General features: G+C 39.7%; 34 protein-coding genes and 1 pseudogene. 16 read left to right on the top strand and 19 right to left on the bottom strand.

The window, feature by feature from the left end; translation table 11 throughout:
- Positions 1-143: 143 nt before the first annotated feature.
- A complete protein-coding gene (locus FC85_RS13195; RefSeq protein ID WP_057865981.1) occupies positions 144-1,529 on the top strand; it encodes a L,D-transpeptidase in 1,386 nt (461 codons plus the stop codon).
- Positions 1,530-1,705: 176 nt separating this feature from the next.
- On the opposite strand, the gene FC85_RS13190 is transcribed toward FC85_RS13195, so the two are convergent.
- Complete coding sequence (locus FC85_RS13190; RefSeq protein ID WP_057865980.1) at positions 1,706-2,053, bottom strand: magnetosome magnetite crystal formation protein family; 348 nt, start codon at positions 2,051-2,053, stop codon at positions 1,706-1,708.
- A gap of 265 nt (positions 2,054-2,318) precedes the next feature.
- Here FC85_RS13190 and FC85_RS13185 point away from each other — a divergent pair, with 265 nt between their 5' ends.
- Entirely contained in the window at positions 2,319-3,089 is a 771-nt protein-coding gene (locus tag FC85_RS13185; protein WP_057865979.1) for an SDR family oxidoreductase, read from the top strand.
- Between the two features lie 91 nt (positions 3,090-3,180).
- Here the strand turns inward: FC85_RS13185 and FC85_RS13180 are convergent, their stop codons facing one another.
- Entirely contained in the window at positions 3,181-6,159 is a 2,979-nt protein-coding gene (locus FC85_RS13180) for an MMPL family transporter (RefSeq protein ID WP_057865978.1), read from the bottom strand.
- Between the two features lie 177 nt (positions 6,160-6,336).
- On the opposite strand from FC85_RS13180, the gene FC85_RS13175 reads away from it, so the two are divergent.
- Positions 6,337-6,900: a TetR/AcrR family transcriptional regulator gene (locus tag FC85_RS13175; RefSeq protein WP_057865977.1), complete on the top strand. Its 564-nt coding sequence runs from the start codon at positions 6,337-6,339 to the stop codon at positions 6,898-6,900.
- A 66-nt stretch (positions 6,901-6,966) separates the two neighbouring features.
- On the opposite strand, the gene FC85_RS13170 is transcribed toward FC85_RS13175, so the two are convergent.
- Positions 6,967-7,881: a prenyltransferase gene (locus tag FC85_RS13170; RefSeq protein WP_057865976.1), complete on the bottom strand. Its 915-nt coding sequence runs from the start codon at positions 7,879-7,881 to the stop codon at positions 6,967-6,969.
- A gap of 312 nt (positions 7,882-8,193) precedes the next feature.
- On the opposite strand from FC85_RS13170, the gene FC85_RS13165 reads away from it, so the two are divergent.
- Positions 8,194-8,493, top strand: coding sequence for a DUF2316 family protein (locus FC85_RS13165; protein ID WP_057865975.1), 300 nt, complete (start codon positions 8,194-8,196; stop codon positions 8,491-8,493).
- Positions 8,494-8,579: 86 nt separating this feature from the next.
- On the opposite strand, the gene FC85_RS13160 is transcribed toward FC85_RS13165, so the two are convergent.
- A complete protein-coding gene (locus FC85_RS13160; RefSeq protein ID WP_057865974.1) occupies positions 8,580-9,302 on the bottom strand; it encodes a GW dipeptide domain-containing protein in 723 nt (240 codons plus the stop codon).
- A gap of 436 nt (positions 9,303-9,738) precedes the next feature.
- Here FC85_RS13160 and FC85_RS13155 point away from each other — a divergent pair, with 436 nt between their 5' ends.
- Positions 9,739-11,544 (top strand): N-acetylmuramoyl-L-alanine amidase, encoded by a 1,806-nt coding sequence (locus tag FC85_RS13155; RefSeq protein WP_057865987.1) that lies wholly within the window; start codon positions 9,739-9,741, stop codon positions 11,542-11,544.
- 152 nt (positions 11,545-11,696) lie between these two features.
- Here the strand turns inward: FC85_RS13155 and FC85_RS13150 are convergent, their stop codons facing one another.
- From FC85_RS13150 to FC85_RS13140, 3 genes are all read right to left on the bottom strand, one after another.
- Positions 11,697-12,287 carry an NAD(P)H-dependent oxidoreductase gene (locus FC85_RS13150; protein ID WP_057865973.1) on the bottom strand — a complete coding sequence of 197 codons (591 nt, stop codon included), beginning with the start codon at positions 12,285-12,287 and terminating at the stop codon, positions 11,697-11,699.
- Positions 12,284-12,859 (bottom strand): TetR/AcrR family transcriptional regulator, encoded by a 576-nt coding sequence (locus FC85_RS13145; protein ID WP_083485142.1) that lies wholly within the window; start codon positions 12,857-12,859, stop codon positions 12,284-12,286. Before FC85_RS13145 ends, FC85_RS13150 begins: the two co-directional genes overlap by 4 nt.
- Positions 12,860-13,454: 595 nt before the next feature.
- On the bottom strand, positions 13,455-14,078 hold the full coding sequence (locus FC85_RS13140) for a DUF3862 domain-containing protein (RefSeq protein ID WP_057865972.1): 624 nt from the start codon (positions 14,076-14,078) through the stop codon (positions 13,455-13,457).
- Positions 14,079-14,393: 315 nt separating this feature from the next.
- Here FC85_RS13140 and FC85_RS13135 point away from each other — a divergent pair, with 315 nt between their 5' ends.
- A complete protein-coding gene (locus tag FC85_RS13135; RefSeq protein WP_057865971.1) occupies positions 14,394-15,821 on the top strand; it encodes an aspartate ammonia-lyase in 1,428 nt (475 codons plus the stop codon).
- A 526-nt stretch (positions 15,822-16,347) separates the two neighbouring features.
- Complete coding sequence (locus FC85_RS13130; RefSeq protein WP_057865970.1) at positions 16,348-19,143, top strand: cation-translocating P-type ATPase; 2,796 nt, start codon at positions 16,348-16,350, stop codon at positions 19,141-19,143.
- Between the two features lie 122 nt (positions 19,144-19,265).
- On the opposite strand, the gene FC85_RS13125 is transcribed toward FC85_RS13130, so the two are convergent.
- The 4 genes from FC85_RS13125 to FC85_RS13110 all read right to left on the bottom strand — a co-directional run bounded on the left by FC85_RS13125 (position 19,266) and on the right by FC85_RS13110 (position 24,579).
- Positions 19,266-20,141: a sialate O-acetylesterase gene (locus FC85_RS13125; RefSeq protein WP_225427610.1), complete on the bottom strand. Its 876-nt coding sequence runs from the start codon at positions 20,139-20,141 to the stop codon at positions 19,266-19,268.
- Positions 20,142-20,478: 337 nt separating this feature from the next.
- Positions 20,479-21,063 (bottom strand): zinc ribbon domain-containing protein, encoded by a 585-nt coding sequence (locus FC85_RS13120; RefSeq protein WP_057865969.1) that lies wholly within the window; start codon positions 21,061-21,063, stop codon positions 20,479-20,481.
- Positions 21,064-21,413: 350 nt separating this feature from the next.
- Positions 21,414-23,747 (bottom strand): UvrD-helicase domain-containing protein, encoded by a 2,334-nt coding sequence (locus FC85_RS13115; protein ID WP_057865968.1) that lies wholly within the window; start codon positions 23,745-23,747, stop codon positions 21,414-21,416.
- 202 nt (positions 23,748-23,949) lie between these two features.
- The gene (locus FC85_RS13110; protein ID WP_057865967.1) at positions 23,950-24,579 is read right to left on the bottom strand and encodes a DapH/DapD/GlmU-related protein; all 630 of its coding nucleotides are present in this window, start codon (positions 24,577-24,579) and stop codon (positions 23,950-23,952) included.
- Between the two features lie 86 nt (positions 24,580-24,665).
- Between FC85_RS13110 and FC85_RS13105 the strand changes: the two genes are divergently transcribed.
- Positions 24,666-25,856 (top strand): NAD(P)-dependent oxidoreductase, encoded by a 1,191-nt coding sequence (locus FC85_RS13105; RefSeq protein ID WP_057865966.1) that lies wholly within the window; start codon positions 24,666-24,668, stop codon positions 25,854-25,856.
- 105 nt (positions 25,857-25,961) lie between these two features.
- Positions 25,962-26,378 (top strand): arsenate reductase (thioredoxin), encoded by a 417-nt coding sequence (arsC, locus tag FC85_RS13100; RefSeq protein WP_057865965.1) that lies wholly within the window; start codon positions 25,962-25,964, stop codon positions 26,376-26,378.
- A gap of 22 nt (positions 26,379-26,400) precedes the next feature.
- On the opposite strand, the gene FC85_RS13095 is transcribed toward arsC, so the two are convergent.
- Positions 26,401-26,880 carry a hypothetical protein gene (locus FC85_RS13095; protein WP_057865964.1) on the bottom strand — a complete coding sequence of 160 codons (480 nt, stop codon included), beginning with the start codon at positions 26,878-26,880 and terminating at the stop codon, positions 26,401-26,403.
- A gap of 408 nt (positions 26,881-27,288) precedes the next feature.
- Here FC85_RS13095 and FC85_RS13090 point away from each other — a divergent pair, with 408 nt between their 5' ends.
- From FC85_RS13090 to FC85_RS13065, 6 genes are all read left to right on the top strand, one after another.
- Positions 27,289-28,410, top strand: coding sequence for an NAD(P)-dependent alcohol dehydrogenase (locus FC85_RS13090; RefSeq protein WP_057865963.1), 1,122 nt, complete (start codon positions 27,289-27,291; stop codon positions 28,408-28,410).
- A gap of 111 nt (positions 28,411-28,521) precedes the next feature.
- Positions 28,522-29,997, top strand: coding sequence for an aldehyde dehydrogenase (gene aldA, locus FC85_RS13085; RefSeq protein ID WP_057865962.1), 1,476 nt, complete (start codon positions 28,522-28,524; stop codon positions 29,995-29,997).
- Positions 29,998-30,382: 385 nt separating this feature from the next.
- Positions 30,383-31,018: an HAD family hydrolase gene (locus tag FC85_RS13080; RefSeq protein ID WP_057865961.1), complete on the top strand. Its 636-nt coding sequence runs from the start codon at positions 30,383-30,385 to the stop codon at positions 31,016-31,018.
- Between the two features lie 375 nt (positions 31,019-31,393).
- A complete protein-coding gene (locus FC85_RS13075) occupies positions 31,394-33,316 on the top strand; it encodes a S53 family peptidase (RefSeq protein WP_057865984.1) in 1,923 nt (640 codons plus the stop codon).
- Between the two features lie 235 nt (positions 33,317-33,551).
- Positions 33,552-35,363 carry a glycerophosphoryl diester phosphodiesterase membrane domain-containing protein gene (locus FC85_RS13070; RefSeq protein ID WP_057865960.1) on the top strand — a complete coding sequence of 604 codons (1,812 nt, stop codon included), beginning with the start codon at positions 33,552-33,554 and terminating at the stop codon, positions 35,361-35,363.
- Between the two features lie 226 nt (positions 35,364-35,589).
- Complete coding sequence (locus tag FC85_RS13065; RefSeq protein ID WP_057865959.1) at positions 35,590-35,976, top strand: HIT family protein; 387 nt, start codon at positions 35,590-35,592, stop codon at positions 35,974-35,976.
- A gap of 72 nt (positions 35,977-36,048) precedes the next feature.
- Here FC85_RS13065 and FC85_RS13060 read toward each other — a convergent pair whose 3' ends face one another.
- The 6 genes from FC85_RS13060 to FC85_RS13035 form a co-directional block, all read right to left on the bottom strand.
- Complete coding sequence (locus FC85_RS13060; protein WP_057865958.1) at positions 36,049-36,357, bottom strand: hypothetical protein; 309 nt, start codon at positions 36,355-36,357, stop codon at positions 36,049-36,051.
- The gene (locus FC85_RS13055; RefSeq protein ID WP_057865957.1) at positions 36,354-36,719 is read right to left on the bottom strand and encodes a hypothetical protein; all 366 of its coding nucleotides are present in this window, start codon (positions 36,717-36,719) and stop codon (positions 36,354-36,356) included. The genes FC85_RS13060 and FC85_RS13055 overlap by 4 nt, the downstream gene beginning before the upstream one ends.
- Before the next feature lie 122 nt (positions 36,720-36,841).
- Entirely contained in the window at positions 36,842-37,621 is a 780-nt protein-coding gene (locus FC85_RS13050) for a hypothetical protein (RefSeq protein WP_057865956.1), read from the bottom strand.
- Positions 37,622-37,741: 120 nt separating this feature from the next.
- Positions 37,742-38,287: a GNAT family N-acetyltransferase gene (locus FC85_RS13045; protein WP_057865955.1), complete on the bottom strand. Its 546-nt coding sequence runs from the start codon at positions 38,285-38,287 to the stop codon at positions 37,742-37,744.
- A gap of 48 nt (positions 38,288-38,335) precedes the next feature.
- Complete coding sequence (locus FC85_RS13040; RefSeq protein WP_057865954.1) at positions 38,336-38,845, bottom strand: GNAT family N-acetyltransferase; 510 nt, start codon at positions 38,843-38,845, stop codon at positions 38,336-38,338.
- Between the two features lie 29 nt (positions 38,846-38,874).
- Positions 38,875-40,020, bottom strand: a complete 1,146-nt coding sequence (locus tag FC85_RS13035) for an NADH-dependent flavin oxidoreductase (protein WP_057865953.1) — start codon at positions 40,018-40,020, stop codon at positions 38,875-38,877.
- 700 nt (positions 40,021-40,720) lie between these two features.
- Here FC85_RS13035 and FC85_RS13030 point away from each other — a divergent pair.
- Positions 40,721-41,038, top strand: coding sequence for an ArsR/SmtB family transcription factor (locus FC85_RS13030; protein ID WP_371862967.1), 318 nt, complete (start codon positions 40,721-40,723; stop codon positions 41,036-41,038).
- A 314-nt stretch (positions 41,039-41,352) separates the two neighbouring features.
- Here FC85_RS13030 and FC85_RS13025 read toward each other — a convergent pair.
- Positions 41,353-42,210, bottom strand: a pseudogene (locus FC85_RS13025) (IS110 family RNA-guided transposase); the annotation flags it as partial.
- Between the last annotated feature and the right edge of the window lie 89 nt (positions 42,211-42,299).

The raw sequence follows: 42,299 nt of genomic DNA, 5'->3' as shown, positions 1-42,299 counted from the left end.
CCGAAAACCTACATTTCTTTCTGCCGAAAACCTACATTTTTAAACTGCCCTTGACATCTCATTAATGCGGGAATAATTGGTAGATTGTCATTGATAAATCTCGTAAAATAAAGACAAACTTATGTTCATAAGGGGGCTGCAAAGTGTCACGAAAAGAAAAGTTTAGCAGGAAGAAGCACAAGGGATCGCTATTGAAGCGAAGTCTGTTGGTCCTTGTCCTGCTGGTTTTTGGTGGATTTATCGGATCACATATCTACTTTCAGAATCATTTTAAATTTACAAAAATTAATAATGTTGATGTTTCAGGGTTAACAGTAGCCCAGGCTACTAAGAAGTTGAATAATACCCATATTGATGAGAATGGCAATTATTTAGTTGTTCGTAATTCACGAATTAAAATTAACCAAAGTGATGTTAAGCAATTATTCAAAGATCGCAGTTCAATGGGGTTAATTACTTCCAAAAAATTAAATGCCAAGTCAGACGTTTCGACTAAGCAATATGCTTATAGAATTAAGACGTTATTGCCGCAATTTAAAAATCGAATCGATCAAATTAACACTGACCGGACACCAACAAGTGATTCAAAAGTCCTTTTGAAAAACCAAAAGTTAGTTGTTAAAAAGGGTAAACAAGGAAACGAACTTGATAAAGCAGCAATGGTTAAATCTTTTAAGAAACAAGCTAAAGATAATTTAATGATTTCTGTGAAGATGAAAAAGGAAGTCTCCGCAACACCAACCAGTACAACGATTGTTAATCAGAAGAAACAATTACGACAGGCTCTGAAAAATACCGTGACATTGCGAACTTACAATAAAACGTACCATTTTATTGCTAAAAATTGGCTAACGGATGGCCAACCGACTGCGACTGGTAAATATAAGTTTAATTCAGTAAAAATTAAAAACTGGGTTGCCAAATTTGCTGCTAAAGTAGACACAGCTGGTAAGTCGTTAACGATTACGGCGCCTAAACGAGTTAGAATTGCGGCTGGTGGAACGTATGGCTGGAAGATTAATCAAACGACACTTTCAAACGCAATTTTGAAAAATCTTCAAAAACAGGATTCAGCAACACTTAAATTGAGCAATTATGCTGTTGGGACTGGTTACGGTACTAAGGGTGTTGGTAAGACTTATGTGGCTGTTGATTTGAAGAACTTGGAAGAATACGTTTATAAAGATGGTAAGTTAAAGGTTAAAGTACCGATTATGTCTGGAACATTGACTGGTGGTAATGCGACACCAAAGGGCTCTTACTACATTATGTATCGTCAACGTCACGCGACCTTACGTGGTAAAAATAGTGATGGTTCGAAATATGCTTCTCCGGTTGGCTACTGGGAGCCAATCACAATGTCTGGTGTTGGGCTTCATGATTCACCATGGCAACCGGCTTTAGTTTATGGAAATCCAAGTGCCCGTGGTCAATATCATTCTCATGGTTGCTTAAATAATCCACCATCAAAGATGCCGAGCGTTTGGAAGTATACGCATACAAACGAACGAGTTGTTATTTATTATTAACGTAAATTGATTTGACTTTGGTTATAATGAACTAAGGTCCCGAAAAATAAAAAACAGATTTCAATTATCTGAATGACTGGACTGATGGTGTTGTCCTAGTTGGTCATTTGTGTGATTGGAATCTGTTTTTTTATAAATTATATTTTGTAAAGTTGATTTATTTGTAGTTCGTTATTTTATGAGATCTGATCGGCGTCATTTTCGTCGCTTAACAGAATTTTAATTCCCAAATATAAGTTGTAAACAAACATGCTTAAGTCAACTAGGGCCACTAACACGATTAAAATAACGAACATAATAGCAGTTGCCTGGGTCTGTTTAGTGGCAAGTCCCATAATCCCAACTAACATTAATGTAAGGATTGAAAGAATTACTGGAATTAAGTGAAGTAAAAACGCGTGTTTGGCTGTTTCATGAACGTCTTTATTGTTCGCAGTTAACAGCCAAACAATAAATGGAAAAATGAATGGTGCAAAAACAATTGAAAAATAAGACAATGCATTGATGATTTTCTTTTCTGACATGAGGACCTCCAAATAAATAGCTGCAATTAATGTGCAAGGCTTTCAACAAGCTTTACGAAATCTTAAAAACTAATAATATGAGCATAGCGTTTTTTACTGGTTGTTGTCAAATGTGGTGCCTTATTTTATATGATAAAGTTATATTATGATGTCTTATCTTTTATCGATAAACAAGGCATTATATTTGATAAAATCAATGTATTAACGGTAATATAAAGCTGGAGAAGGGAAGTCAGGCACGCAATTTAGAAAGGATCCGATACCTATGACAGATTTATTAAAGGGGAAAGTTGCGATTGTGACCGGTGCTGGTTCAGGAATGGGGAAGGCTATTTCGACCCGGTTTGTTGAAGAAGGGGCTCGGGTAATGTTGGCTGACATTAATCCAGATGGTCTCAAGCAGGCAGCTAACGACATCGATCCGACTGGAGAAGCCGTTGATACCGTTATTGCTAATGTAGCTAAGGAAGATGACATTGTTGCGATGATTAAAAAGACGGTTGACACTTATTCAAAGGTTGATATTTTAGTTAACAATGCGGGGATTGTTGACAATATTAAAATCATTGAAAATATGCCGGATGATCTTTGGAACCGGGTACTTGCAATTAACTTAACCGGACCATTTTTAGCATCGCGTGAAGCAGTTAAATATATGAAGAATCAAAAAGATGGTGGTAATATTATTAATATTGCATCGGTTGGTGGACTGTTTGGTTCCAGAGGTGGCGTTGCCTATACTGCTTCAAAACACGGTTTAATTGGAATTACGAAAAACATTGCAGCGACTTATGGTGTTTATGGCAATGTTCGAGCTAATGCAATTGCACCAGGTAGTATTGCAACCAATATTGGTAAAACACTTGATGCTCCTGATGAATTGGGAATGAAAGCATTAGGGGATGCTGGCGGCATGAATTCTCCTGTTGGTAAGCCAGAACAAGTTGCTGATGTTGCTGTCTTTTTAGCATCAGATCAGTCGAGCTTCGTTAACGGAACAGTTATTACAGCAGATGGTGGTTGGACAGCTCGTTAAATTAAATAGCTTCTGTATTTTAAACTTGTAAATAAAAATGGCTCCCAGCAAAATTAAACACATTTTGCTGGGAGCCATTTTTTAGTAATGATTAGTCGTCGTTATCTTTATTTTCTTGACGGCGTCTTCTAAATGAAACTTTATCACTGAGCTTTTTATCTTTTTCGGCCATGGATTTCTGATACATTTTATCATTAACGTACGGATAGGTCCACTTGACCATTGCAGACATGATAATTGGTAAAGTAATGACCAGAATAACTAATCCAACCATAACGGTCATTGCAACTTGGATCAGTGTTAGGACATTTGAAGGGATTAGCGCTGCAAAGGTACCCCCTAAAATGATAGCAGCTGAAATAACAACGGTGCCGATAATCGTTGATGAATTTAAGATTCGTCGACGAACATCCGGAATAGCACTGGCATCATCCCGATAACGCATCATCAAAAAGATACTGTAATCAACGCCTAATGCGATTAACATGATGAAACTAAAGAATGGGGTATTCCACGTTAACATGTTTTGGAATAATAAGTAACTGGAAAGCCATTTGGTAATTTGTAGCGAACCGAAGTAGGTGACAATTAAAGTACCAATGATTGTCAATGCTTGAACCAGCGAACGGGTTACAATCATCAATGCTAAGCCAATTCCGATCAGCATAATAGCCACAGTCCTCAAGAAGTCACCGTTGGCGGTTTTTTGCAGGTCAGCAGTTTGAGAACTTTGACCACCAATCGCAACTTTGGCATCTTTAAGATCACTGTCTTTTAGTCTAGCATTAACATCACGGGTAATCGTCCGAATTCGGTTAGCAGATTTAGTTGTGCTTGGGTCACTATTGAGAACAACTGAAATATTAGTGATTTTACGGTCCTTTGACATGTATGAGTCTAACGATGGTGTGAAGGTTGGACTCTTAACCGTTTCGGCGGGCATGTAGAAAGTATCGCCTAAGTAGGATTTCTGCATTTCCTTTAGATATTGGTTAACAGTATTAGTCCCGTCATCAATCTTGGAAAGGGCTGCATTAGCCGATGTCAAACCGGATTGGAGCTGCTTGCTTTGAGCTTCCAGTTGTTTCATTTTGGTGGTCAACTGTTGCATCCCGGCATTAACCTGGGCACTACCACTGGCAACTCGTTGCGCCCCTGAATTTAACGACGAACTATTTTGCCGTAATTGTCCAGCACCTTGATTGAGCCGACTAACTCCGCTTGAGAAAGGAGAGACCTGTGAATTAAGTTGACCAAGACCGGATGATAATTGGCTTGATCCAGCGGCCAGACCATTCACGCGATTACGAAGTGATTGAATCCTCGTGGTTCGGGATCGCAATTGTTGAACACCGCGATTGAGTTGTTGACTACCTGCTGATAATTGACCAACACTTTGTGATAGAGTGCCCGTACTCTGACTTAATTGAGAGGAGCCGCTGGACAAATTATTAACGCCGGCCGTGTAACTTTGAACACCGCGACTCAGCTGTTGGGCACCGGATTGTAAACTATTGGCGCCACTGGCTAATTTTTGTACTTGTGAAACGCTCTGTGAGGTGTTTTGACTGGCCAGTCTCTTATTCGCGCTGTCTAACCCCTTTTGAACTTTCTTCAGACCGTAGTTAGCCTGATTTAATCCAGCCACCAGCTTGCTTAGTTGACTCTTTAAGTAGAGTGACTTGATCTTGGTACCACCTGGTCGGGTGACGGAAGCGACACTTTTAACACCAGGTTCGGATTTAAGGTAACCGGTTAATTGGTCAATTTCTGCCAAATCCTTTTGGTTATTGAGCGGTTTCTTGCTTTGAATATAGACGGTTGAAGGGCCGGACATACCAGCAGGATAGTGGGCTTGGATCATGTTATAACCAGCTTTAGAATTGACAGTGTTTGGCAATTCAACGGCATCATTGAAATTCAACTTTTGAGTCCCGACAAAAAGTAACGGAATGGCAGCAATAACTAGAATGCCAACCATAATAAATGAATGGGACAAAGTAAGCCTGGATAAATGGTGCCATAAAAAGCTGCGATCATGGGCATCTAAGTTCTTGCTTGGCCAGAATAGGCGTTTGCCCAATGTTGACATGAAGAACATGTTTAGTGTTAGTAATACGGCGAGTAGAACAGCAACTCCCACAGCCACAGCGACACCGGAACGATAAAATTCAAATTTGGCAAGCGCAAGGGCGGTAAATCCAATTAAGACGGATGAGCCGCTATACAAAATTGTTCGACCGGCATGGTGTTGAGCAATCTTTGCTGCCGCAGCGGCTTCTTGGCCTTTTTTGATTTCTTCTTTGAAGCGGTCATACAGTAGAATATTGTAGTCGGTTCCAATCCCAAAGAGCACCACCACCATGAAAACTTGGGTAAAGTTTGAGATTGGAAAATTATATTTGGCGGCTAAATTCATAACCAGGTTTAACGAAATTAAAAATGATAAACCAACGGTGATCAGCGAGATAATTGGAATTAGAATTGATCGGAAAACGATAATCAGCACAATAAAAATAAAGATTGCGGCAATAATTTCGGTTTTCTTCAAACCTTCTTCGGTAATCTTTGAAAAGTCTTCATTTAAAATATCGTTACCGGTAACGTAAGTCCGCAGTCCGGCTGTTTTCATTTTTGCTAATAATTGATTGCTCTGGGAGCGGACTTTATATTTCTTTGGGACGGTGATCATGACCATCTGAGTTGTCTGATCATCGGAAACTAATTGCTTCTTTGCTGCTGCATTATCACCAGGACTCGTTACACTCACTGTATGTAAACTTGAATCGTTTCGAATGGCTTGAACTGTCGCTTGAATTTGCTGGGACTGTTCGGCAGTGATTTTACCATCTTTGTTGTTATAAACGGCGATAAGCGTTCGAACGCTTTTACCTCCTTCCTCTTTTTTTTGAATGGTATTGGCAACTTCACTTTGGACAGATGAAGGTAATGAAATTGCACCCTTATCACGGACCAGTTGTGAAATGTTGGGTAATGTAAAAATGGCAATTAACAACAGGCCAATCCAGATGATAAGTGCTAAGATATGTTTTTCTTTAAATTTCTGCATGATTTGACTTCCTTTCTATTTTGATTAATCGATTACTAACGTTCGTTCAAATTTAGACACTTGTATAAGTCACTTCAAGATGATAAACTCAACGTGAAATTGATGCAAGCAACAATTTAAGACATTTGTTTATTTTTAGACAAAATGCAATAAATGAAAAACAAAGGTGGGTCAATAATGAAATATGATTTGTCCAAGAAACCGACTCGCGGTGCGCAGCGAACTTTAGAAGCATTCTCCAAGACGATGTTAGAATTACTTTCTCAGAAGTCATTTGAACACATTAGTGTGAATGAAATCTGTGACATTAGTAATTTTCCACGAGCAACATTTTATAACTACTTCGATGACAAATATGATTTGGTTGACTATTGTTGGTACACGTTGGCCAAAGAAATTCAAGTCGACAAAGTCACTAAAGTTGAGTCAGATCGGGCATTAATTGTTTATTTTGACCGGCTGTATGATATTTTTGATAAAAATAAGCACCTGCTTAATAACATCCTTCAGAATAATCAGTTTTCCGGGCAGTTAGTTAATAGTTTTATTAATTATTTCAAAAATACAATGCAAAAAATATTCAGAAAGGCAATCGACTATTCTAAATATGACTTACCCGTTGAATTAATGGCAGACCATTGTAGTGACACAGTATTATTAGTGCTGGAATGGATCTTTCTTCGGCAACAGACAACCACTCAGGAACAAGCTCATAAATATTTGGATACCCTTTTAAATTGAGTACACGAATATCTTACCATGATCTACACATTAATTGAGCCGTTCGTGACATTAATAGCGTTTTCACTATATTAGCCAAGTTCCAATAACAAAACATAGGGTGTAAACAATAAAAAATAATGACATGTTTTTAACGGTTAGCAAGAATGTTTTCTGTTTATCCTGAACCCGGAAAAAGGGCTGCATTCCCTTCCACAAGATGGGGAATAATAATGTTGAAAGGGCGACCGGCCAAGGGGCGAGTCTTAAGAATACCGTAATCAACGGAAAAATCATCCCACTAATCATCAAAAGTTTCATGAGTCGGACGGATCCTGATTTACCAAGGTAGTAAGCCAGAGTAAAGCGATTGTTTTTGATATCTTCGTCCAAATCTGATGTATCGTTGGCGAGCTGGAGAACGAAGAACGTCAAAGTTAATGGTAAGCAGAGCATAAACGTAACCTCAGCTACCTTCCAAGTCATCTGGTTAGCATGATAAATTGACACGTAGACACAAACCAACTGAATTAGGTAAGCAATTGATAATGCCACCACGGTTTCACTGACCGGAGTGGCATTTATTGGATGTGAACCGGCAGTGTAGAAAATCCCGATTGCATAACCAACAATACCTAATAGAAGAATTGGCCAACCAGTTCGTAAAACAAGAAAGAAACCGAAAATAGCAGAAATGATGTAGAGTGCAACAGCCAATTTACCAACGGCTTTTGGATCTAGTCGGTATTTACCAATTGGATTCGTTTGTTCCATATAATTTTGATCGGCAGCATGTTTAAAATCAAAATAATTATCGGAAACATTAACTGCAAGATCAAAGATAAAGACATCAATTAGGCAAAGTAGGATATTGGTTAGATTGATTGTGCCGAATTGCTGATAAGCAATGGCGCCGCCAAGAATGAACCAGACAATATTTAATGGTGCAGTGTAAATTTCTGTCAAGCGATAAACATACTGCCATTGCAAAACTTTTCTCAAATTAAATCACCCCTGAGGTATTGATATTAATACATTTTGAAAAATAGAACGTCTTTTATTATACCAAAGAATCATGATAAATATTTGTGACTTCTGCCAAGATATGTTAGCATACATTTAATGTATTCGCATACAAGGAAATGATGAGAGTGAGAAATGATGCGTATGCTCTGGAGCAATGATTGAGATTTGGATACTCTTGAAAGTCTCAATCGAGCAATGGATTTGCAATTGCGAACAGGTTTAGACAGAACTGTCTAGGCAAGCCAAGCGCATTTGGCTACTTTATTACAGAAAGGAACGGGATTGATAATGTCTTTAACCGCAGATGAAGCTGCAGCTACTCGGGATGAATTACAGAAGAATTTTGATCTGGCCGGGGTGTCATTAGAACGGGCTGCTAAAGATTTACATTCAACTCCTGAACATATCCAAGCAGTTTTGAATTTACATCCTGCAAGAATTGAAGAGCCGTGGATATTAAGAAACTATTTATTCAAACAAATTTTGGCTCAAGAAAAAGAACCGTATCCGTTTAGTAAGTTGATTGGTGATCCAAAACGTTTTGGATTTTTGAACGATCAATTTATTGATCAGGGACAATTAGCTTAAAAATATTTTAGAAATTTAAAAAGAGACCAAGCGTAAATTGCACTTATTACGCTTGGTCTCTTTTACATCGATTATGAATCCGTTTTTTAATAATTATAAGTTTGTTTCACTGTTGTTAATTCTGAAGCTTTTATCCAACCATTCACTTGTGGATTAGCGGCATCTTGAACATAGTAATACGTCGCGTTGTTGTCACGGTTATTCTGTTTGGTGCCAACCTTGGTGACATTTAATGAATCATTTACGTATGAAGTTGTTGCGCTCAGATTACGTCCGACCTTATATTGAGTCCAATCGGGTTGTGTGACTGTTAATGTCGAAGATTTTGGCGTTGAGAAGTAATACGTTGTATTAGCAACATTTGGATCTAAAGTGCCTTCTTTAAAAGTTTGAACGGACTTTAAGCCATTGCTTACTTGAGTACTGTCATCGGCCGGGTTTGTGGTCCCAACATAAATCCAACCCCGGTAAGTCTTATTAAATGAAACAACTTTTAAATAGAAGTTACCATCATTAGTCTGGGCAACCCGATACCCGCGAAAATAGGTTTGACCTTGATCGGCCGTTGTGGCTAGTGTTTTAAGATCAGTTGCTTTGGCCAGAACCTTGGCACCACTTTGACCGGGAACTTTTGAATAAAGGGCATTTGCACCGGTGGGTAGATAATTTCTAGTATTAGCATCAGTCTGTAGTGGTTCATCTGTTAACACTGTGGTTGCAGCATCAGCTGACTTGGAAAAAGCGGTGACCGTTACTAAGCTAATGGTGATTATTAAAGCTGAAAAATAATGGGATAAATGTAATTTCAAATGACTTTCCTCCAATCAAATTATAATTATTCAAGAAGTATACACTTATTATGTGGGTAGTGCTATCCGAATTCAGTTAAAAATTAAAAAACGATGATAATTATATGTAACATTCAATGATTTGCTTGTGAGCCGTCGTTCCAGTGAAATCAAGCATCTCTTTTTAAAATAGACAAATCCATGTATGACTAAGATGACTGTTCAATTAATGATACAAATGACTTTTTAGATCCTAAAGAGTGCCAACGAGATGTCATGAATAAATAATCTGATTATTAAACAAATTTTAATTTTAGTATACTTTTTCTAATAGTCGTTGTATTCTAGTTTCAAGTTATTTTTTATTCGATTATCGTATATCTATGCAAGAGGAGTGACGATTATGTTGGGAAAACATGGACGATTATGGATTTCGCGTTGGGTGTTAACGAGTTTAATGCTTGGATTAGCAATCATTTTTTTAACTATTAGTGCGAATGCTGCGAGTGCTAATTCGCTGCAGCAGGAATTTCAACAGGCGGCAAAAAAATATCACGTGCCGGTTAAAGTTTTAATGTCGGTTTCGTATAATGAAACGCTTTGGGAAAGTCATAATGGCAAACCCAGTGTCGCGGGTGGTTATGGTATTATGCATCTAACGGATGTCAGCGCTTCAGCTGTTACCAGTTCTAAAAATGGGCTGAAGGTTGCCGCAAAAACGACGGCAAGTCAAACTTTGAAGAAGGCAGCCGCTTTGACAGGGAAATCCGTCAAAACACTTAAAACAGATACTAAGGCTAATATTGAGGGCGGAGCTGCTCTGTTAGCTTTTTATCAGAAGCAGTTGGGTAAATCATTGACTAGTGATGTTAATTCTTGGTATGGTGCGGTTGAAAAGTATAGTCAGGACGGCACCAAGCAAGCGGCAGCCTTTTTTGCCAATCATGTTTATAAAACAATTAAGAGTGGCGCGTCCAAGTCCGGCACGATCATTACTGCACAGAAGGTGAGTCCATTGAAAGATCAATCTGAAGATGCCCAACTTCAATCAACACCCGGGGCAACTGATGGCCCGGATGGATTACCGATTGAATGGATACCGGCACTTTATAAAGAATTTGATAATAAGGGTGATTATGGCAATTATGATATTGCCAATCGACCAAGTGATGGCTTGAAAATTGACTATATTGTCATTCACAATACAGAGACCACGTTTGATGAAGCGATTAATCTTTTTTCGACAACCGCAAGTTATACGTCTGCTAACTATGTCGTGAGCTCAGTTCAGGGAACCGTTGCTGAAATGGTTCAACCGCAAAATGTGGCTTGGCATGCCGGCAATTGGTACATCAATTCTCATTCAATCGGTATTGAGCATGAAGGTTATGCAGCTGTTGGCGGTTATTGGTACACGGAGGCAATGTATCAGTCCTCTGCCGATTTGGTTAAATATCTGGCCGCAAAATATAACATTCCGTTAAACCGGCAGCACATTATTGGTCATGATAATGTGCCGGGGTTAACACCAGCCAGTCAAAAAACAATGCACTGGGATCCAGGGACCTATTGGGATTGGAATCATTATTTTGACCTATTGGGTGTTAATTTCAAAGACAGTCAAGGAGCGGGTGAGTCAAATATTATTACAATTACCCCAGATGCCAATCACAACTTAACGGCTGATTCTGGTCAGAAAGTAACGGATGCCGGGGTGACATTACCACTAAAGGGTTCAAATTTCGTGTATCTTTACAAACAACCAAGTTTCAGTAGTGATCTGATCGCGGACAAAGACTTTACGACCGCTGATTCCGGTACCACTGAAAAAGATGATTGGACGGATAAGGCTGTCGAAGGACAACAGTTTTATAAAATTGGCCAATCCGGTGACTGGACTGAGATTGATTATGGCGGGCAAAATGCTTGGTTCTATAACCCAGACAACGCCAACACAACAGGCGCAACGGGTAAAGTTGTGACGCCGATAGGATCTAAAGCAATTTCAGTCTATGGAAGCGCCTATCCAAGTCAGTCGTTACTTAAGAAGAATAAGGTGACCGGTATTAAGCCAAGCCCAATTTACACCATGCAGCCAGGTCAGCATTATGTCTTCGGCGGTGAGGTGACTTCAGATTATTTCAATTCACATTTTGATTCAAATCGTGCTAAAAATGTGATCAAAGGAACTGATAAGTATGTTCAAATTCAGTTTAATCATCGAATTGCATTTGTGAAGGCAGCCGATGTCACGGTTAAATAACAAAGATTCGCCTAGAATGTAGTTGTTACCAAAATAATTTGTGCACATCGTATTTTAACTGAATGATAATTAATAAAAAATGACCTTAGGCAAAACAGTGCGTTTGTTTACCTGAGATCATTTTTATTTGGCCGGCAGTCAATGGGGGATTATTAAAAATGGAATGGCATTTCGGCAATTTTTTGTAAATAAGCGTTTCGTTTAGCTGATTTCGCGTTGCTAATGCCACCAAAATTTTGCCATTTGCCAGATTTAATACCAAGTTGTTTCAATGTTGTTTTAATAAAAATTTTTTGGACGGCATTTCCGCAAAACCATCGAAGGTAAAATGTTGGGGAAGTGGAAGTAGTCAGAACATACGCACGTTTAAGATTAACCAGCTCACCGCGGATGCCTGTCTTTGTAACGGTATGAGATAGGCCTTCACCTTCCTTCATTACTTTATCAATGAATCCCTTAAGCATGGCTGGGATACTGTTCCACCAAATTGGTGTGATAAAAATAATCCCATCAGCCTGTCGTAGTAAGTTTAAATATTTCGTCACGAGCGGATCATGGGTTTGACCACTGTGAAATAGCCGCAATTCTTCCTGATCATACACGGGGTTGAATTGTTCTGCATATAGGTCAATCATTTCCGGATTCAAATGTTGCTGTTTTAAATTATTGATAACTTGTTCCAAAATGGCGTGATTAAAACTGTTGACGTAAGGATGACAGTAAACAACAATAATTTTTTTCATGGGTGTTCAACTCCAATCAATTCAGTTGCGGCATTAGTTAATAATTTGTGATCATATTTAGCAACGCCATTTTGAATCAGAATGCCGTAGCCTTGAATGAATGACCAAACCTTAATGAACAGATTATCCACTGAGTCGCTAATATGATAAGTCACTTTAATATTCTGGATGAGTGCTTGGACATCATTCAGCAGTGGAAACTGATCTTTTTGATCACTTTGATAAACTGCCAGAACGCTTGGATTATAAAATAAGAATTCTGTTAAATTAGATTGCTCCTGAAATTGGGTAATCATAAATTCACCAAGGACAATTAAAGACGCAAGTGGGGTACTTGGTTTTGCATCCAGAACGAATTGTCGAGCATGCTGACTGAGTTGACTTGATAAGGTGATCGAAATGGTTGTGAACAGATCATTTTTATTGTCAAAGTGTTTGTAAAACGATCCGGTTGTTAAATGCAAGTCACCTAATAAGCGCCGTAATGAAATGGATTGGTATCCGGTTTCTTTGATTTGACGAATTGCCAGTGAGACAATTTCGTCTTTGGTATGATTCTTTTTTCCAGCCATTAAAACACTTCCTTTTGACTAAAAGATAACATCGTTACCCTATGGATGTAAAGTGACTGGAACAATTGTTGTTTTTTCCACTCTCTGTTAGTGTAAACACGATTGTTACCAAGCAAAAGGCAACTTCCGGCCGTGTAATCGAATTATCCAAATATTCAAATTTAGAATATCTCGCTGAACTTGTTACTTAATTAAAATTTGGACCAGCAAGTATACCCTGGCCATATAAGCTCCCTAACCTGACATTCTAAAATCGGGAATAACTTGTTTAACTTTTTATTTAGCCGAAACATGGGTCAACAAGCAGACCCCGGCCATATAAGCCCCCTGACTTAATATTCCAAAATCGGGATACCTTGCTGGCCTTGTTACTTAGCTGAAAACGTGGACCAGTAAGCAGATCCCGGCCATATAAGCCCCCTAACTTGATATTCCAAAATCGGGATACCTTGCTGGTCCTGTTACTTAGCTGAAACGTGGACCAGCAAGCAGATCCCGGCCATATAAGCCCCCTAACTTGATATTCCAAAACCGGGAATACCAAGTTAGGGGGCTTATATTCTGGGATCTAACCGCTTGCTGGTCCACTCTGATTTTATTTATTGATGGCTGTTTTTGATATTAATTTATCACCTGTAAACATCAAACTAATTGCTTTGCCGTCCTTGCCCGTTGCATAGGTGACACTTCTGGCAGAAAGTGATCCCTTTCCGGTCAGAGATTCGCTTGCCGGGGTTCCCAACTTTTTCACGACCGTTGCATAGGTATCGCCGGTTTTAACTCGATTGATGTTATCCTTTGCGATATAGCGGCGCTGATGAAGGCCGGCTTCAATGTAGCCTTTACCAACGGCATGACCTTTTAAAAATTCGACGGTAACCGCTGAGGCCCTAAAGCGCTTATTGAGGTTCGTCCAGGCATATTGAACGGCGGCTTTTTTGCTACCGTCATTAACCGTTACTTTGCTGGTACTATTGGGTTTGCCAAAGGCATCCTTGACAATTTGTTCGTCAGTCCCACCTTTGGCTGAGGTAATATTTGCGGTTGCAATTTTATCATAAGCGGCATGGGTGATTCCCTTATTAGTTTTAACTTTCAATGTTGATGATTGGCTGGCTTGCTGGGCATTCTTGGAATCATCTGAGCTATTTTTGCCCCCACAGGCTGCTAATGAAATTGTTGCTAATAAAATCGCACTAAATGTGAGTATCTTTTTCATAATTAATAAATCCCCCAATTAAATTCATTTTACTATTCTAAGAATAACAGACAAACCAAGTGAAGGAGGCATCCGGATGATACTTTACTGATTTTTAATGTAGCACCTGACACATGTTATGATTAATGACACTCAAAGCCTAATTCTCTAAAATAATTTCAAAAATGAGGATAAGTATCATCACGATGTTATGAATTGGTATATATTAAATTAAAGCATTCTATTGAATAGTGGTTGACATTTTGTGAAATGGGTATATATTATATTTCGTAAGTTGATGTTAAAAGATATTACATGAAATGAGGGCTTGAAAATATGAGAATTGAAAAAGATTGCATTGGTGAAATGTTTGTACCGGATGAAGCACTTTATGGCATCCATTCATTAAGAGCACAGCATAACTTTCCAATTACTGAAGAACGAGTGAATCCAGCAATTTTAAAGAGTTATCTTCAAATCAAAAAAGCGGCTGCTCTGACTAATCAGGCTGCAGGGACTTTGAATAAAGAAAAGGCTGCCTATATTGTCTCAGCTTGCAATCAATTATTGTTCTCAAATGATTTCGAACCATTTATTGTACCCGCCATTCAGGGTGGTGCAGGCACATCTACTAATATGAATGTAAATGAAGTTGTTGCCCATTTAGCGATGAAGATAAGCGCACAGGGTGGGAAAACGGCACTTGATATTCATCCCAATGATGACGTTAATCAATCTCAGTCGACCAATGACAGTTATCCGACAGCCGGTAAAATGGCAATGCTTAAATTGTTACCCGGATTACAAACAATGGTTGCCGATTTGGTTGATGCTTTAATGGTGAAATCAAGTGAGTATGAAAAGGCCATCAAAGTTGGTCGTACTCAATTGCAGGATGCGGTACCAACGACCTATGGCCGTACCTTTAAAGCATATGCGTCAATGTTTAAACGTGATTTAGCTCGACTAAAACATGTTGAAGTTGTTTTGAGTAACGTTAATTTAGGTGGCACAGCAATTGGCACGGGAATTAATACGACTCCCGAATATCAGGCTAACATCGTTCCGACTTTGAATCAGGTCGCTCATTTATCATTAAAACAGGCCGATGATTTGGTTGATGAAACTCAGAACAGTGACGCATTTGTCGCGTTCTCAGGAGTCATGAAGGGCCTTGCTGTTAACCTTTCGAAGTTCAGCAATGATTTGCGCTTGCTTTCCAGTGGTCCGCAAGCTGGCTTGAATGAATTATCGTTACCCAAGCAACAGGCGGGGTCGTCAATCATGCCTGGCAAAGTCAATCCGGTTATTCCAGAGGTGGTTGTTCAGGTTGCTTATGAAGTCATTGGTAATGACGTTACAGTGACGATGGCGGCTGAAAATGGCGAATTGGAATTAAACGCCTTTGAACCAATTATGTTTCGGGATATTTTAATGAGTGAGCAACATCTAACCAATGCGATCGAAACGTTGGTTGATAACTGTGTTAAGGGAATCAAAGTTAATGTTGATTATTGCCGCTCAGAAGTTGAACATTCATCAATTGCCGCGACAATTTTATCACCATTGCTTGGTTATGAAAAAACAACCGCTTTAATTAAAAAAGCGGTTGCGACTCATGAGTCTGTAAAACGAATCGTTGAAGGGGAGCGACTGTTGCCGACAGCGCTGGTTGAAGAACTATTTTCACCTGAGGTTTTAACGAATGCCAAACGGGTTAACCTTCCAGAAGTCGGAGCAATTGAGCAGTCTTCTGCCCGATAAGGATTATAAAATAAAATGGCGTGAACAACGTTTATCTGGTGGCGGCTGGGATAATAATCGTTTTAACCATTCTCTGTTAGTAAACACGATTGCCGAGCGAAATACGCGATAAAAGACAACTTCCTGTCGCGTAAACAAATTATCCAGATATCGGAATTATCTTGCCTATATTAAAACATGGACCAGCAAGTCAACCTCAGAATACACGCCCTATAAACTTAACATTCCAAAATCGGGAATATGAAGTTTATGGGGCTTGTATTTTGGGGTCTAATCGCTTTGAGCTACTCTGGTTTACTTTGAAAGCAATCCCTCGCTTTATTTGACAATAAGCATGGTAATGACAGGGTGGTTGAATAATAATGATGGATTTTCAAGGCCTGCTTCAGTCACCTATTCGGGATCTTAAATAAATTTGAAATGAATTTTTCCTTTACAGCTGTTACTTTGCCTTGGGTGCCTTATAATCAAGTTGGATTGAATAACGCGCATATCATGATCAAAAAGTGGGGATGATTTATTTATAATGAAGAATAGTGAAGCAATTAAACTGAATAACGCAGCAAAGCCCGCAGTGGCCGATTTAATGAAGACTTTAGGGACCGATTCAACCGGTTTGACAGAGGATCAAGCTGGGCAACGCCTTGAAAAATATGGGCCGAATACCATTCAAACGGCAAAGCAACGATCTGAAATTTTAATTTTTATTGAAAACTTTACTTCCTTAATGGCAATTTTGTTGTGGGTATCCGGTATTGTTGCAATGATTGCCGGGATGCCAGAATTAGGAATTGCAATTTGGGCGGTCAATGTCATCAACGGTTGTTTTTCGTATTGGCAGCAGCACGCTGCTCAAAAGGCCACCGATTCATTAAAAAAGATGCTGCCATCATATGTTAAAGTGACTCGTGGCGCGAAAATTAAGCAAATTCGGGTTGAAGAATTGGTTCCTGGTGACTTATTTAAAATTCAAGCTGGTGATTCAATTCCAGCCGATGCACGAGTCTTCAAGTGTTCATCATTACAGGTTGACGAATCATCGTTAACCGGTGAGTCTTTACCGGTTGAAAAGACCGATGAGTATAAACAGGGTGATGGTGAATTCGCACAACAAAATATTGTTTTTGCTGGGACGACGGTCACTAGTGGTACAGCTGATGGCATTGCCTTCGCAACTGGGATGAAGACGGAATTTGGACGAATTGCGAAACTCGCTCAGGGACAAAAACAAACCGTTTATCCACTGGAGCGAGAGTTGAATCATTTAACGCGTCAGCTGACCATCATTGCGTTATTAATTGGAATTGCATTTTTTCTATTGGCAATCTTTTTTGTCCACTATCCAATCGCAAAATCGTTTATCTTTGCACTGGGGATGATTGTTGCCTTTATTCCAGAAGGACTGTTGCCAACTGTTACGTTATCATTAGCACAAGGAACCCAGCGAATGGCTAAACGACACGCACTTTTAAAAAATTTGAGTAGTGTTGAAACGTTGGGTCAGACTACTGTCGTTTGTTCGGATAAGACGGGTACGTTAACACAAAACCAAATGACGATTAATCATCTCTGGTTGGCAGCGAAGGATTATGATGTAACCGGCACCGGCTACTTTACCAATGGTCAAATTCAGGTTGATGATCGACCGGTTGAGCTAACCCAAGAGCCGGATTTATCTCAATTGCTCCGGATTGCGACGTTAAATAATGACACTGAGGTCGATGAAGGAACCGGTGAAGAAAAAGCGAAGATTCTCGGAACATCTACGGAAGCGTCATTGGTCATTTTATCCCGAAAGGCTGGGATTGATGTCAAAACTGAAAATCGGACTTATCCGCGATTAAAAGAGTTGCCCTTTGATTCTAATCGAAAATTGATGTCAACGATTACTAAAAATCAGACAGGCCAAGTAATCATTGATACAAAGGGTGCCTTGAGCAGTGAGTTATTGATCTGTGATCGAATTCTGGACAATGGGATTGTTCGGCCGTTAACGGATGCTGATAAACAGCACATTATGGCAGTCAATGAAAAATATGCTAAGCAGGGGTTACGTTCATTAGCATTTTCCTATCGGGAGGTTGACCAGGATGATCCTTTAATCCATGTTTCTTTAGATAATTTTCAAATTGGAAATGCGGAAACTCACATGATCTTTGTTGGGCTAGCGATCATGTCAGATCCGCCGCGGCCGGAAATCTTTGACGCGGTTAAGAAATGTCGGCGAGCAAGAATCCGAATTATCATGGTGACGGGGGATAGTCCAATTACCGCAAAAAGTATTGCTGTTCGGATCGGCATTACGTCTGATAAAGCATCAGTTATTACGGGTGATCAATTGGATAACATGAGTGATGACGCGTTACGTCAGGCTGTAAAAGGCGAAGTAATTTTTGCCAGAGTTGCGCCAGAACATAAATTTCGGATCGTTTCAATGTGTCAAAAAAATGGTGAAATTGTAGCTTCTACCGGTGACGGGGTTAACGACGCACCCGCGTTAAAACGTGCTGATATTGGCATTGCGATGGGGGTAACCGGAACTGATGTTGCAAAGGATGCTGCCGATATGATTTTGACGGATGATAATTTTGCTTCAATCGTTAGTGCGATTGAAGAAGGCCGAACGGTTTATAGCAATCTGCAGAAGTTTCTGCTTTACATTTTGAACAGTAACATGCCTGAAGCCGCACCATCAGTTGTTTTTCTGTTAACTCGCGGCTTGGTCCCGCTCCCATTAACTGTTATGCAGATTTTGACTGTTGATTTAGGAACTGATTTACTGCCGGCTTTAGGATTAGGCATCGAGAAGAGCGAGCCTGGCATTATGAATCAACCACCACGTCCCCAAGATAGTCATCTATTAAATAAGTCGATTATTTGGAAAGCATTTGGTCTTTATGGCTTGATTGCTTCAATTATTTCCACTGGTGCGTATTTCTTTGTTAATCATGAAAACGGTTGGCCGAATATATCGTTGGCGTCATCGGGAGTTGGTTATGCTGAAGCGACAACAATGACGTTGGCCGCAATCGTTTTCTGCCAAATTGCGGCCGCAATGAATTGCCGGACTCAAATATCGTCTGTTTTTTCAGTTGGATTATTTAGTAATCGACGAATTTGGCTTGGAATCGGTGTTGAAATTGGGTTAATTGCATTATTGATGTACGTACCGTTCCTGCAAACCGTCTTTAACACGGGCCCGTTAAATATCATCGAGTGGGGCTTTCTATTTTGTATTCCAGTACCACTATTTTTGCTGGAAGAGGGGCGAAAGTGGCTGCTTAGAAGATATTCTACCAGGCATTCGAATGACCCATCATGATAGATTTGACGTGAATTTAATGTTAAAAGCTAACCAGCATTGCTAATAATAAAAAACATCTTCGAATTGCGGTTTTTCACCGTTACAATTCGAAGATGTTTTACTTTAAATTTAAATGACGATTACCAGGGTCGTTTCAATGAAACCTGTGGACCAGCAACAATTCCCGCCGAGATCATTTGATTATAGATTGCTTTACCAAAGTACGTACTGCTAAGACTGTCAAAATGCCAGTTGTCCAGTAATGACGCTCCGGCCATATCGATTAAGTGAACGTTGGGATCTTCTTGCCCAATTTGACGAATGATGGCATCAATAACCGGATCAAATTGTTCTGAGGAATGACTGATTGTGCCAGTAAAAATCGGCAGTTGACTGTTACCGATGATCCCGCGACAGTACGCGAACACGGCCTTTAAATTCTGATAATAATGTTCTGCGGCAAGTGGCGAGTAAGATTGTCGGTCGGCTTCGCCTTGATGCCAAAGCATGGCCCGAATTTCGATTTTATCAGCGTTGGCAAACATACATTGACGGATAAGATGTTCAAAGTGACACAGCAGTGAATGATCAGGAGAATCGAGTTGTTCGTAAAACGCCGTCCAATGATTAATATTATCACCGGTTGGGTCAATCGATGTCCCACCTTGTGACCATTTCATGACGTAAGTTTCCTGTTGAGCCAACTGTGTTAAATAGTAATAGGTGATTAAATCAAATCCCCAGCGATTAGCGTCTAAGTCTGCGGCATGAATCCCGTTTTCAAATTTTCCCTGCAAATAATGAGGCGTGTAGTTTGAGCAATAGTAACAGTTATTGAACGGAATGTTGATACCATCAGGGAGATCGGCAAGGGGAACTCTGCCATCAATGTTGGATTGACCTGCAGAAATGATGGCCAATTTTTTGGCTGGCGAACTGGATTTAGGTGCGGCTCCTTTTAAATACATCGAAGCGGTCAGGGCATTAATATCTACTTCTGAATGACGCAAAGGCAATGTAGCCAGCTCCTTGTTAGTTGATTTTAATTTTCGTTGATCTTAAGGCTAATGAAGTCAATTGTATTTGATGGAATGATTAATTTCAAGATTAACTTTTAATCATTGGTGACGATACTAAAAAGGCCTGGGACAATAGTCGTTTTACCCAGTCTCCGTTAGTTTAAACACGATTGTTACCGAGCAAAAACGCGGGACAAAAGGCAACTTCCTGCCGCGTGACCGAATTATCCAAATATTCAAGCCCTGAATATTCGGATAATCCGATTACGCTCTGGAAGTTAAGCGCCTTTTGTCCCGCTCTGCTCCTACCAGCATCGAAAATCAGTTAGCCGGTTTATTTTTTGATGTGATCAGCAACGTTGTAAGTTACTTTGCCTTGATTAACTTTTAAGTAAGTTAATTTTTTATTCTTTTTAGCAGTGACGGTGATCTTTGAATACATTTGATTAACGTAAACATTGTGGAATGAGCTGGAGCGTCGTTGAACTCGGACAACAAATTGATTCCAAGTGGCAGGCTTATTATTCTTCAAATCTTTAAGAGCTTGACTGGATTTGGAAATCTTGATTGAAGTTCCTTTATTTTTATCAACCTTAATCTTAGGCTTCTTACCAAATGGGGTATTGGTCCGGGAGTTGAATAAGTATTGATTGAGTTCCCGTTGAATGGTTTTGTGGCTTGGACCATCGTGCAGCGTGAACATGCTGCCGACTGCCATGATCATTAGAAAGGCAACGATATATGTAACCAGTTTACCGAATGGCTTTTGGTACCACTTTAGAATTCGTTTGACATCCGGATTCTTGATCTCATCTTCTTCAAGCCAAGGCTGTTTTGCGCCGCAATAAGGGCAAAAGTTGGAATATGCGGGGATGGTTTTACCACACATTACGCATGTCTTAGTCTTCTCTTCCGACATTATGCTGATTCCTCCAATTATGAATTACTCAATAGTTTCCCTGAACTTTGTCAGTGTGAATATGAGTGTGGTAGACTAGCCGCTTAATTGCTATTACCACCACACAGATGATTGAACCCAATAGAAAACAGCAAAACTATCCTCAAAGTTCTGCTGCTTGATTATTGACGATATTCATTATACATCTTGAAGCATTCCTTGTGGGGGTGGGGAGAAAATAGTAATGAAATAGTAATCAGATGCGCAAATAAAAATTCAATCCAAACGTAAGTGAATGCTAATGATGAAAGTCAGCAATTAAAATAGTTGTCAGGTACGCTGGCATTTCCCATAGTCCGCTATCCATGACTCTACTGCTTGGTGTCACGTTTTTCTAAAGCATCGCGAACTACCGGAATTTCCCAAAGGAGTGGGCTGAAATTACTGTCAAAACTAATGTTGAGCACTTTTGACGCCCGGGTCATTCCGACATAAATTAAACGTCGCTCCTCTTCAATCAGCTGAGAATAATTACGAATACTTGTGTACCAATTATAAAGTAAATTCATTTCTTTATCACTGTACTGTTCAATTTGGAGCTGTTTAAGATCAATATGTGGATTTCGTTTAATTTCTTCAGTTTGTTCGATAAAGGCGGATTCAAGAACACTGGTTAATTCACTGATTTTTTTGCTTTGGCTGGCAAGCGACTGCCAGCGATCAATAAAATCTTCAAATGAAATATCGGGATGAAACCAACGATTAATAATGGTCGTTCCAGTTGGCAGCTGCTTGTCAGTTAAGCCGTACAAGTAAACGTATTTGAATTCCAATCCCTTCGCCTGGTGAAGGCTTAGAAACTGAATATGATCGGAATCACCGGTTGATAGATTATCTTCCAGCAATTGTTTTTTCGTGGTCTCTTGGTCAAACCACTGATCTAAATCTGTGACTTGTTTTAATTCGGTGATTAGGTAATTGGTGGTATCAGTCAACGTTTCTTTTGAGATAAAATCGTTTGACGTCATATAGTGGAAATAAACAGCTGTCAGTTCCTGAATGTTTTGCCAAATTTGTTGAATCGTTTTTTGTAAAGCATCAGTTGATGGGGCTTTTTGCCATTGGTGTTTGCTTCTTTGAATTCGATTAACCATCCTCTGAATTCGCTGGTCTAAACGGGCAAACCGTTTTTGATTCGTTGTTTTTTGGTGTTGATCGTTAAATACTTCAGCGGCACTGAAATAAGCCGTCATTGAAGTTAATTTGTCACCCGAAGCATTTTCAATGTCAGTCACATGACGGCGATAAGTGGTAAACCCAATTCGAGTTGCTTGAGAGTGGAATTGTTCAAAATCATCCTCCCAGAATGCTTGGGTTAAATGAATTAGTATCCGATAAATCAGTGTATGTTGTAAAATAGCGGCTCGATTATTGATGTTAACCAAGATATTTTGATTAGCCAACCAATCCGCAACCAAGGTTCGGTCAGAATTAAATCGGACCAGCAGTGCGATTTGATGGTTATCAATTTTTGGATCTTTTATTTGTTGAATCAGCTGGCGAAACATTTGGCTGTCCGGATCAAAACCAGTATGCGCCATTTGATAAACGTTAACCTTGCCGTCGTCTTGACTAAAGGCTTTCAGTTGCTTAACCAATCGGACATGGTTGGAAGCGATCACTGGTCTGGCTTGTGTTAAAATGTGGCCGCCGGTTCGATAATTGGTTGAGAGATGATACGTTTTGGCCGCCGGTAACAGGTGGTGAAAGTTTAGAATAAAGTCTGGATTACTGCCCCGAAAAGAATAGATACTCTGATCATCGTCACCGATCACAACAAGGTGTGCTAAAGCATCGTCAGAGAGAAGCTTTGTCATAATTTTCCATTGTAAATTATCAATGTCTTGAAATTCGTCCATGACGACTAATTTGAAGCGAGTCATGGTCTGTCGGAAAGTGGGCAGGTAAGCGTCATCGTTCAACAATTGATTTAGCTGAATTTTCATGTCATTAAAGTCGACTAACCGATCTTGCCGCTTTAAATTGGTATATTCATTCATTACTGATAAATAATCCGTATAGAATCCAAGATCAAATTCATCTTTGCCGGCTTCACGTAACTGATTTCGGAGTTCCTTGGGATCGATCAGGTCGGCGAAGGCGTTATCGGAAATGCCTCGATTAACGATGAATTCAGCTAATTCAAACATGTTGTCCAAAATTTCATTTGGTGAGTTAACTTGACTATGTGTGTGTTTAATGTGAGTGCTTAACTTTGGCGCAAAATGTTTGTAACTCGCCAGAACCTGAGTCTCTCTAAAGGCGGGTGTGATGCGTAATAACCGGTAGAATAAGGCGTGAAAGGTACTAAAATAAGGGGCTTGGGCATCAGATAAATCCATCCCAACTTCGCTGAGTTGATCCAGATACTGTTGGTATCGAACTTGCATATCAGTTTGTGCCTTCTTAGAAAAGGTGATACCTAAAATTGCACGTGCTGAAATATCACCTGTCATAATGGCGACTAAAGTTGAAAGCATAAAAATAGTTGTTTTTCCGGCACCGGCGCAAGCGTTAATGAGCGTTGGTTGAGAAAATGGCTGTTTTAAGATCCGAAGTTGTTCATCAGAAAATTGCATGCCGGTTGCTTTTTCTAATAAGTCAATTGCTTGTTCACGAGTTAAATTTAATGTTGATTGTACCAAAAAGGTCTCCTTTTAATTGACATCAGAGTCATGATATGTTGCTTGAATGCCTGTCGATGTGAAATGTCAAATACGTTACGTATCATATTATAGTCAGGGGTTCTTGTAAACCTTGGGATAAAAAATAAAGGATAACAGGTCTGAATTTCCAGAATATGATTTGGTTCCATTCTGGCAGCAGCCTCTTATCCCATATTTTGATTTATTCTTTTACTTGATGCTTCTTCACAAATTCTTCAATTGGTAACCTAAAGTCCAGGTAGTATTTTTCAAGATCTTCGCGTGACCAATCCCACCAAGCAATCTTTTCCAGGTCAGTTTTAATTTCGTCAGGGAAACGATCTTTGATTGGTTTGGCGGGGATACCGCCGACAATCGTGAAAGGTTCAACGTCATGGGTCACCACGGCACCTGATCCAATCACGGCACCATCGCCAATCGTCACACCCGCTTGAATAATGACGCCGTGGCCAATCCAAACGTCATTGCCAACGGTTGTTCGAACATGTTTTCGATGTTCCAGAAATTCAGTGTCTGGATGACCGAAACCGTAAGCACCACCATTGTACGAAAAAATGTGTTGGGCAGCCCGGTCATAGGGATGGTTAGTTGGTCCAATCCTGATCATGGCAGCCATGCTGATGAATTTTTTTAGATCACTATTTTGCATGAAGCAATACTGACCCGTATAATCATAATCGCCAATTGTACAATTATCGATTAAATTGCTCGCTCCGAGTTCAACCCATTGTCCAAAAGTAGTATTCTTAGTTTGCGTATCTTTACCGATCGTGGGTTTATCTTTTGATAATTTAACGAAATTAATATGCATAAATGATAACCTCTCTCTTAAAGAAATTTTTCTGTTTTTCAATTATAATCTATTTATCCAAAATATGGTTAAAGGAAGTCGAAAAAATGTACGAAGTTAAAGCACTTGATCAATTTAATGTCACAAATTTTGCTGGCGATGTCTTTAAACTGGCTGATACCAATACACCGGATGCGGTTTTGGTAAGAAGCTCAGTCGTTTATGATCAGTTGATTTCCAACCGACTTCTTTTGGTTGCCCGTTCGGGAATCGGGACGAATACAATTAATATTGAGGCTTGTACTCAGAATGGGACGGCGGTATTTAACACACCGGGTGCTAATGCCAATGCAGTGAAGGAACTTGTTATTCAAAATTTATTTCGCTGTGTTCGACCACTTCGCAGCGCCATTGAGATGATGAATGATTTAAGAGCTGATGCCGGCGAAGACCTTCAATCGATTGCCGAGGCGCAGCGAAAAGATTATGTTGGCGGCGAACTTTATGGTAAAACACTCGGTATTTTAGGATTAGGGACAATTGGGCAACGTTTAGCAGATGCCTGTTATCATATGGGCATGCAAATTATTGGGTATAATCGTAGTTTTAAAAATCTCCGACATGTTCAGCAATTGGCAACCATTGAGGAAGTATTGGAGCTGGCGGACTTTGTTGTGGTGTTATTGCCACTAACCGATCAAACCAATGGGTTATTAACCACCAAGCATTTTAAATTAATGAAATCGATCGCATTTCTTTTGAACTTTGGTCGTGGTGAAATTGTGGACAATTCGGCCGTGGTATCGGCACTTGATCATAATGAATTTGCCGGCTATACCAGTGATTTTCCAAAGAAAGAATTACAAAATCATCCTAAAATCACGTTGCTGCCACATTTGGGTGGAAATACGACTGAAGCTTTGACCCACAGTGCGAACCTAATCTTACAAAATTTGCTGGATTTTCTTGAATATGGCACCGTCCGAAACTCAGTAAACTTCCCGAGAGTTGATTTACCTTTTATTAGTCCGCATCGCTTCACTTTATTCTTTGAAGCCCGTGATAATATGTGGGCGGATGTGGCAGATATTTTAAATGAAAAGAATTTACCGGTTAAAGAGATGATGGGAAATACGACAAATGATGGTTATGGTTATACAATTTTAAATACCGATTTATCGACGATGAAAAAAACGCAGATCATTCAATTATTGACGGAATTAAGGGAGGTTCCCGGGATGCTTCGGGTTCGGTTGTTGAAGAATCCGCGTTTAGCAAATTGGGGCGTTCAAGAATAAAAAAATATCTACTTTCAAGCAGCAAGTTCGAAACCCCATAGTTAATCCCGAATGTTTATAGCTTATTAGTATTTAATTCCAGTCGTATAAGGGGGAGGATTCCTAATGGTTCAAGTCTATTTTTTATGTACTGGTAATGCCTGCCGCAGCCAAATGGCCGAAGGGTTTGCCAAACAAATTTTGGGAGATCACTGTCAAATCGCCAGTGCAGGAATTGAGTGCCATGGATTAGATCCACGAGCAGTGCAAGTAATGGCTGAAAGGGGAATTGATATTTCTAATCAATATTCAAAACGCATCGACATCAATTATTTGCGATCTAGTGATTTGATTGTGACGTTATGTGGTGATGCGCGAGATCGTTGTCAAGTGGTGCCTAATGCAATAAAAAAAGAGCACTGGCCATTAAATGACCCTGCTCAGGTTGTGGGAAACAATCAAGTAAAATTGGCTGCCTTTCGTCATGTCCGTGATCAGATTGAGTCCCGAATTTCTGATTTGGCGATACGACTAAGGAACTGATTCGGGCATTAAAAATGAATTGTTATTTAAAATCACCAGTCCCTTTAAACTTATAGTAGTAGAAGACTTTTCCTTCGGCTGGCCCAAGTGCGTTTGGCACGTAGGACTTTAAGGCCACTTTACCGTTGTGTTTAACCTTTTTCAGGTACCAACGGGTCTTGGTATTCACTTTTCCAAGTTTATAGTAACCGTTGCGATTCTTTTTATTAACGTACAGTTGGGGTGTTTTAGTGCCCTTGAGATATTTATCTCCCCGAATTTGCCAATCGTCATTGGTATTAATTTGAAAATACTCTTTATTTAGTAAGCCGCCTTCAAACTTGTACTTTTTAATAATTAAAACTGATCGGGCATCTCCTTTAGCTGGTCGCTGCCAGTAACCTCGTAGGGAAGTGGGTGTTTGGGTATATTTGGCTTGGGCAGATGTGTTAGACAACCCGATGCCAATAATGAGTCCCGTTGTTAATAAAAACAAAGTCAAAAATTGATGAATCTTTTGCATGGTATTCTTTCCTCTCTAAATTGAACTAGTCGTTACTTTAATTTTACCAAAAGTTCAAGAATAATTCTCAACTGTTAAAACAAGATGAATGCAAAATAATTTCTTCACAATATTTTTGAAAATAATTTTTATTTTCAAACCATTAGTGAGAGTAGCAATTTCGAGAATTATTGTTTGCTTTTACCTTTATTTGGCCTTGTTTTAACTTGAATTTTTTGGGGATGGTGGTTATAACAGAGTTGTAAGCGGTTATGGTTCGAGCGAGTGAATGAATGATTTTGAAATTCCAACACTCACATCAAGTGCGATAGTTTCAAAAACTTAACAGGCGATTAGTATAAATTGTCTGTTTTTACTTTAATCGTAGTTGCTCACTAATTAACAAATATATGTTATGGAGATGTGATTATGCGAATTAAAGCAGCAGTTGTTAATCAGAAGGATGGGAAGTTTGAAATGAAGGACGACGTTGAGTTGGCCGACATGCAGGCTGACGACCTTCAAGTACACATGGTTGCCACTGGTATCTGTCACTCAGATGAAGCGTTACGTAAAGGAACCGCTGAAATCGGTTATCCAATTATTCTTGGCCATGAAGGTTCAGGAATTGTTGAAAAAGTTGGCTCCGAAGTTAAAAACTTCAAACCAGGTGATCATGTTGTTCTTTCATTCTATGGCTGTGGAAATTGTATTAATTGCTTAAAAGGGATTCCAACTCAATGCCTCAACTACGCAGCAAACAACTTGTCAGGTGTTCGTCCTGACGGCAGTGCCCACTTTACCGAAGATGGTCACAAGGTTGCTGATATGTTTGATCAATCATCATTTACAACAACAACCGTTGTTCGTGAACGAAACGCCGTTAAAGTTTCAAAGGATTTGGACTTACGTAAACTTGGACCTCTTGGCTGTGGCTATGTCACAGGTAGTGGGACTGTCTTCAATACGTTGAAGCCGGAACCAGGTTCAACAATTGCCGTCTTTGGTACTGGTGCCGTTGGATTGGCTGCTATGATGGCTGGCCGAATTTCTGGATGCACCAAAGTCATTGCCGTTGATATTGTGCCTTCACGTTTGGAATTAGCTAAGCAGCTTGGTGCTACTGATGCCATTAACAGTAAAGACGAAGATGCCGTTGAAGCAATTAAGAAATTAACTGATGGTCATGGTGTTGATTATGCGGTTGATACAACCGGTGTTAAGTCAGTCATGGAAGGTTCAATTCAAGCCTTGGCACAAGGCGGGACAGTCGCTACGATTGCCGTTACCGATCAACATATTGATTTGGATACCTGGAATGATCTTTGCACAAGCGATCGTAAAGTCGTTGGTGTTAACATGGGTGATTCAATTCCTCAAGTTGATGTTCCTCGTTTGATTAGTTTCTACAAGTTAGGCATGTTTGACTTCGATAAGACCGAAAAGTTTTACAAGTTTGATGATATCAATCAAGCAAACGCTGATTCAGTTAGTGGTAAAACAATCAAACCAGTCTTAGTGATTGATGATCAGTACAAACCAGGAGAATAATTCCGTTAGTTTAATTTAAACGTTCACACAAAAATTAAATTTGTGCCCGCCAAAATAACCGATCAATCTTAGTTATTGCCGACAGGTAATTATCAAAAGGAGAGATTTATTATGGCACAAAATGCTGTTTCATTGAAGCACTATCAAATGTATATTAATGGTGAATTTAAGGATTCGGAATCAGGTAACATGTTAACTGTTATCAATCCAGCTACTGGTGAACCAATTTCCACTGTTCCCAGCGCAACCCGTGAAGAAGCTCGCGAAGCAATTGATGCCGCATATGAAGCTGAAAAGACATGGAAGAAAGTGCCAGCTGCAACTCGTGGTCAATACTTGCACGATGTTGCCACAGAAGTTCGTAATCAAAAAGATCACTTGATTGAAATGCTTCAAGAGGAACAAGGTAAGATCAAGTCATTAGCAACCACTGAAATTATGTTCTCAGCTGATTACTTTGATTACATGGCAAGTGCTGCTCGAACCTATGAAGGTGAAATTCTTCAATCCGACAATAAGAATGAAAACATCATGATTGCAAAGCAACCAATTGGTGTTGCCGCCGGAATTTTACCATGGAACTTCCCATTCTTCTTGATTGCCCGTAAAATGGGTCCAGCCTTGGTAACTGGTAACACAATTGTTATGAAACCAAGTTCCGACACACCAAACCTTGCACTTGAATTTGCTAAGATTTGTGACAAAGTTGGTATTCCAAAGGGTGTTGTCAACATTGTTTCCGGTCCTGGTTCGGTTGTTGGTGATGAATTAACCAAGAACAAGAAGATCGGTATCATTAGTTTGACTGGTTCTGTTGAATCAGGTAAGCGAGTAATGGCCGGTGCCGCAACTCATATGGCTAAAGTATCACTTGAATTAGGTGGTAAAGCACCAGCTATTGTTTGCAAGGATGCCGACATTGATTTAGCCGTTCAATCAATTATTGATTCACGAGTTGATAATAATGGTCAATTATGCAACAACTGTGAACGGGTTTACGTTCAGGAAGATGTTGCTGATGAATTTATCAAGAAGTTATCAGACAAGATGGCCGCAATTACGGTTGGTGACCCAATGAAAGACGAGAACGTTGGCATGGGTCCATTGATTAACCAAGAAGCTTTGGACAAAGTTTCCGGTATGGTTGACCGGGCTGTTAAAGCTGGCGGCAAGATTACTGCTGGTGGCCATACCCTTAAGATTGCTAATGGCTTCTATTATGAACCAACGGTTATCACCAACGTCAAGCAAGACTCCGAAATCGTTCAAGACGAAATCTTCGGCCCAGTCCTTCCAGTATTGACATTCAAGACATTGGATGATGCCATTGAAATGGCTAACGACAGTGACTTCGGTTTGACTTCATCAATCTTCACCGAGAACTTGGACAACGCAATGCGTGCTGCCAACGAACTTGAAGATGGTGAAACTTATATTAACCGATTCAACTTCGAAGCTATGAATGGGTCACACTCCGGCTGGAAAGAATCAGGAATTGGTGGCGATGATGGTCGTCACGGTATCGAAGAATTCTTGAACACCCATGTTATCTACTTGCAGGGACATCCAGAAAAGGCTCAAGGATAATTTGGGATCGTTTCAGCAACTTACTGCTTAAAGAATATCGATAGTTCAAAAATAATCCTCTTTGGATTTGCGTTAATTGGTTTGCCTAAGTAAGTGGCTTGGGCAAACAGGATTCGCATATCTTCATAAAAACTCCTCGTCACAATTTGGCGAGGAGTTTTTATTATGGCCTTTTTTACTTGTAAACTGCTATACTGGGGTTAACTAATTTTTAATCAGATGATTGATCGGCCTAATTTAAATTATTGAATTAGCTGTTCTGGATATTTGCGACAAGAAATATTTTTAAAATATAAGCTAAAATTGGACAGCGCTTTCATTCTCTAAAGCGTATAATAATCACTATGAGTGTAATATCCATATCGAAACTGGAGATGAATTTTGAATGTATAAAGTTGTTGCGTTTGATTTAGACGGCACGATTGCAGAGACTTTCCCGGTGATTTTTGATTCATTTCGGAAAATTGTTTATAAGTACACTAATAAATTAGTTGATGATAAAACGATTCTAGCAACGTTTGGCGCCAATGAGATTGGTATGTTAAAGAAGCTGATTCCAGATGCACCAAAAAATATCTTAGATGACTTTTATAAGAAATATCGAGAAAGTCATCGGCAGTTGACCAAGCCGTTTGACGGAATTACCAAGTTAATCGATTGGTTAAAAAATAACGACGTGATTATCCCAATGGTGACTGGCAAGGGCTCGATCAGCTCGCAAATTAGCTTAGAGCAGTTGGGCATGTCCGACACTTTCTCACCTGTTTTGATTGGTTCCGCAGACGGGCCCAATAAAATTGATAACTTTAAAAAATTATTAAAGCAGTATCAAATTACCCCGGATGAAATGGCGTATGTGGCTGATACGGTGGGGGATGTTAAAGCATGTCGTGAGGTTGAGATTGCCTGTTACTCGGCAGCTTGGTCCAAATATGCGGATGCTGAAAAACTTAAATTAGTTAACGAAAATGTTTATCCGTCGGTGGCTGATTTGTTAGCTCAGTTTAAAGCCAGTCAATAGGTAGAATCGACTGGTTACGAAAATAAATGGTGCAGGTGAGGCAACTAATTTGCCTTATCTGTACTTTTTTGTCATTGATGTTTTTACATTGAGTTGGAAACTAATCGCAAACCATCTAAGAACAAGTACTAATTATTTATTAGATTGCTTTGACACCGGTCAATGTAACCCAATGTAAAACAGACATTGCTTGTTTTTATAACTAAATTACCGTTATCTTAGATTACGTTCGAATTAACTGGGCATCTTTGGAATAGCCTGCTTTTGGTGCTAACCATTGATTGGTGGAGATAGCTAAACGACCAGATATGCCTAGAAGCTTCGAATCAGAATTGGCTTTTGTTGGAAGCCATAAATAAGATGAGGCGGTTAATTGTGAGGAGAAAATTAAAGTGGTTGGGATTGGTACTATCACCCCTAGTGTGTTGTGTATTGGTTGGTGGACAGACGCAGGCAGCATCGACATCGTCCTCAGTTTCGGATGTATACAAAAAGTTGACGACGGCAAAGAATCTGCCCCCAACACCGGTTAAGAAAAGGCAAACAACATATTTTGATATTATTTTGAAATCTCAAAATAGTAACCATATTGAGAATGACGCGTTGGCAGTTAATACGCCTGGAGATACTAATTTTAAGCATTATTTGACGCCTAATCAATTTGGACGTAAATATGGTGCTTCCCCAATACTTATTTCACAGTGGGTAAAATTACTAAAGCATCATTCGCTTAAAGCCGTTCCTTTGAAGAATCGGTTGATTATCCGGGTATTTGGTAAAGTTAATAAAATTGATCGGTTATTCCAAACTAACTTGAATAAGGCTAAATATCATCAGAATCCAATTCAATTTGGGACTAAGACGCCTAGAATTCCGAAAAAATTAAGTCGGACGGTTTGGACGATTATTGGTTTGACAGATCACAATCGTGACTATATTTATCCGGATACTTCTTTACCATTTAAAAGAAGGGCTAAGAAGAGACCGTCAATTAATAGTGGATTTACTAGTCGGTTTACGAAACGTTACCATGTTACACCGTTATATAAACAGCAACTGACAGGTAAAGGACAGACCATCGGGATTATTGCTTTTGAAAATGTTCGAAAAGCCAACATTTTTCGTTTTTGGCGGCATGAAAAAGTGGCTACAAATCCTAGTAGACTTCAAATTAAGAGCGTTTTTTCGCCACCTTATTGTCCTAGTGAAGATATCCAAAATTCTGACGAAACGACCATGGATGCGGAGTATGCAGGTTCAGTAGCACCAGATGCAAACGTAAAAATTTATTTGTCTAATACGGATTCAAATTTAACGAACTTTATCGATGTTTACGAACAAGCGTTTAACGATAATGTTGTTAGTAGCACGACGAATAGTTATGGCCTTCTAGATAGTGGGAGCATTGCCATTTTACGACATCGGCATTTATTAACGCCTGTTTATCGACAAGTATTATCGTTTGTTTTAGCGCAGGGCGCAATTCAAGGTATTTCCAATTTTACGGCTTCTGGGGATTCTGGCGCTCTTAACTATATGGTTAAATCGGAAAACGGGAGAGAATTGATGCTTGATCGGACATTAAATTCATCGGATTTCTTTGATAGTAATCCTTTTATTACTTCAGTTGGGGGGACCACACTGCCATTTCGAGTGAAGACGGGATATGGGATAATCATTAATAAACATGAACGTGCTTGGGGAACTGATTATCTCTGGCCATTTTTTCAAAAGCAGTTTAAGCTTGTTCAAAAATTTCCAAACAGTTTGTTTATTAATGGAATGGCTGGTAGTACCGGTGGCTTCAGTCATCAATATCAAACGCCGACTTATCAGTTAAACGTACCAGGAGTTAATACATTTAAGGCTAGAAACTTAGTGTCGGGGTTAGGACAACCGGTTTTAGGATCGAATGTCGTTACGGGAACAGACCACGGGCGTAATTATCCAGATGTTGCAGCAAATGCAGATCCAGCGACTGGTTATTGGATTTATCGAAGAACAAAAAAACATCCTAAAAATGGTTGGGATCTCTCTGGTGATGGAACCAGTATTGCCTCGCCGCAATATGCGGCAACAGCGGCTTTGATTAATAGTCAGCCCGGCCGGAAGCAAATGGGATTTTGGAATCCACAAATTTATCAGCTGGCGCAACAACCCAATTCACCCTTTACACCGCTTAACAGCACCAAGGATAATTCCAATCTGTATTATGTTGGTCAACCAGGAACCGTTTATAACCAAGCAACTGGTTTGGGAATTACCAACTTTGATCAATTGGCCAAGACTTATCGATGAGAGATGCCTGAGCCTTTTGTTGAATGAACGTCAGCCTAACAATTTAATCTTCAAGAAACCAGAGTGGACTTTTCTCTGGTCTCTTTGTCGTTATGATGGTTAACAAAGCGTTTCATATATGACTCTTAATATGTGAAAAATAAACCCGATTGATTGATTCTACAAACCAAATCCGCGTATGATAAAATTAGATTGTTTTTAATAATTAATTTTAACCAATGAGGGGACTAATAGAATGAAACGGAAACCGCTTTTACGACAAGCGTTTAAAGCATTTTTCAAAAATTGGGGTGCTTATACAATTTTGGTTGTTGTGATCAATTTTTTGATGTTGGGGGTGGTGGTACCCTTAACAACGTTTTCAACCAGTCTTATTTTACGAATGAACGAGGTCCCTTATCTGTCCTATACAAACGTTGGTTGGCTGTTAACTCAGCGGCCAGTCGTGGTGATTGAGTTGTTCATCCTGCTTTTTGTGATTTTGGCATTGGTTTTTTGGCAATTTGCATTCTTACTTTTTGGCATTCAAAATATTGGTGAAAAGCAAAATCAGCGATTGCCGCAAATCGCGTTGATGGCGTTTAAAAATTTAGGCCATCTTCGCGTTGGCAGTTTTTTATTCTTTTTAATTTATTTTGTTTTAATTTTGCCGATTTCAGACATTTACTTAAATTCGCCATTGCTATCAAAGGTTCAAGTGCCAGTCTTTATTTTTGAAGCGGTGGATAAAAGTTGGCTATACATTGCTCTAGTGGTGTTTGCCTATCTGCTATTGTTTTATTTGGGGATTCGGTTGATTCAGGTATTACCATTGATGATTTTAAATCAGCAGCCTGGATTCACAGCGGCAAGGAAAAGCTGGCAAATGACTCGGCATAACAGTTGGCGCTATATTTGGCGAATTGTTGTTTTGGGTGCCGTCAGTGTTTTAACGACCACTTTGTTTTCGGGATTACTCTACCAAGTTCAGCTTTATTTTGATCAAAAATCCAATGGGGTTGCTTTTACCGGCGCCGTCATTAATATGGGACTTTTATCAATTTGGCAATATATTATTGGCGCCTTTAGTTTGGTCGTCTTCATGCTGGTATTGATTTTTAATTTAGACAATCGTCGTTCAGCACAAACAGCAACGAGTCCTAATCAGCTGCGACGACATCCTTACCGACGCCGAATCATTGCGTCCCTGTTAGTGCTGTTTTATCTCGGTATTCAAGTTGCTTTTAATGGCGTCTATTTGCAAGGAGCGTTATTAACTCGACCGTTAACCATCTCTCATCGTGGGGTTGATAATGGTAATGGCGTTCAAAATACGATTCCAGCGTTAAATAAAACCAGCCGCGAAAAGCCGGATTACGTTGAAATGGATATTCATGAAACCAAAGATCATCAATTTGTTGTCATGCATGATGAAAATTTGGCGGATTTAGCCAATGTTGACAAAGCACCGCATCAGTTAACTCTTAAGCAGTTAACAAAATTGAAGGTTCATGAAAATGGACATACGGCACATATTGCTGGTTTTAACGCTTATTTGACAGCTGCTGAACGGGATCATCAAAAATTATTAGTTGAAATCAAAACAACAAAATATGATAGTTCAAATATGCTACAGTTGTTTATCAAACGTTATGAAAAACGATTATTGCGTGACCATGATCGGATCCATTCGTTAGATTATCAGGTGATTTCTGGATTGAAAAAGCGGGCACCAAAACTATTTGTTAGTTATATTTTACCGTTTAACTTTTCATTTCCAGAAACGAAGGCCAACGCCTACACAATGGAAGAAACAACGTTGAATCAGAATTTTGTTGATGAGGCGCATGCTCGGAAGCAACAAGTTTTTGCTTGGACCGTTGATGACGACGATGATATGACCCGCATGATGTTTTTGAATGTTGATGGCATCATTACGGATAATTTGCATGAACTGCAAGTCAACATTGAAACGCAATTTGATCATCCAAGTTATGCCCAGCGGTTACTAATCTATTCCAACGAACTGCAAGATGTTAGCGATAGTGGGGGAATGCCGGAAAATTAAAGCAGCTATTGGGATGCTATAAATGAATCCTTTTTGAATATCAACAACTGGGGCAAATTTATTGGTAATTAAAAATCCAAGTAAGCTATTATCTCAACTTGCTTGGATTTTTAGTAACGAGGCTCCTTGTTTGGTGCCAGAAAATTTTATATTTTACAGCGAAAACTACAATCAGCATACCTATTAATTTCTTTACTGAAGTCACTATATTTAGGGAGTCCTCAACATGAAAAAAACGCATTGCATTTTCTGCCAACGCACCATTATTAAACCAGTTCTAGAAAATAAATTGGCACTTGCTTTCTGGGATATTCATCCAGTCAGTGAAGGTCATCTATTAGTTATTCCCAAAGATCATAAGGAAACTTACTTTAAAATAACTGAAGCTGAACTATTGGCAATTCATGAGTTGCTTCGTCAAGGTAAAAGTCTGGTTGATCAACAATCCCATCCTGATGGATACAACGTTGGCGTCAATGTTGGTCAGTTTGGTGGTCAAACAGTCATGCACTGTCATTTTCACCTTATTCCTCGATATCTTGGTGATGATCCTCACCCGGCTGGTGGTATTAGAAAATTGTTGCCAAACGGTAGGAGAATTTTTGAAAATTAGTAGTTGAAATGGTTCGTTTTTGTAGAATAATTGTTTTTAATCCAGATTTTTTTAGCATCTGGTGTAGAAAGTTTACTCAGTCTTCTGTCCGAGAAGTTGGACCACCATGCTCGGTTCACCACCGGGAAGAGCTCGGTAAACCGCATAGTCACCAGACTTTAAGGTAAAGTCCTGCAACTGTCCCGATTGGGCGACACTAAAACCTGCAACCTGATAATAAGCATGACCATCGATTGGTTCATCGGTTAACGTGACGTTAACCGAATCTAAAGGCGCAACATCTAAAGATGCCCGTCGAAGTGCTAAATATTGATAATTGATTGAATCTACCGTAATGGTAATCTCGTTGTCGGTGCAAGGTGCGTTAAAGGCTTCTTTCAAATTAAATTGCTTCTTTCTTTAATTTCAGCGTGGCGAATATCGCTCACTTTAATCGTCATTAGTTTGTTGCTTTGAAGATAAACTAAATCATCATTGGCACCAATAATAATACCATTAATATTGTAGACATTTAAATAGCTGTCGTCATTAATTTGAAGTGAGATTTGTCTTGAATTTTTCCAACTGGTTTGTAAAATCTGATCAATTGTCTTGGAATCCTGCTCAGGTAATCGGTGAGTTGGCACTTCTTCCTGCTGCTTATTAGCCATATCCTGAGTATGGTCACTCAAAAAATAGCCCATCCATTTTTTCATTCCCCGATCGTTGTAAAGCCACTGATCTCTTGGTACATCATGAATCATTATTACCACATCCCCTCTATGAACAATATACGAACATATGTTCATGGAGTCAAGTGATTATCGATATTTATTCTGATTAGGGCTTCGAACAACAAAAGGGTTAAAAATCTAACTGGAAAAAATTACTTTCTGTGGTAGAAAACACAGTAACTCACGTACGCTGTGATCAGTCCCAGGGAAATAAACGTGAACCATGAAATGGTCCCGTTCATTTGAATTGAGTAGTAGGCAGAAATTAGCCAGTATAATGTCATATTAAGTGAAATTAGCCATGCTGGTGTTTTCCTTATCCAAAGAAGGACACCAGCGGAAATTAGGAAAACAAATAAGAACTCATTAAATAATTGAACGAGGGGAACCCATTGCCCGGTGTCAGGATAGCTGGGTTCGTTTAGAAAGATGTTGCTGTCAATGTACGCAAAGCCAATAAGGTAAAGTGTGATAATGAATAAGATCCAAATGTTGATTCCATTGATCGTATAAGGTGGCAAGGTTGGTGACCATTCATTATGCTTATTTGAATGAAAAGCAGAATAGCTAATGTAGATGTCCAATAGCGTAATCGGGATGATTTCTGAATAAAGGTAATTATAGAAAAGTGATTGTACTGCATAAAAAATTAGTAAAATGACGTACAGCGCAATACCAGTTGAAACCAGCCACGCAGGAACTTGTTTCAACCAAGGCAAAAATGGCGCAACTATCCAAACAATAATTGACCATTCGCTAATTTTGAATGCTAACGATGTCACTTCACTAGCGGCGCCGGCGTTACTAAGGGCAATCTCAAAAGTTAATGTTAGAGAGCAAAAAGTCAAATAAATTGTGATTGCGGTAAGAACCCAAATGTTCATGCCGCGAACTTTGAATGTCAAAATTTGTTTAGCAGATGAATGATTCATTTAAGGATCTTCTTCCGTTAAATTTTCAGGCGTTAAAAAGAACCGAGTTAATCAGTTTTAAAATGATAGCTGAGATTAGACAAAGACCATATTAACTGGTTTCTTTCAATACCATTACAGTTACTTATATCTAGAGACTGACCGTTTACGGACTCGCGGCTTATTTCTCAAATCTTTATACATCATTTTTCCGGCGAGGTCCCGACCATCTACCGTGATAAGGATTGGATACTCGCCGATAATTTTGAAGCCGTACTTTGAATAGAGATTAAAGGCCCGCTCATTGTCATTAGCAACGTCCAAGTAGATGCCACCAACATGCCAGCGATTTTCACCCCATTGAATTGTCTTTTCAAGAAGTTGGCTGCCAATGTGCTTGCCCCAATAGTCTTTATCAACGGAAATGGCAAACTCAGCCCGATTGGCAAATCGTGGAAGTGGATTTCGACTTAATTGAGAAAGACCAATAATTTTTTGACGATCAATTGCTAAAAAAGAAATGTTTAAATGATCGTTTTCAATTTGTGATGCGAGCATTTCGGGTGTGAAACGAACACGAACATCTTCACCACTAAAGCTGAGATAGGGCGTTTGATCAGCTACCTTCATTAAATAATTATAGAATTCATTTGCATCTTCCCATTCAAACGTTCTTATCGAGACCACAAAAATTACCTCCATAGATAATTGCGCGAACTGAGCTGTCAGACAAGGCTATTGCGTTAAATCCTTAAACATTAACTTACCGGGTTTATTTTCACCATTGATGGTTAATAGAATTGGAAAGTCACCAACAATTTTAAAATCATATTTTTCATATAGTTTGATTGCTCGAATGTTATCGGCTAAGACGTCTAAATAAATCCCGTCAACGTGCCACTGATTTTTGGCCCAGTCAATGGCGTGTTCCATTAGTTCACTGCCGACATGCTGTCCCCAATGACTTTTATCAACTGAGATTACCAAATCTGCCCGTTTTGAAAAGCGGGGGATCATTCGCCGAGTGAGTTGCGAAACACCGATGATAGTCTCATCCTCGTCAAGTGCGATGAGTGTGACCATACTGTGACGTTTCTCCAAGTCAGTGACAAATTTTCCTTTACTTAGATATTGTTGAGCTTCATCGTGGCTATAACTTAAATTATCTGATTGACCAGTAATTTTTAAATAGAAATTGTATAAACCTTCTGCGTCCCAATTTGTTGATAATCTAACTTCAACCATGAAACATCATCTCCTTAAATCATTAATTATTACGGTAAGTTTAATTGATTTGAATCGGTAGAAATGGGGAATCCTCTACGAAAGGCAGTCATTAAGAAGTTCAGTAGCGGTGGGGTAACTTTTAACTCCTCTAAATCATTTAATGAGAAAGTATAGCGAATGGCTTTTTCGTCACCGGCTACGACCTTTTGAAGCCATTTCGGCTCACGGATCAGTTCCCGACCCATGGCAGCAAATTGAATGCCGGAGTCGATTAGTTTTTCAACTTGCTGGGGAGTTGCCAGGTGACCAACTACCATAAGTGGCAAATCAGCTGCAGCCACTTTTTGAAATTTCTCGAATAATGGTTGGCGGTCATCTGAATTGATAATTGAACTTTGCCAAGCGTCAGCAAGCGAAATGTGAAGATAATCGATTGGTTTGGCATTTAATCGTTTGACCAATTCAAGGGTATCATCAATTCGAATTCCAGGTTTCTCAATTTCTTCAGGTGAAATTCGGTAGCCCAAAATAAAGGGGGATTTAGCAGTTGTTTTAATTGCCTCCGCACAGGCATCAACGACAGCCAGCGGGAAGGTCATCCGTTTTTCCAAGCTGCCACCCCATTGATCGGTTCGCCGGTTCGAATGTGGACTGAAAAACTGTTGAAGCAAATAAGTGTTGGCACCATGGAGCTCAACGCCATCGAAGCCAGCCCGGATTGCCAACTTGGTTGCTGAAGCAAAGTCGTGAATGGTTTGTTTAACCTCTGCATCTGTTAATGATCGAGGCGTTTCGGCGTTTGGCCTAACTGCAGCGACGGCACTCGCTGAAACAGGTTGTTTGCCACGGAGAACTTTAGAATGACTCATTCTGCCGGCACTAAAAATCTGCAAAATTGCTTTGGTGCCATTGAGTTTAATTGCATTGGCCAAGCGGGTTAATCCCGGTAGAAATTTATCGTGAGCAACACTCAACTCACCTTCAAAGCCTTTGCCAAGGTCATTAACGTTTGCACAGCCGGTGATTAACATGCCAACACCACCAGCTCGTAAGCGATAATAGGCAATTTCGTCGTTGGTAATTGAACCGTCCTCAAAGCTTGATTGCTCGGTCATTGGCGACATGGCAATTCGATTTTTGATGGTAATACCATTTCGTAATGTGTATGGTTGTAAAAAATTGTGATTTGTCATTTAAATGCCTCCAATTGTAATCGCTTTATCTAACCCTATTTTACCATTTTAATGATGGAGACATTGTGAATTCTTGCTTTAATTTTTTTGATAATAAACGCTATTAAAGTCGGATATTGTTAGAAACCAGGGTAAGATAATTAGCAAACGATATGAATGGGTTTAGTACCATTCCTAAGTTATTTTTATTGAGCTAAATCGGGTGCCAGCAAGCAGCTCCCGGCCATATAAGCAATGCTAACCAGTATTGCAAATGCGGGAATGATCTGACTATCCGTAGAAAACGTGATTTAACAAGTAGCTCCCGGCCATATAAACAACATTAGCTAGCATTCCAAAATCAGGAATATTTTTTATCGAGTCGAAACGTGCGCCAGCAAGCAGCTCCCGGCCATATAAGCAATGCCAGCCAGTATTCCAAATGCGGGAATGATCTGACTACCGAGTTGAAACGTGATTTAACAAGCAACTCCCGGCCATATAAACAACATTAGCTAGCATTCCAAAATCAGGAATACTAGCTAATGTTGTTTATATTCTGGGAGCTAACCGCTTGTTAAATCACTCTGATTATAAAGATTCCCCCAAACTTCCACATAATGGTAGTCATTACAATTAGGCATGCTAAAATAAAAGGTAAATGATTCCTAACAGGAGGCGGAGTTAAACTGTGGTAGAAGAGCCGTCCGCTCAATCAAAAATTAATTTAATCGATGACCGGCACTTGGCCGAGTCCAAACGGATTTTTAAGTTACTAAGTAATCCAATCCGCTTACAAATGCTCAATGTTCTGGAGCAAAAGGAGTTAAATGTCGGTGAATTAGGTGATCTTTTAGGATTAGAGCAATCCGTCGTTTCTCACCAGTTGGCGTTACTGCGTCAACATCAGTTAGTCAGCGCCCACCGTGAAGGCAAGGCAAATTATTATCGACTGGATGATCCACATATCCTGGATGTGATCAACGAAATGCTGGAGCACGCTGACCACGTGATTCGGGGAAAGACACATGGGCATTAATCGCTGTGATCAGACAGATTTAAATGGTTTAAAAAATAAAACGGACTGGGACAAAAGTAATTTTGTCCCAGTCCCGTTTTGTGTAATCACAACTATTATCAAGCGAAAACGTGAGATAAAAGGCAACTTCCTGCCGTACAACTGAATTATCCCACTATTCCACCCGGAACATATTCGGATAATTCAGTTGTACTCTGGAAGTTAACCGCCTTTTTATATGAAAACTCCTCTAATCCAAGGTACCCTAAAAGAAGAGTCGCTTTCGGCTCTTTTTTTAGGGTACCTTGGATTAGGGGACAACTAGATAGGAAACTTTAAGTTGACGAACAAGTGGCTGCTTCGGTATATGCTTGGCGAGTCGTTAAAGCTTGGTAAATGAGGCAAATTAATTTATGTGCGACGGCCACAATCGCTTTTTTAGGTCCTTGGCGAGCTTTCACCCGGCGATACAGTTTTTCAAACCGACTGTTTTTTATCCGGATTGTCGCCCACGCCGCTTGGCAGAGGATCCGTTTTAAATAAGCATTGCCGTGATTAATGCGACGACTCTTACGTTTACCGGCACTTTCATTGTTTCCAGGACACAGACCGGCCCATGAAGCGAGGTGGCTGGCATCTTTAAACGTGACGACATCGGGACCGACTTCGGCCAAAACGATCGCCGTTGCGTTTTTTTGAATCCCTGGAAAACTGCGGAGAAGCTCAACTTCAGCGGTATACATCTCTAAATAGGTGTCAATACGGCGTTCATATTGGGCAATTGTGTCTTCATCGACATCTATTAATTTTAGCTGTTGATCTAACATAAACCGGTGATGTTCATTAAAAAAGCCGTTGAGGGCTTCGACAATGAGCGGTACTTTGCGTTTGAGAGATTTAAAAACCACTTTTTCAACCGTAGCCGGCGTCAAGACTTCGCCATTTACCAACATATCTAAGAGTGCGCGGCCCGACTTACCAAAAATATCGGCGATACAAGTGGTTAGCTTAATCCCGGCGGTCTGTAAAATTTTTTGAACCCGATTCTTTTTACGATTTCGATCCGCCACCAGATGTTTGCGGGTCCGCGTTAAGTCACGCAATTCACGAACTGATTCGGAGGGAATGAAGCTAGCCGGAATCAAATCAACTCGTAACAGACCAGCGATCCAACGGGCGTCAACCTTATCAGTTTTATGGCCGGATCCCCTTGATCCGTTGTGGGTTGGCTAAAATGAGCGGAAACCGATCTTCGAGGACATGCCAAATCGGCTGCCAATAA

Origin of the sequence: Lentilactobacillus diolivorans DSM 14421, assembly GCF_001434255.1 — a bacterium.
Classification (GTDB): Bacteria; Bacillota; Bacilli; order Lactobacillales; family Lactobacillaceae; genus Lentilactobacillus; species Lentilactobacillus diolivorans.
This window is presented reverse-complemented; position numbering and strand designations above follow the sequence as displayed.

Coding starts and splice junctions, on each gene's coding strand:
- FC85_RS13070 (WP_057865960.1), top strand. CDS start 33,552: ATGAAACGGAAACCGCTTTTACGACAAGCGTTTAAAGCATTTTTCAAA.
- FC85_RS13110 (WP_057865967.1), bottom strand. CDS start 24,579: ATGCATATTAATTTCGTTAAATTATCAAAAGATAAACCCACGATCGGT.
- FC85_RS13055 (WP_057865957.1), bottom strand. CDS start 36,719: ATGATTCATGATGTACCAAGAGATCAGTGGCTTTACAACGATCGGGGA.
- FC85_RS13180 (WP_057865978.1), bottom strand. CDS start 6,159: ATGCAGAAATTTAAAGAAAAACATATCTTAGCACTTATCATCTGGATT.
- FC85_RS13130 (WP_057865970.1), top strand. CDS start 16,348: ATGAAGAATAGTGAAGCAATTAAACTGAATAACGCAGCAAAGCCCGCA.
- FC85_RS13080 (WP_057865961.1), top strand. CDS start 30,383: ATGTATAAAGTTGTTGCGTTTGATTTAGACGGCACGATTGCAGAGACT.
- FC85_RS13165 (WP_057865975.1), top strand. CDS start 8,194: ATGTCTTTAACCGCAGATGAAGCTGCAGCTACTCGGGATGAATTACAG.
- FC85_RS13090 (WP_057865963.1), top strand. CDS start 27,289: ATGCGAATTAAAGCAGCAGTTGTTAATCAGAAGGATGGGAAGTTTGAA.
- FC85_RS13175 (WP_057865977.1), top strand. CDS start 6,337: ATGAAATATGATTTGTCCAAGAAACCGACTCGCGGTGCGCAGCGAACT.
- FC85_RS13145 (WP_083485142.1), bottom strand. CDS start 12,859: ATGGCTGGAAAAAAGAATCATACCAAAGACGAAATTGTCTCACTGGCA.
- FC85_RS13050 (WP_057865956.1), bottom strand. CDS start 37,621: ATGAATCATTCATCTGCTAAACAAATTTTGACATTCAAAGTTCGCGGC.
- FC85_RS13095 (WP_057865964.1), bottom strand. CDS start 26,880: ATGCAAAAGATTCATCAATTTTTGACTTTGTTTTTATTAACAACGGGA.
- arsC (WP_057865965.1), top strand. CDS start 25,962: ATGGTTCAAGTCTATTTTTTATGTACTGGTAATGCCTGCCGCAGCCAA.
- FC85_RS13135 (WP_057865971.1), top strand. CDS start 14,394: ATGAGAATTGAAAAAGATTGCATTGGTGAAATGTTTGTACCGGATGAA.
- FC85_RS13150 (WP_057865973.1), bottom strand. CDS start 12,287: ATGAAAAAAATTATTGTTGTTTACTGTCATCCTTACGTCAACAGTTTT.
- FC85_RS13185 (WP_057865979.1), top strand. CDS start 2,319: ATGACAGATTTATTAAAGGGGAAAGTTGCGATTGTGACCGGTGCTGGT.
- aldA (WP_057865962.1), top strand. CDS start 28,522: ATGGCACAAAATGCTGTTTCATTGAAGCACTATCAAATGTATATTAAT.
- FC85_RS13190 (WP_057865980.1), bottom strand. CDS start 2,053: ATGTCAGAAAAGAAAATCATCAATGCATTGTCTTATTTTTCAATTGTT.
- FC85_RS13105 (WP_057865966.1), top strand. CDS start 24,666: ATGTACGAAGTTAAAGCACTTGATCAATTTAATGTCACAAATTTTGCT.
- FC85_RS13120 (WP_057865969.1), bottom strand. CDS start 21,063: ATGTCGGAAGAGAAGACTAAGACATGCGTAATGTGTGGTAAAACCATC.
- FC85_RS13065 (WP_057865959.1), top strand. CDS start 35,590: ATGAAAAAAACGCATTGCATTTTCTGCCAACGCACCATTATTAAACCA.
- FC85_RS13155 (WP_057865987.1), top strand. CDS start 9,739: ATGCTTGGATTAGCAATCATTTTTTTAACTATTAGTGCGAATGCTGCG.
- FC85_RS13140 (WP_057865972.1), bottom strand. CDS start 14,078: ATGAAAAAGATACTCACATTTAGTGCGATTTTATTAGCAACAATTTCA.
- FC85_RS13040 (WP_057865954.1), bottom strand. CDS start 38,845: ATGGTTGAAGTTAGATTATCAACAAATTGGGACGCAGAAGGTTTATAC.
- FC85_RS13035 (WP_057865953.1), bottom strand. CDS start 40,020: ATGACAAATCACAATTTTTTACAACCATACACATTACGAAATGGTATT.